The organism is Pantoea sp., from assembly GCF_032114055.1.
Lineage (GTDB): Bacteria > Pseudomonadota > Gammaproteobacteria > Enterobacterales > Enterobacteriaceae > Pantoea.
Window position 1 is genome coordinate 1 of record NZ_DAMCTB010000012.1, and the last position, 57,671, is coordinate 57,671.

The following is a 57,671-nucleotide window of genomic DNA, read 5'->3' on the forward strand; positions in this document are numbered from 1 at the left end:
CTGTCTGAAAAGACAGGTTTTTTTTCGTCTGTGGAAAAGAGGATGAGAACCTCCGACCGCCTCTTACCGCCACGCATAAACTCAAAGCGCAGGTAACCCGGTCAGAAGAGGAAAGCGTCCCACGGCAGGGACAAAAACGCCGGGAGCGTTTTTGAACAACGCAACGCGTTGGCCCTGCTACGGGCGCACCTCAGGGATGAGGTGCGTAATCGCGTGGGCTGAGCGCCCAGGGAGGGTTTAAGCGCCTTTCCGATCTGACCCTGTTTCCGGTGCACTCGCGATCTGACCGCCAGACAGGCTCTCTCGCTTTGCTTCCGGCGGAGATTTCTGGCAATGCAAAAGCCAGAACAGGATCACTCTGGTCAGATTTCCGGAGCCAACTGGCCTCGCGGGGTGAACGGCTTCAGTTTCTCCTGCGATATCAGGCGGCGGATGTCAACCCCACGAAGCCTCTGCCTTTTCCAGAAAATTCCAGTAAAACCCCTTCGCTGCCTGTTTCGCTGATTAACCGCTGTTATCGCCGCTTTCGCGCTGAGAGCCCTTGCCACATCAGAGCTGCCAGCATAATTCGGGACACGTTCTTCTTATGACCGAAAGCATCAACATGCTGATTTCTTATGCTTCTGTTCCAGCATATTCCGCTGCGTGAACGTCATAACGCACGGTGAATCGTTCAGTTATTCAACGTTTGCCGGTAAAAGTTTTAAGTTTTTTAGCGGTGAGAATCACTGGTCTGCGGGATGCAATTCAGCACAATGCACGGAAATCTGGCCTCATGCGCTGTGTATTGTAGGGCTTTCAGAGCAAAACGGTTTTTATTACCGTTGCATGCTGTTCCTCACACTCTGTGTAAATAAGTAACCGTTGTATTGACGTTCTTTGCAACTGTTGACAAATTGATGCGTCAATAAACGTGCAGTTACGGAATTTTCTGAATGCCTAATCAGCATGAGAAAAAACAAATGGCAGCGTGCGTTTAAACCACCCGTTCGGTGGTTAGCCTGAACCGCATAAAAAAACCAGAGGTCGGGCACTACACAACATCACATCACAATGGAGCAAAAGCATGATCAACTCCCTGGCTAAATCCGGGATGCTGAAGGTCGGTCTGAGCCTGATTGCTATGACTGTCGCCGCCGGTGTTCAGGCAAAAACCCTTGTTTACTGTTCTGAAGGTTCTCCGGAAGGCTTCAACCCGCAGCTGTTCACCTCCGGCACGACCTACGATGCCAGCTCACGTCAGATCTACAACCGACTGGTTGAGTTCACCATTGGCACCACTGAACTGCATGCGGCGCTGGCTGAGAAATGGGATGTCAGCGAAGACGGTAAAACTTACACCTTCCACCTGCGCAAAGGCGTGAAGTGGCAAACCACCAAAGATTTCAAACCAACGCGCGAATTTAACGCGGATGATGTGGTGTTCACCTTCGAGCGCCAGCTGGATAAAAATAACGCTTACCACGGCGTTTCCGGCGGCAGCTACGAATATTTCGAAGGCATGGACATGCCGAAGCTGATCAGCAAAGTCGAAAAAGTGGACGACCACACCGTGCGCTTCGTACTGACGCGTCCTGAAGCGCCGTTCCTGGCCGATCTCGGTATGGACTTCGCCTCGATTCTGTCGAAAGAGTACGCTGACAACATGCTGAAAGCGGGCACCCCGCAGAATGTCGATCTGAATCCGGTCGGTACAGGGCCGTTCCAGCTGCTGCAGTATCAGAAAGATTCCCGCATCCTGTACAAAGCGAACCCGGATTACTGGGGCACCAAGCCGAAAATCGATCGCCTGGTCTTCTCCATCACGCCAGATGCTTCCGTGCGTTACGCCAAGCTGCAGAAAGGCGAATGCCAGGTGATGCCGTACCCTAACCCGGCTGACATCGCCCGTATGAAGCAGGACAAGAACATCAACCTGTATGAGCAGGCGGGTCTGAACGTCGGATATCTGTCGTACAACGTTGAGAAAAAACCGCTGGATAACCTGAAAGTGCGTCAGGCTCTGACCATGGCGGTCAACAAAAAGGCGATCATCGACGCCGTTTATCAGGGGGCAGGTCAGCCTGCTAAAAACCTGATCCCGCCAACCATGTGGGGCTATAACGACGCGGTGAAAGATTACGCTTACGATCCTGAGAAAGCCAAAGCACTGCTGAAAGAAGCAGGCATGGCGGACGGTTTCTCCATCGACCTGTGGGCGATGCCGGTTCAGCGTCCTTACAACCCGAACGCACGTCGTATGGCTGAGATGATCCAGAGCGACTGGGCGAAGATTGGCGTGAAAGCCAAAATCGTCACCTATGAGTGGGGCGAATATCTCAAGCGTGCTAAAGCGGGCGAGCACCAGACCGTCATGATGGGCTGGACCGGCGACAACGGTGACCCGGATAACTTCCTGGCGACGCTGTTCAGCTGTTCCGCAGCCAAAGATGGCTCTAACTACTCGCGCTGGTGTGATAAATCTTTCGAGGATCAGATCCAGCCCGCCCGCGCCACCGCCGATCAGGCGAAGCGCATCGAGTACTACAAGCAGGCTCAGGTTGTGATGCATGACCAGGCACCGGCGCTGATGATCGCGCACTCAACGGTCTATGAACCGGTCAGCAAGAAAGTCACCGGGTACAAAGTCGATCCGCTGGGCGGACACTACTTTGCTCAGGTAGACATTAACGAATAATTGTCGCATTTCCGGGGCGGCTGCGCGTCGCCCCGGCTCTATCTCCCTGTTTTACTGGAAACGGTAGAGGCGCAGCCTGTCTGCGTCGCGGTCGGGCCTACCCGATCGTCAGATGTAAGCAATAACCCCCCTCGCGGCGACGGTCGCGCGGACAAGAGAGAAACCGGATTATGCTGCAGTTCATACTCCGACGTCTGGGCCTTGTCATCCCAACGTTTATCGGCATTACATTACTTACCTTCGCGTTTGTTCACATGATCCCCGGCGATCCGGTGCTGATTATGGCGGGTGAACGCGGTATTTCACCTGAACGCCATGCACAGTTAATGACGCTGTTAGGGCTGGATCAGCCGCTGTGGAAACAGTATCTGAACTACATCAACGGCGTGCTGCATGGCGATCTCGGCATTTCACTCAAGAGCCGCATTCCGGTCTGGGATGAGTTCGTTCCGCGCTTTAAAGCGACGCTGGAACTCGGCATCTGCGCCATGATCTTCGCCGTCGCCGTCGGTATCCCGGTCGGCGTACTGGCGGCTGTGAAACGCGGCTCGATTTTTGACCATACGGCGGTAGGTATTTCACTGACCGGCTATTCAATGCCGATTTTCTGGTGGGGCATCATGCTGATTATGCTGGTGTCGGTACAGCTCAACCTGACGCCGGTGTCCGGACGGATTGGCGACAGCGTCTTCCTGGATGACACATTACCGCTGACCGGCTTTATGCTGATCGACACCTTCTTCTGGGGTGAACCGGGTGATTTCCATGATGCGGTGATGCACATGATTCTGCCCGCTATCGTCCTTGGCACCATCCCGCTGGCAGTCATTGTGCGTATGACGCGCTCGGCCATGCTCGAAGTGCTGGGTGAAGATTATATTCGTACGGCCCGGGCCAAAGGCTTAACCCGGATGCGCGTTATCGTGGTGCATGCGCTGCGCAACGCCATGCTGCCGGTGGTAACGGTGATTGGTCTGCAGGTCGGCACACTGCTGGCCGGGGCGATTCTGACCGAAACCATCTTCTCCTGGCCGGGTCTGGGACGCTGGCTGATTGAAGCGTTGCAGCGCCGCGACTACCCGGTGGTGCAGGGCGGTGTGCTGCTGACCGCCGTCTTGATTATCCTGGTCAACCTGCTGGTTGATCTGCTGTATGGCGTGGTGAATCCGCGCATACGTCACAAGAAATAAGGGGGCATCATGTCTGTTGTTGAACCCGGCAGCGTTAACGTTGCACCCAAGCCGATGACCCCGTTTCAGGAATTCTGGCACTACTTTAAACGCAACAAAGGCGCGGTTATCGGCCTGGTCTATATCATCATTGTGCTGCTGTGCGCCATTTTCGCCGATGTACTGGCCCCGCATTCGCCAGCTGAACAGTTCCGCGATGCGCTGCTGCATCCGCCGGTCTGGCAGGATGGCGGAAGCTGGAGCTACATTCTGGGCACCGACGATGTGGGCCGCGACGTCCTGTCGCGCCTGATGTTTGGTGCACGTCTGTCGCTGCTGGTGGGTTGTCTGGTGGTGGTACTGTCGCTGATTTTCGGCGTGATATTCGGCCTGCTGGCGGGCTATCTCGGCGGCGTGGTCGATGCCACCATCATGCGTCTGGTCGATATCATGCTGGCGCTGCCCAGCCTGCTGCTGGCGCTGGTGCTGGTCGCCATTTTCGGGCCTTCCATCGTTAACGCCTCCATCGCGCTGACGTTTGTCGCGTTACCGCACTATATCCGTCTGACGCGCGCGGCAGTGCTGGTAGAAGTCAACCGCGACTATGTGACCGCCTCTGGCGTCGCCGGTGCCGGTATGCTGCGCCAGATGTTCGTGAATATTCTGCCTAACTGCCTGGCACCGCTGATCGTGCAGGCTTCATTAGGTTTCTCCAATGCCATTCTCGACATGGCGGCGTTGGGCTTTCTCGGTATGGGTGCGCAACCGCCAACGCCGGAGTGGGGCACCATGCTCTCCGACGTTCTGCAGTATGCGCAAAGTGCCTGGTGGGTGGTGACCTTCCCCGGACTGGTCATTCTGCTGACCGTGCTGGCATTTAACCTGATGGGCGATGGTTTGCGTGATGCACTCGACCCGAAACTCAAGCAGTAAAGAGGCACCGAGATGGCGTTATTAAATGTAGACAAACTGTCGGTGCATTTCGGCGACGAGAAAGCACCGTTCCGCGCGGTTGACCGCATCAGTTATCAGGTTGAGCAGGGCCAGGTCGTGGGCATCGTGGGCGAGTCCGGTTCCGGCAAATCGGTCAGTTCACTGGCAATCATGGGACTGATCGATTTCCCCGGCAAAGTGATGGCGGAGACGCTGGAGTTCAGCCAGCGTGACCTGAAACGCATCTCCGAAAAAGAGCGCCGCCAGCTGGTGGGCGCAGAAGTGGCGATGATTTTTCAGGACCCGATGACCAGCCTCAACCCCTGTTACACCGTGGGCTACCAGATTATGGAAGCGATCAAGGTGCATCAGGGCGGCAACAAACGCACCCGCCGTCAGCGGGCGATTGACCTGCTTAATCAGGTTGGCATTCCTGATCCTGCGTCACGACTCGATGTCTACCCGCATCAGTTGTCGGGCGGGATGAGTCAGCGTGTGATGATAGCGATGGCGATCGCCTGTCGGCCTAAGCTGTTAATTGCCGATGAGCCGACCACGGCGCTCGACGTGACTATTCAGGCGCAGATCATTGAGCTGCTGCTGGAGTTGCAGCGTCAGGAGAACATGGCACTGATCCTGATTACGCACGATCTGGCGCTGGTGGCCGAAGCGGCGCACCACATTATTGTCATGTATGCCGGTCAGGTGGTGGAAAGCGGTAAAGCCAGCGATATCTTCAAAGCGCCGCGCCATCCCTATACACAGGCGCTGCTGCGCGCGCTGCCGGAGTTTGCGGCAGACAAAGCGCGTCTGGCCTCTCTGCCGGGCGTGGTGCCGGGCAAGTATGACCGCCCGGCTGGCTGTCTGCTGAATCCACGCTGCCCCTATGCGACTGACCGCTGTCGTCAGGAAGAACCCGAACTGCGCACTATTCCAGGACGCCAGTCCAAGTGTCACTATCCGCTGGACGATGCCGGGAGACCCACTTATGAGTCATGAAACCAATAAAGATCAGTTCCTGCTGCAGGCTATCGATCTGAAGAAGCACTACCCGGTGAAAAAGGGGCTGTTTGGTCAGGAGCGCCTGGTCAAAGCGCTGGATGGCGTCTCTTTTAATCTGGAGCGGGGCAAAACCCTGGCGGTGGTTGGGGAGTCCGGCTGTGGCAAATCCACGCTGGGCCGCCTGCTGACCATGATTGAAACGCCGACCGAAGGCCAGCTCTACTGGCACGGTCAGGATCTGCTGAAGCACGATCCTCAGGCGCAGAAGCTGCGTCGTCAGAAAATCCAGATTGTGTTCCAGAACCCGTATGGCTCGCTCAATCCGCGTAAAAAAGTGAGTCAGATTCTGGAAGAGCCGCTGGTGATCAATACTCAGCTGACCAAAGCGGAACGTCGCGAGAAGACGCTGGAGATGATGGCGAAAGTGGGCCTGAAGACCGAGCATTATGACCGCTATCCGCACATGTTCTCAGGGGGACAGCGTCAGCGTATTGCCATCGCGCGCGGGCTGATGCTCGATCCGGATGTCCTGATCGCCGATGAGCCGGTTTCTGCGCTTGATGTGTCGGTGCGTGCCCAGGTGCTTAACCTGATGATGGATCTGCAGCAGGATATGGGGCTCTCTTACGTCTTTATCTCGCACGATCTGTCGGTGGTGGAACACATTGCTGATGAGGTGATGGTGATGTATCTCGGCCGCTGTGTGGAGAAGGGGAGTAAAGAGGCCATCTTCTCTAACCCGCGCCATCCCTATACTCAGGCTCTGCTGTCTGCGACACCGCGTCTCAATCCTGACGACCGCCGTGAACGTATCAAGCTGACCGGTGAGCTGCCCAGCCCGCTTAATCCGCCGCCAGGCTGTGCTTTCAATGCGCGCTGTCATCGTCGTTTTGGCACCTGTGTCCAGCTGCAGCCGAAGCTGAAAAACTACGGTGGACAGGAGATTGCCTGCTTCGCGGTGGATCAGGATGAAAATCAGCCGGTAGGTGTGGCTGAGAAGGTCAGCTGAAGATATACGGCCTGTGCGCCAGCTGCGCTGAGCGCACAGGCCGCCGCCGATTCTGACATTCTGATGCACGCCCCAGCCTGAGGCTCCTTTCTGGAGCCTTTTTTTATCTCAACTCAGCGTCACGCCTTATCCCGGGCGGGTCAGCGACAACGCAGCGGCGATACCGCGCATTTTTTCTTTAATACTGCTCACCTGATTTTTTATGGCTGAGGCTCAGTGTGCAGAAAGATAAGGACTTTCAATCCCTCAGCGTCGCGTTTCGCTTTAATGTCTGCGCGCCGCAGCTTTATTTCCATTAACCAGGGAATTTATCTCACGCTGTCTGGCTGTACCGGCGTTCATCAGAACGGTTAATTCTTAAAAATTATTAAAATTATGCTGACAGATTTAACTTAAGGAATAATTATTAATTATCAGCTTTAATGTGCCTGTAATGGCATTATTCGGCTAAATAAGAATCTTTATGATTAGTCAGTTTTATTGATTTTGGCTTTTTTGTAATCAGATTTTTCTGACCATAATTAAACGGATATGTTATATTCCGGAAAAATTTCCTCCTGTTGCAGGCCATGACGAATGAAGAATGATTACGATGATTTGCAGCGTTTTAAAGAGAAAACGCAAACGCTCGACATCGACTTTAAAGATATGTCTGGTCAGGCGCAGGAAGCGGCAGAACACAGCAAATGGGCGCTGATCCGCCAGCTGGCAAAAGAGGAAAATCAGACCCCTTTTAGTGGTGGTCAGCGTATTGACCTGCCACAACCTCAGCCACTAAGGGGTGATGAGTTCACGGCACCGCCACCTGAGGCCCCCCCTCGCCCTGCCACGCTCAGTGCGCAGCCGGCCCTGTCGGCGGGCACCTCAATTCTTGATAGTCTTTCAGGCAGCCCGATGCCTGCGCCCGGCAGAGCCGCAAATCACACGGCGTCGCTCTTTCCACCGCCGCCGCCGCGACAACCTCTGGCTCAGCCGCAGGCGGCTGAACGTGTCGCGCCGGTACACGCTGCCACGGTCGCGGAGCCTCAGCCTGCCCTCTCTCCGGCTGCATCCGCCTCTGAACCCGGACGCTTTGGTGCGCTGTTCCGCCCGCGCGAGACGCCGTTGCCGAAAGAAACCCTACTCAAACCGTTACTGGAGAAGATTGCGCTATGCCGTTAGTTTGTGTGTGCTCGCCAAAGGGAGGCGTGGGAAAAACGACGCTGGCGGCGAATCTGGCCTGGAGCCTGGCGCGGTCGGGTAACAAAGTGCTGGCCATCGATTTCGATGTGCAGAATGCACTGCGTCTTCACTTTGGCGTGCCGCTTAACGATGGTCGCGGCTTTGTGGCGCGCTCAGAAGAGCAGGCAGACTGGAGTCAGTCGATTCTCACCACGGGCGGCAATATCTTTGTCCTGCCTTACGGCGATGTCACGGAGCCTCAGCGTGAACGGTTCGAAGAGAACCTGATGAAAGATCCTCACTTCATTAAGCGCGGTCTGGACACGTTACTGAACTATCCTGGCCTGGTGATTGTGGCCGATTTCCCCCCCGGCCCCGGCCCCGCCCTTAAAGCGATGACGGCGCTGGCCGATATACATTTAGTGGTGATGTTAGCGGATACCGCCTCTGTGTCGTTATTACCGCAGATTGAAGAGAACCGGATGATTGGTAAACCGCTTAATAATAAGCATGGGCACCACTTTATTCTTAACCAGTGCGATAACCGCAGGAATATTAATCGCGACGTTACCGCCTTTATGCAACAGCGTCTGGGCGACAATTTACTGGGCGTGGTTCACCGTGATGAAAGTGTGGGTGAGGCCAATGCGTCTCAGCAGTCAGTTTATGATTTCAGCCCCGCGTCGGCAGCCGCATTTGATATTGAACTGATCGCTAAACGCGTCAGCAACATTCTGAACATTACCGTAGGTAATGGCGAAGTGCAGGCTTCCATCCGCACAAACCACTATTAACCAGCTTCGGCCAGGTGACTGACTTATACAGCTCTTCTCAGGGTGAATCATGAGTAAAATCGGGTTTTACCTGCTGCTGCTGGTGCTTGCACCCGTTGCTGCGGTGATCATCATTACGCCAATGGACAGCCAGAAACAGTATATTTTTGGCCTGATCAGTATTGGCATGATGTTTTTATTAGGGTTCAGCAAAAGCCGCAAAATAACGGTGGTGATGGTCATTCTCTCTGCCTTAATGTCCAGCCGTTATATCTGGTGGCGCACGACGGAGACGCTGCACTTTAATTCCGAGGTTGAAGCAATTCTGGGGATCGGCTTATATCTGGCGGAACTTTATGTCTGGCTGATCTTAATTCTTGGCTTCCTGCAGACCACCTGGCCATTAAAACGCACCATCGAACCTTTACCCGATGACACCACGCTGTGGCCGACGGTCGATATTTATGTGCCCTCCTATAACGAAAGTCTGGAGGTGGTGCGCGACACCGTGCTGGCGGCGCAGTGTATTGATTATCCGCGTGACAAACTGAAAGTGTATCTGCTGGATGATGGCAAGCGCAGCGAATTTGCCCGCTTCGCGGCGGATGTCGGGGTTGGCTACATCACCCGTGACGACAATAAACACGCCAAGGCTGGCAACCTCAACCATGCGATGACAATCACCAAAGGTGAGCTGATCTGCATCTTTGACTGCGACCACGTTGCGACCCGCACCTTCCTGCAGGCGACGGTCGGGCCATTCCTGAAAGATCCGAAGCTGGCGCTGCTGCAGACGCCGCACTACTTCTATTCACCCGATCCTTTTGAGCGCAATCTGCGGGCGGCGCGCAGCATTCCGAATGAGGGCGCACTCTTTTATGGCCCGGTGCAGCAGGGGAATGACAACTGGAACGCGACCTTCTTCTGCGGCTCCTGTGCGGTTATCCGCCGTTCGGCGCTGGAAGAGATTGGTGGCTTTGCGGTCGAAACCGTCACCGAAGATGCGCACACTGCGCTGAAAATGCAGCGTCTGGGCTGGGGCTCCGCCTTTTTATCCATCCCGCTGGCTGCCGGTCTGGCGACTGAACGCCTGGGCCTGCATGTCATTCAGCGCACCCGCTGGGCGCGCGGCATGACGCAGATTTTTCGTGTCGATAACCCGCTGTTTGGCCGTGGCCTGAAGTGGCAGCAGCGTCTCTGCTATCTCAACGCCATGCTGCACTTTCAGTTCGGCCTGCCACGCGTCGCCTTCCTGACGGCACCACTGGCTTATCTGCTGTTTAACCTGAATATTATTCACTCCTCGGCGTCGCTGATCTTTGCCTATGTGCTGCCGCACCTGGTGATGTCGCTCTACGTGAACTCCCGCATGAACGGCCGTTTCCGTTACACCTTCTGGGGCGAGATCTATGAGACGGTGATGTGCTTCCATCTGGTGATCCCGACCCTGCTGACTCTGCTGTCGCCGAAACATGGCAAGTTCAACGTGACCGATAAAGGCGGCGTGCTGGACCAGGGCTTCTTCGATTTCCACATCGTGCGTCCGCACGTGATTGTGGCGCTGCTGCTGGGCGTCGGGATCGTGGCGGGCATCGTCCGTGCCACGATGCATGACTATTTTGGCGTCGATCCTTACGTTATCGCGCTTAACGTCGGCTGGGCGATCTTCAGCCTGATCATTCTGATGGCCGCCATTGCCGTCGCCCGCGAAACCAGGCAGGTGCGTAAAACTATCCGCGTAGAGGTGCAGATCCCGGCGATTATTCATTACGCCAGCGGCATATCTTCACGCACCCTGACCAGCAACCTGTCGATGGGGGGCGCGCAACTCGATGCGCCGGACAACCGCCACGAGTCGGACGAGATTGAAGAGATCGATTTGCTGCTGAAATCCGGCGCGATCACCATCCCGGTCAGTAAGATTTCCGGCGATCGCGAGAGCATCCGCCTGCGCTTCGAGGCGATGCCGCTGGCACGCCGTCGCGAGCTGGTGCGGGTCGTGCTGGCGCGCGCCGATGCCTGGATCCAGCCGGAGTATAAGCAGGATAACCCGCTGCTTTCACTGGGCACGATTATCCGTACCGTATTTGAGCTGTTCTGGCTGACCTGGAAGGGCCGCCACGATAAACGTAAAAAAGTCGACCCGGTTGCGGCCGCGGCGAAAGAGGATGGCGCGGCATGAAGATCCTGATGCAAACGTTGCTGGCCAGTTCGCTGAGCGCCGCACTATGGCTGACGCCTGCGGTCGCGGAGACGCCGGTTGCTGGTGAGAGCAACAGCGCCGCACCGGTAAACAGCCCGGCCCCGACGCCCCCGGATAGCGCGTCCACAGCCCACACTGACAGTGCGGCCGTCAGCGTGCCGGTCAACAGCGCGGCACCGCTGCCGTCTGGCGCCGCTGCAACCACGCCGTCAGCCGATGCCGCTGTCAGCGCGCCTGTGGAAAATCAGGCGTCGCCAGTGATGACGCCGGTTAATACGGCGGTCGCACCGGCTGCGGATTCAGCGCAGGCGACAACGCCGGTCAGCAGTGACGAGCCGGCAGCGCCGTCACTCTCCTCAGCGGCCCCGGCGGCGCAGGCCGCTGAACCTGCACCGGCTTCAGCGCCACAGAGTGTGGCGGCGGAAACCGCGCCCGCATCGGTAAATCCAGCCTATGCCCCGGCTGATGAGGCGGCATCCGTGCCGCAGGCCAGCGGGGAGGGGTCGGCTTCTGCCGCTGCGCCAGAGAAGAGCAGCGGATCCGTCACCCAGGACAGCAGTGCGCTGTCCGACGTGCCGCCGCCGCAGGGACTGAGCGGTGCCGATCCGGCGCTGGAGGCGGCCGCCAGCGCACTGCCCTATGCGCCAGGTCAGACAACCGTGCCGGTGGCCGTGCCGCAGCCGGTTATCGCGGCGGCAATCAATCAACCCATCAGCAGCACCATCTCGGTGGCCCAGATGGGCCAGACGCGCGGCATCACGCTGACCGGCGGTCAGTTACAGTCGGGCATTACGTTTACCCTGCCGAGTGATGAGGTTATTACCAATGCGCGGCTGAATCTGACGCTGCGCGTGTCCGCCGCGCTGGCCGCCCGTAATACCTCGCTGCAGCTGATGCTGAATGGTCAGCCGCTGGGCACGCTGCCGCTGGGCGCCACGGACAGCGACGTCAGCGACTATGAGCTGGATATTCCGGCGGCGATGGTGGTGTCAGCCAATAACCTCAATTTCAAAATCAACGATGCGGACAAGCTGCTGTGCGAGAAAGAGAGTGCGCAGCAGTATCAGGTCACTATCCTGCCGAAAACTTCGCTGCACCTTGAGGGGCAGCAGCTCAATATCGGCACCAGCCTGCGTAATTTCCCGCGCCCCTTCCTGGATCCGCAGCGAATGACGGCCTCCGTGGTGACGATGGGCTTTGCCCGTCAGGTTTCATCGGACGCGGTCAGCGCGGCGGCCCTGGTCGCCTCCTGGCTCGGCATTCAGAGTGACTATCGCGGCATCCGCTTCCCGGTGGTGCGTGGTGAACTGCCGGAACACAACGGCATCCTGTTTGGTCATCCCGGCGATCGCATCGGCACCCTGACGCTTCCGGCCAGTAACGGCCCGATGCTGCAGCTGGTCGATAATCCCAACAATCCGGTTTACAAGTTACTGCTGGTCGTGGGCAACAACGACGATCAGTTACGTCAGGCGGCCAACCGGCTGACGACGCAGCCGCTGAGTACCGACGAGAGCTACCTGCAGGTTTCCCCGCAGCCTCTCGGCAACCGCAAACCGTATGATGCGCCGCGCTGGATCAACACCGACCGCCCGGTGCGCCTGAGCGAGCTGCTGCGCAAAGATCAGAACCTGACCAGCAGTGGCATCTGGCATGATGCGCTACGTGTTAACTTCCGCGCCGCGCCGGACCTGTTCCTGTGGGATGGCGATACGGTGCCAGTCAATCTGCACTACCGCTTCCCCTCTGAAAGCTGGATCGACGAGGACAACTCGTTCCTGAACGTCATGCTGAATGGCACCTTCCTGCGCAACCTGACGGTGAACAAGGTCGGACTGCTGGAGAGCGCCTGGCATCGTCTGGGCGGAGATGCGCGTCAGGAGCAGTATCAGCTCAACCTCGAACCCTATCTGATTTATGGCGACAACCAGCTGGCGCTCTACTTCAACATCAGACCGCGGGCCGATGCGCCCTGCGGCGTGCTGCTGAACAACAACATCAAAAGCCGGATTGAAGAGGATTCATGGATCGATCTGAGCCATACGCGTCACTTCAGCATGCTGCCAAACCTCTCCTACTTTGTAGGCGCGTCGTTCCCGTTCTCGCGGCTGGCTGATTTTGGTCAGACTACATTGCTGCTGCCGGAAACGCCCAGCGACGCGGAGCTGTCCACCCTGCTGGACCTGGCCGCACGGGCGGGCAACGCCACTGGCGTCCCGCTGACGCAGAATCAGGTGCTGTTTGGTCTGCCCACGGGCGGCACCCATCTGGCGCGTCTGATGCAGAGCGATCTGCTGGCAGTCAGCACCACCGGCAACAGCGCCTTTAATCAGGCGATGCTGGCGGCGTCACCCTACAGCGCTACCGGCTCCAGCCTGGGTGTGAAGGAGTCCGGCACGCTGGAAAAACTGCGTGGCTGGCTGACCGGCGACTGGAGTCGTCAGCAGCTGGATGCCGATCGTTACTTCTCCTCCAATGAGGCGTGGCGCGGCTTCCTCAGCTACCGCTCACCGTGGAATCGCGACCGGCTGGTGGTGATGACGGTAGCGACCAGCGATGAACAGTTGCTGCGTCTGCACAACGATTTGAGTTCTGCGCAGATCAACGCCGCGGTGCGTGGCGATACGGCGATTATCACCGACGAAAACGGCATTCGCAGTTTCCGTGTCGGCGCGCAGTTCCCCAGCGGCGAGATGCCCTGGTACATGATGGTGGTGTGGTATGCCAACCAGCACTCTGTGCTGCTGGCACTGGCGGCGCTGCTGGTTTCTGCCCTGGTGGGCAGTGCCGCGTGGGTGATGCTGAAGCGACATGCGGCGCGGCGTCTGAACCCCGGTCAGAACCGTGATTCCGGCAGGAAGTAAGGATAATAACAATGAAAAAAAATCTGTTGAGTGCCGGTATTCGCCATGCGCTGCTGCTGGGCAGCGCGCTGGCCCTGTCGCCGCCGCTGCTGGCGGCGGAAAGCACCAATCCGGCGTTGCAGGCGCTGTTTGATCAGGCGTCCTACTGGCATCAGAAAGCGCACGACGATCTGGCGAAAGCTTCGCTGCAAAAAGTACTGATGGTAGAGCCGGGCAACACTCAGGCGCTCTATCTGCTTGCGCTCTACTCACAGCAGGGCGGCGACAACGCGGCGGCGGCGCAGTATCGCGCCCGTCTGAGCCAGGTCTCTCCCGGTGATCCGCATCTCAGCGAACTGGAGAACGCGCGCCAGATGCAGACCATTCCACAGGCGCAGCTTTCGCTGGCGCGTCAGCAGGCGCGCAGCGGCAACATCCAGGCGGCGTTGCAGACCTGGCGCAACACCTTCAGCGGCAATGAGCCGCCCGCCAGCGTGGCGGCAGAATATTACCTGACCATGGCGGGTGACCGTACGCTGCTGCCGCAGGCGGTTGAGGCGCTGCGCCAGTTTGCGGCTCAGCATCCGCAGGATACCGGCGCGCAGCTGGCGCTGGGTAAGGCACTGACCTATCAGGAGTCGACCCGCCGCCAGGGCATTGAAGTGCTGAGTTCGCTGGCGAGCGGCAATCAGGATGCCGATCGCTCGCTGCGTCAGGCGCTGTTGTGGCTCGGTCCGCAGCCGTCTGATGCGTCGCTTTACCAGACCTGGCAGCAGCGTCATCCGCAGGATTCTGCCGTCATCGACTACTACCGTAAAAACGTCGGCGGTGCAGAAAAAGGCGCGGGCTTCAGCGCGCTGAACAGCGGTGATGTCGGCGGAGCCCAGGCCAGTTTTGAAAAAGTGCTGGGAGCCAACCCCGAGGATGCAGATGCGTTAGCGGGCATGGGCTATGTGGCTCAGCGCGCCGGGCGCTATCAGGAGGCGGCGGACTATCTGCAGCGGGCGGCACAGCTCGGCGGTGAGCAGGGTTCGTCGCGTCAGCAGCAGGCTGACGATGCCCGTTTCTATGCGCAGCTGGCGAGTGCTCAGCAGGCGCTGAAAAGCGGCGACAATGCTCAGGCGCTGACATTAAGTGAACCGCTGATTCAGGCGGAAGGCGAAAAGGGCGTAGCCGCCAGGCTGTTCCGCGCTGACGTGCTGCGCCGCACCAATCAGCCTGCGCAGGCGGAGCAGCTCTATCGCACCATTCTGCAAAGCGATGCGGATAACCGCAGCGCGAAAGAGGGGCTGTTCTACGTGCTGCGCCAGCAGAACCGCACAGCGGAAGCAAATACCCTGCTGGGTGCGCTGCCGGAGAGCGTCCGTCAGAGCGTCACGCCACGCGCCAGTGAAGCGGATGCGCTGCGTCAGCAGGCGAAGCGTCAGCTGGCGGCGGGTAACCGCGCGGCGGCTATCGCGACGCTGCAGCAGGGCGTTCAGCGCTATCCCACCGATGGCTGGCTGCGGCTTGATCTGGCGCGGCTCTATCGTCAGCAGGGTGACACGCTGCTGGCGGCCAACGTCATGCAGCCGGTGATGCGCAGCGGAGCCAGCACCGGCGAACTGTATGCAGGCGCGCTGAACGCCAGTGAAAGCGGCGGCTGGCAGCAGGCCAGCGCGCTGCTGGCGCGGATCCCTGCGCAGTCGCAGACGGCGGCGATGCGCGAGCTGGCGCAGCGGGTGAATTTCAACCTGCAGATGAGCACCGCCGATCAATACCTGGCGCAGGGCGCCACGGCGGCGGCGGCTAATACCCTGAAAGCGCTGACGACCACGCCACCGGTCAACCCGGTGGATGCCGGTAATCTGGCGCAGAAACTGGCGCAGGCGGGCGATCTCACCAGCGCTGTCTCGGTGGTACGCACCAACCTGCAGCGAGGCGTGCAGGGCAATGCGGGCGACTATGCTGCGCAGATGGCGGTACTGAATCAGGCCGGACTCGGCAGCGAAGCGCAGCGCTTTCTCAATAATCCGGCGCTGCAGGCGCGCAGTACGCCGATGCAGCTGGCGGGTATCCGCAACGGCTATCTGATCAACGAGGTCGATCGCCTGCGGCAGCAGCGGCAGTACGCAGCGGCCTACGATAAGCTGATCGGTGCGCTGCAGCAGGATCCGCAGAACCGCGACCTGATGTTTGCCATGGCCCGGCTTTATCAGGACGGCAAAATGAACCGTGATGCGGGCGTGGTGTATGACTACCTGATGACGCAGGATACGCCGACCCAGGATGCGCGCGTCGGGGCCATTAACGTCGCGCTGGCGCAGAACAATGTGCCCCGTGCCAATGAACTGACCCGTGGCCTGAACAGTACGACCCGGTCGCCGGATCGCCTGCTGCTGCTGGCGCGGGTGGCGGAAGCCAATGGCGAACATTCGCAGGCGATGGCGTATCTGCGTTCGGCGCGCGGCCAGCTGATTGGCCTGCAGGATGCGCAGCCCGGCAGCGTGCCGACGGTCGGCGGACTGGCGCTGGCGGATAACCCATTTATCAACCGTCATACCTCGCCGGTGGGGCGTTCACCTTCGGCTTACGGCACTGTTCTGCCGTGGCAGGCAGCACCGGCGGAGGCCGCGCCCGCGGGCGAACCGGCCGCAGGCAACGAAATCGTCGCGCAGCGCACGCAGATTCTGCACGATGTGGATACCATGATGGACGCGCTGCAGGAGAAAACCGCCACTTGGAGTCAGGGCATGGTGCAGGTGCGCGGACGCGATGGCGAGTCGGGCCTGAGCAAGCTTACGGAAGCTAAAGCCCCGCTGACCTTCTCGACGGTACCATTTGAAAAGTCCCGTCTGGACTTTACCGCTACGCCGGTCTCCCTGACGGCGGGCAGCGGCGCGGCGGATGCCTGGCGTCGTTTCGGCACCAATGCGCTGAGTCAGGGCAGAGTGGTAGCCGCAGGCGGTGCGACGGTGAATGACCTGCCGAACGCCACCACCGATTCGCAGACCGCCTCTGGCGTCGAACTGAACCTGGCGCTGAAGGGCGACAGCTACAAAGTGGATCTCGGCAGTACGCCGCTGGGCCAGGATCTCAGCACCCTGGTGGGCGGCGTGCAGTGGTCACCGAAACTCACCGACTTCCTGACCCTGATCCTGACCGGTGAGCGCCGCGCGATTACCGACAGCCTGCTCTCGTATGTGGGTGCAGAAGATAAAACCAGCGGCAAACGCTGGGGACGCGTGACGAAGAACGGAGCGAACGCGCTGCTGAGCTACGACAATGGCGATGCCGGGTTCTATGCCGGTGCAGGCGCTTACAGCTACCTGGGTGAGAATGTCGCCAGCAACAATAACCTGCAGGCGACGGCCGGGGCCTATGTCCGCCCGTTCCACACCGACGACCGCGAGCTGAAAGTGGGAATGAGCCTGTCGTGGATGGACTTCTCAAAAAATCTTAGTTATTTCAGCTACGGACAGGGGGGCTACTTCAGTCCGCAGAACTACGCGTCGGTTTCGTTCCCGATAGAGTTCTCACGCAAGTTTGACGATCTGAAAGTGAATATCGGCGGGTCCGCCGGTTATCAGTCCTACAGTCAGGATAAGAGCGCTTACTTCCCGGCCGATGGCCGCCTGCAGTCGGAGCTGGAATCCCTTGCCGCCAGCGGCAGCGTGAAAGAGGCGTACTATTCTGGCGGCAGCAAAAACGGTATTGGCTATAACCTGCACGCCGGGGCGGACTATAAACTCAATAAAGATGTGACGATTGGCGGCCAGCTGGGTTATGACACCTTTGGTGACTATAACGAAAGCAGCGCGCAGCTCTATGTCCGCTACCTGTTTGGAGAGAAGTAATGAGTGAACATTCAGGGGTATCGCATCCTTATCAGCCGGGCTGGTTTGACCTGGTCAGCGTGCTGATCGACGGAATGATCGCCAACGCCGGTCAGCAGGAGGCGGAAGCCTTTCTCTACCAGATGGGGGAATCGCTGGCGACACGCTATCCTTTGCCACAGGCGCGCACCGTGCAGGATCTGGAGCGCGAGTGTAATCTGCAGCTGGCACGGTTTAACTGGGGCTTTGTGCAGTTTCAGCCCGAAGAGACGGCGCTGCGGATTGCGTATCACGCTTTACCCGCAGGCGACAGTCTCCATTCACCGGCAGACTGGCAGGCCGCATTTGGGGCGGTAATGGCCGGCCTCCTTTCGGGCTGGTTGCAGGGGCAGGGCGGCAGTCACCAGGTGCCGGTGACGCCTGAACTCAATGACGGCACGACGCTGCACTATCGATATCAATAGGACGGAACATGAAACGTAAGCCATTCTGGCTGGGCTGGATTTGCACTGTCGTACTGCTGGCCTGCAGCGCCCAGGCCGCGGCCAGCGGCTGGGAGACATTTAAGAGTCGCTTTGTCACTGCGGAAGGGCGGATCACTGATACCGCCAATAATAACGTCAGTCACACCGAAGGGCAGGGCTATGGCATGTTGCTGGCGGTAGCCAACGACGACCGGGCCACCTTTGATCGGCTCTGGCAGTGGACACGCAGTCAGCTGCGTAATCCGCAGACTGAACTGTTCTACTGGCGCTATGTGCCCGGCAGTAACGATCCGGTTGCGGACAAAAATAACGCCGCAGATGGCGACGTGCTGCTGGCCTGGGCGCTGCAGCGAGCCGCACAGAAATGGCAGGAGCCAGCCTATCAGCAGGCGTCTGACCGCATCCAGCGCGCCATCATCAAACTGGATGTTATCCGCTTTGGCGGCCACACCGTGCTGATGCCGGGCGCGCAAGGCTTTAATAAGACCAGCTATGTGGTGCTTAACCCCTCCTATTTCCTGTTTCAGGCCTGGCGGGAGTTTGGCGAGCACAGTCATCTTCAGGTCTGGGACGCACTGATTAATGACGGCTTCGATCTGCTGGGTAAGCTGAGCTTTGGCAAAACGGGTCTGCCGCTGGACTGGGTCGCGCTGAATGCGGATGGCTCGGTGGCACCGGCGGTCGGCTACTCGAACCGCTTCAGTTATGACGCTATTCGCGTGCCACTGAATATCTGGTGGTACGATCCACACAGTCTGGCTCTGGTGCCGTTCCAGCGCGTCTGGCAGGGTTACAGCCGGATGCTGACCCCCGCCTGGTTCGACGTGCTGGCCAATACCCCGGCGCCTTATCATCTTGAGGGCGGATTGCTGGCGGTGCGGGATCTGACGCTGAATGAAACCGGCTATCTCAGCGATCGGCTGGCGGCAGATCAGAACTACTTTTCGGCCAGTCTGCAGCTGCTGACCTGGCAGGCGTTTCAGGAGAAACGCTGATCGCGGCGCGGGTCAGGGCTGTTCAGCCCTGACCCGCCGCTGACGGCTTACTCCGGATAGGGCACCCAGTCGCCGCCGTTAAGCCGTATCCACGGCTTACCCTGATACATCATCACCACCGCCCCGTCGTTTTCCGACACCACTGGCGTCTGTGGCAGCTTGTCGGCCAGCACCGACATATTCACATTCGGCGCATTAAAGACCTGTCCATCCACCACGCGCGACACCAGTTCTGAGATCGCCAGCAGGCTGGTCGGCGCATCAATATTGAGCGGCTGCCCCTGATGAGGCGCCTTCATGCCGACAAACTTAATCCCCACCGGCACATGCGTAATGCCTGGGCTGGGAATATCGCGCAGGCCGGACATCTGCATCTTATCGCCCTGCAGGGCTGCGCCATGTTCCGGAACGATCAGCACCATCACCCGGCGGCCCGACTTCTCCAGTTGGGTGAGGAAGGTATCGATCTGGTCAAACAGCAGCTGCGCCCGCGGCTTCCACGGGGCAGTTTTAGTGCTGCCGAGTTCGCGGGTGCCGTCATGCAGCGGGATCAGGTTGTAGAAGGTAGCACTGCGTGCATCGCTGCTTTTGTTGCGATCGTCGAGCCAGCGCTGCATCAGCTGAGCATCGTTAAACACCGGCGAGCTGTCGAAGGAGGAGAGCTCCGGCGCAATGCCCGCCTGCGACATCAGCGGAGCCTGAATGTCGCCTGCCTCACGCAGCTCTTTAAGATAGTTACCAAACACGCCAGTGTGGTCCATCATCAGCTGCTCTTTAAAGCCCAGTTTCGCCAGATTGTCGAACAGATAGCAGCGTGCATCGGCCGGTTTGTAGAGGTCACTGTGCGATGTCTGACCGCAGCTGGCACGCAGCAGGCGAATCCCCGCCGGGCCGCTGTAGCTGGTAGCCGAGTTATAGTTGGTCAGCATAATGTCGACGTGCTGCCACAGCGGATGATTGCGCAACTGGGCCGCATCCATATCAGACCAGGCGAGCGAACAGATGTTGATGACCAGAATGTCGAATGGCTGCGAATCCGCGGGCAGGCTGTCCGGGAAGTGGGTCACGCGCTTGCGTTCACTTTCATAAAAACGGCTGAGCCAGGCGGTCAGACTGGCGCTGGTGGGCGCGGCTGACTGATCGAGCCCATCCGGCACAGCCGCCGCCGGGTTCGCTGCGGGTGTCTGATTCAGGACGACCTGCGGCGTGGCAGCACGCGTCGGCAGCAGCGACATGGCCGGACCCGCAATAGTCAGCACATTGAGCCAGATCAGCATCAGCGACACCAGCACGGTGAGGCGAATCCAGGGGGAGATAAACAGATAGAGCACCAGCAGCACAAACAGCGCGCCCAGCATTTGCCAGTTGACAAAACGGTTGACCAGGTCGAGCAGATAATCCGCCGAGAAGCCCGCCAGCTGGTCGCCCTGACTGAGAAGGCTGTTGATGCCGGGCAGCCAGGTGTCATGCCAGAACAGCCCGAAACCGATCGGAATCGAAACCCAGTGGCGCAGACGATGCAGACGGGCCGACGGCAGCGGAAAAAGCAGCCAGGCAAGGAACACCAGGTTGCTCAGGGCGTGAAAATTGAGATAGCCGTACCACAGCAGGGCGAACTTGACTAAGAAGTAGAAATTCCAGCCGCCCAGCCCACGCCAGCGGGACCACAGACGGGAGGCATGACCCGCAGCGGGTTGATCATTTTTCATTACTGTTTACATCCGTTTTTGAGGATTGACGCTGCCAGTGTCCTTCAGATTTCAGCGCACGTGCCGGTAACAGCCGATTCAGCAGGCCATTCCAGCGACGCGGCAGCCACCGCTGCCATACCGGCTTCAGAATCAACGCGACCGCAATTACCAGCAGCGCAATCTGTACCCAGTCCATCAGGTTCATCAGGATTCGTTCTCCGGCAGTAAAGTGATGGGCTGTGGCGTCGCGCGCGGAGGCGTTTCTGCGGGCCGGGTGAGAGCAGTGCGCGCCGGCGCAGCCACCGCAGCCACGGTCTGCAGCGCCACCGGCCGCATTTTTTTGATATTGCCGATTTCAGCCTGAATCTGGTTGTCCTCAAACCAGATAATCCGGTTGGCAAACAGTTCGTCGTGCGGCAGGGAAAAGATAAATTTCAGCGCCTTATCCAGGTCGTTATAACGGCAGGAGGAGAGAAACAGGATGACCCGATCCGCCAGTACCGTGACCAGATCGCCAAAGCGACGCGGTTTGCAGAGCGTCAGGATCTGCTGCGGCGTAAGTTGCGGCACCGGGCGCAGAGCAACCAGCAGACCTTTGTCATTTTCCGGCAGCAGAGGATTACTGATAAGCTGGCTGACCGCCTGACAAAACGCTTCAGGAGGCAGATACCCCTTTTCGTGTAGCGGCTGCACTGCGGCGATCAGGGCATCCAGACTGGCGGGAACCAGGCGACTGAACCGCTGTCCCTGAATGCCTTCGAGCAGGGTAAGGAATTTCGACATCGCGGCCGTGGTGGGTACAATGCTGTTCACGCCGCACGCCTGCAGCAGACGCTCATCGCTGTAACGCAGGCTGACGCCCATCTCACGCACGACGATCTTCAGCCCGTTACCCCGGCTGCGGCGCAGGCTGTGTACCATTTTTGCCAGCTCGCGGATCTGTTCGCTGTGCGTCAGACTGAAAATCACGGTGGCAGCGTTGGCCTGCTGTGCGCTTTCCCAGACCTGCTGATTATTCTCAAACAGTCGCCATTGTCGTGAAAGCGGCGGTGCGCCTTCAAGCACGCTTTTATCAGCCAGATAATGCTGTTCGTCATTCAGGCTTAACGGTTCCTGCGTTTCTTTTAACGCAAAGAAGTGGTCATCTTCACAGCCCAGACGCAGCGTGCGGTCGGCCAGCAATCGTTCACCGGTATACCACCAGCTTATTTGATACTGCCAGCCACCCTGCTGAGAGGTTAAATAAGCCAGCCCGTCCATCTGGCGAAAATAACGCTGCAGATTATTACTCTGATTAAATTGCGTAATACCGGCAGTAACAATAAGAAGCGTCATTTTCTTTTTATGCAGCAGCCTGCGCATACGCGTTATCCAGTCGCTTAATTCTGCATCATTTAATTTATCCCACTGCGCGGCCGCGCTGCTAAAGATGACCAGGCCATTTTTATGGCCGAGCGTGCGGGCGAAATCGCGCGCCAGATGCAGCAGGCTTTTTTTATTTTCGGGCAATGAAAACAGCGGGATGCGGTCGGGGCCACTGGCAGGTTCGGGTGTCAGCAGCGCCGCAGGCGGCTGACCGGCGCTGATGAGCGTGACAGCCTGCTGATGTGAAATAACCTGACGAATAAAAGCATGGGCATCCTGCTGACGTGTGCAGCTTACCCAGTAACATCCAGGATTTTGTAATGTGCTTACTTCAGGCTGAACCTGTCGCAGCCCCAACGAAAAAGAATTTTTCATATTGAATTCGTTATTTTTCCAGCCCAGGCTAGTTTATTATAGACAGCATAGGTTGTAACCTGACGAATTAAAAATAACTGACTGCCGAATGTTTGCCTTTTCCGGGCATCGTACGCATTCTGGAAACCATTTTCCAGATCGCGGGTAAATGACACAGTTCTGGTGCCGACGTTTTATTAGTGGCGGGAAATAATGAAAAATCACGATGTTTATACGCCGGTCTCCGCTCAGCGTGAGCCTCAGGATGATATCAGTGCGCTGCGTGACGCCTTTTCTTTGCATGCGTTTCGTTATGTCGATATTGCACGTGAAGAGCGGCTGAAAGAGATTGTGACCTGCTGGCCGCTGTTATCGGAAACCCTGTCTGTGCTGCCGGAGTCCTCTCGCTGATGCCACAGATTGCGCTTCAGGGCATCCGGGGCGGCGTCGGCACGACATCGCTCTGCGCAGCACTCGGCTGGGCGCTGACCACGCTGGGTGAACGGGTCCTGCTGATTGATGGTTCGCCAGTCAGTCAGTTGGGTGCGCACTTTAATCTGCCCGTACAGGCGGCACAGGGCTGGATGCAGGCGCTGTGTGACGGCGGTGACTGGCAGCAGCATGCGCAGCGCTATCCGCAGGGGCCCGACCTGCTGCCTTATGGCCTGCTTTCCTCTCCTGTCCCGGCGCAGGATGCGGCTGTCGCCACGCCGCTACTTGACACGCTCCCGGCCCTGCGCAGGCGCTATGGCTGGATTCTTTTCGATCTGCCTGCCGAAAGCGTACCGTGGCATGAAAAACTTCTTCCGCTGCTGGATAGTCTGCTGTGCATCGCTACGCCGGACGCCAACTGCCATCTGCGCCTGAGTCAGCGACCGTTTCCGGCAGTGACCCGGTTTCTGATTAATCAGTTCAATGCCAACAGCCGCCTGCAGCAGGATCTGCATCAGTTCTGGATGGCGACGCTGCATCCGCTGATCCCCTTGCTGATCCACCGCGATGAGGCGCTGGCAGAAGCCCTGATGATGAAGCAGCCGGTCGGGGAATACCGGCCACACGCGCTGGTCAGTGAAGAGATCACTACCCTGGCGAACTGGCTGCAGCTGCATCTGAAAGAGGAGCGCGCATGAACCCGCTACGCTGGCTGCTGACCGCCCCGGCCTGGCTGGGAATAGAGCGACGCTATGCCGACGCACGTCGTCATGGCGCCTCCCGTTTCGCCAGCGCGTTTAATCTGTTCTGGTGCGGCCTGGTGGTCATGCTGTTCCGCGTCGAAACACCCGGCTGGCAGCGCATTCTCCGGCAGCGCCGCCGCCTCTATCCGCACATTTCGCCGGAGCGCCCCCGGCCGCTCGATTTTCTGCGCTATCTGACGCAGACCCTGTGGCTGGTGATTGTCCTGCCAGTGGAGGGCCCCCGCCGCCGCGCGAACGGCTTCGCTGCGCTGATTCGCTGGCGGCAGCAGGCCTATCGCTGGCTGGAGCGGCGCGCAAAACGGGCAGAGACGAACCAGCTGGGCGCACGGGCTGAACGGCGACTGAAGCGACTGCCGCCGCTGCTGCGCTATACCCTTTTTATCGGTACAGGGCTGTTCGCCTCGCTGCTGGCGCTGCTCTGCATCAGTCAGCCCTTCGATCTGACGACGCAGTTTATCTTTGTGCTGCTGCTCTGGGCGCTGGCAATGGGCATACGGCGGGTGCCGGGCCGTTTACCCACGATGATGCTGATTGTGCTGTCGCTGACCGTATCCTGTCGTTATCTCTGGTGGCGCTATACCTCGACGCTGAACTGGGACGACCCGGTGAGCCTGGTACTGGGACTGCTGCTAATCGCCGCCGAAACCTACGCCTGGGTGGTACTGGTGCTGGGCTATTTTCAGACGTTATGGCCGCTTAACCGGCAGCCGGTGTCGATGCCAGACGACCGCTCGACGTGGCCATCAGTGGATCTGCTGGTGCCCACCTATAACGAACCGCTGAGCGTGGTCAGGCCGACGCTCTACGCCGCACTGGGGGTGGACTGGCCGAAAGATCGGCTGAATATCTATCTGCTCGACGACGGTAAACGCCCGGAATTTCGCGAGTTTGCCGCCAGCATTGGCATTCACTATGTGGTCCGTCCGGACAATGCACATGCCAAAGCGGGCAACATCAATCACGCGCTGAAAACGCACTGCCGCAGCGACTTTGTGTCGATCTTTGACTGCGACCATGTGCCGACGCGCGCCTTTCTGCAGATGACAATGGGCTGGTTTATCAAAGATCCCCGGCTGGCCATGCTGCAGACACCGCATCACTTTTTCTCCCCCGATCCGTTTGAGCGCAATCTGGGGCGTTTTCGCCGCACGCCTAACGAGGGATCGCTGTTTTATGGACTGGTTCAGGATGGCAATGACACCTGGGATGCCACCTTTTTCTGTGGCTCCTGCGCCATTCTGCGACGCGACGCACTGGAGCAGATTGGCGGTATCGCGGTTGAAACCGTGACAGAGGATGCGCATACCTCACTGCGTCTGCATCGCCTCGGCTATACCTCCGCCTACATCCGCATTCCGCAGGCGGCCGGACTGGCGACAGAAAGTCTGTCAGCGCATATCGGTCAGCGCATCCGCTGGGCGCGAGGCATGGTGCAGATTTTCCGTCTCGATAATCCGCTGTTCGGCAAGGGGCTGAGGTGGGTACAGCGCCTCTGTTACGCCAACGCCATGCTCCACTTTCTCTCCGGGATCCCACGCCTGGTGTTCCTGCTGGCGCCGCTGGCGTTTCTGCTCTGTCATGCCTACATCATCTATGCGCCCGCGCTGGCGATCGCCGTCTATGTGCTGCCGCACATGCTGCACACCAGTCTGACCAATTCACGCATTCAGGGGCGCTGGCGACACTCGTTCTGGAGTGAAGTCTACGAAACCGTGCTGGCATGGTATATCGCCCTGCCGACGACCGTCGCGCTGGTCAATCCGCATAAAGGCAAGTTCAACGTGACCGCCAAAGGCGGACTGGTCGAGAAGCGGCACCTGGACTGGGTCATTACCCGGCCTTATATGATGCTGGTACTGCTCAATCTGGCGGGCGTGGTGATGGCATTCTGGCGAATGCAGCACGGCCCGGCCAATGAAGTGTTAACGGTATGGGTCAGCCTGGTCTGGGTGCTCTACAACATGGTGATTCTCGGTGGCGCGGTGGCGGTGTCGGTCGAGGCCCGTCAGATCCGCGAAGCGCATCGGGTTGAAATTGCGATGCCAGCGGCGATCTCGCGTGAAAACGGCCACATGCTGCCCTGTACGCTGCGTGACTATTCGGATGGCGGTGTCGGTCTGGAGCTGCGTGAGCCTGATGCGCTGCGGGAGGATGAGAAGGTCTGGCTGCTGCTGCGTCGCGGGCAGCAGGAGTTCAGTTTTCCCTGCCGGGTACAGCGCGTCTTTGGGCTGCGGGCAGGCGTGCGTCTCGACGCGCTGACCACCCGACAGCATATCGATTTTATTCAGTGTACCTTCGCCCGTGCCGATACCTGGGCGCTGTGGCAGGACGGTTTTCCTGAAGATAAACCGGTGCAGAGCCTGGCCGATATCACGATCCTCGGCTTCAAAGGGTATCTGCGTCTGGCGGAATATGGTCCGCCGCAGTTACGTCGGTTGTTTAACCTGCTTACCGCTGGGGTAAGCTGGCTGGCTTCGCTGTTGCCGCAGGGCATCGGTCGCGCGCCCGCTTAAAAAAATCTGCATTGAGTTGATGATATGACGACAACGAAAGTAAACAGGTGGGTCGCTGCGCTGCTGCTGGGCTCCGCAACACTAAACTGCGCGCTGGCGCAGGAGACGGCACCGGTGACTGCCGCCGCAGAACCCGCCTTGCAGGCGGTGACGCCGGAGGCGGGTGCGCCGCTGCGTAGCAGTCAGCTGAATTTTGTGACGCTGGCACCGCCGCCGGGCAGCATGACGCTGAACGGAACGCGCAGCAGCGGGCAGATTGAGTTCGGCGTACGCAGTGATGAGGTGGTGACGCGTGCGCTGCTTAATCTCAGTTTCCGTCCCTCGCCCGCACTGCTGCCCACGCTGTCACAGCTGAAAATCTACCTCAATGATGAGCTGGTGAGCCTGATTACCCTGACGCCGGAGCAGATGGGTAAACAAAACCAGATGCAGCTGGCGATAGACCCCCGGTTTATCAGCGACTTTAACCGCCTGCGCTTTGAGCTGGTGGGACACTACGCGAACATCTGCGAAAATCCGGCCAACAGCACCATCTGGCTTGATATCGGTAAAGAGAGCGGGATGGATCTGACGCTGCAGAAACTGCCGCTGAAAAACGACCTCTCACACTTCCCGGAGCCCTTCTTTGACGCACGCGATAAGCGGCCGCTGACGCTGCCGATCGTGTTTGCTGCCGGGCCGGACATTAAGCAGCAGCGTGCCGCCGCCATCCTCGCCTCGTGGTTTGGCAGCAAAGCCGCCTGGCGCGGACAGCGTTTTCCGGTGCTCTACGATCAGCTGCCCCGGGAGCAGCATGCGGTCGTCTTCGCCACCAACGATGCCCGTCCGGCGTTCCTGAAAGATCTGCCTGCGGTGATGAAGCCGACCGTCGCGATGGTCAGCCAGCCTGACAATCCTTATGAAAAGATGCTGCTGATCCTGGGTCGCAATGACGACGACCTGCTGACGGCGGTGCAGGGAATTGCCCAGGGTGAGTTGCTGCTACGCGGCGACTCCGCGACCATTGATCACGTCACGCAGCTGGCGCCGCGTCAGCCTTACGATGCGCCAAACTGGGTACGCACCGATCGCCGTACCACCTTTGCGGAGCTGTCGCAGTATGAGAACCAGCTACAGTCTGACGGTCTGCAGCCCAATCCCGTCAGCCTGACGCTGAATCTGCCACCCGATCTCTTTCTGGTGCGCGCGCGGGGTATCGATATGGATCTGAGCTATCGCTATACCTCGCCTCTTCAGGAGGATGGCTCGCGGCTGACCGTTAACCTGAATAATCAGTTTATTCAGGACTATCCCCTGACGCCCAAAAATACCGCCGGGCAGCAGTTGCTGCATATTCCGCTGATCCAGGGCATACAGGATAAGAATCATGAACTGCGCATCCCGGCGTTGCGTCTGGGTGTCGTCAACCAGCTGCGTTTCGATTTTGATTATGCCAATACCTTTATCGGCGGCACGGCTGACGGCCGCTGCGAAACCGTGACGCCGGTCGGCCATCATGTGGTGCTGGATGATCGTTCCAGCATCGACTTCTCTGGCTACCGTCACTATATCGAAATGCCCTCCCTGCAGACCTGGGCAAACGCAGGCTTCCCCTTCAGCCGCCTGGCCGACCTCTCTCAGACGCTGGTGCTGGTTCAGCCCAATCCGGATGCACAGCAGGTCAGCACGCTGCTGAACGCGCTGGGTAATATCGGTGCACAGACCGGCTATCCGGCACTGCGCGTGCAGCTCACCGATGACTGGAGCAGCGCGAAAAAGCAGGATGCGGATCTGCTGATGATCGGCGGCATCCCTGCCGATCTTCAGGATGACCAGCGGATCAGCGCGCTGGTGGAAGCCACTGCCAGCTGGCTGAAAAAACCGGCGCGCCAGACCACGCAGCAGACGCAGCAGCTCAGCCCGGCTGAACGGACGGCGGAAAGTCGCACCGCAATCGGCTCCCGTGGGCCGCTGGCGACCGTGATTGGTTTCCAGTCACCCTTTAACGATCAGCGCAGTGTCGTGGCGCTGCTGGCCGACGGCAGTCCGCGAAGCTGGCAGCTGCTGGATGAGGCCCTGCAAGACAGCGGCAAGCGCGACGCGATCTCCGGCTCCACCGCCATTATCCGTGAGTCGGGCGTTAACAGCCTTCGCGTCGGAGAAACCTACTTCGTGGGTCATCTTCCGTGGTGGGAACGGCTCTGGGCCACGATTGCGCCCCATCCGTTCTGGCTGGCGCTCTGCGCTGCGCTGGTTGTCGTGCTGTTCGCGCTGCTGGTCTGGCGTCTGATGCGTCTTGTGGCACACCGCCGTCTGCTTGACGATGAAGATGAATAAGGCGCCTCTGCTGCGGACAGGTGTCCTGATCGGCGTGCTGAGTGCGCTGTCGGCACAGGCTGCGCCGGTTGCCGGGCCGCAGGTTTCACCGGTCGACTGGCTGCTGACCCAAGTGCGCATCGGCGAATCGACCAATAAATATGAGCTGGTGCAGCAGTCGCTTTACCGGCTGGAGAAGATAGACCCGGATAATCCCCAGGTGCTGGCAGCGCGCCTGCGGCTGGCGCTCCATCAGGGCAATATTGCGGCAGCGCAGACGCTGCTGGATCAGCTCAACCGGCAGGCTCCCGGCTCGGCGGCGGCGCGTGAGTCGGCGGCGGGTCTGCGCATGATGTCTCCGGAGGGACGGCAGCAGCTGCAACAGGCGCGACTGCTGGCCACCTCGGGCCGTCTGGCGGAGGCGAAAAACGCCTATGACGCGCTGTTCAGTGAGGTCTTTCCCAATCCGGACATCGCGCTGGAGTACTGGCGGCTGCTGGCGCGTCTGCCCGGTCAGCAGGATCGGGTCTGGCAGCAGCTGCAGACGCTGGAGCAGCGTTATCCCGGCAACGTCGGGGTCGGCCTGCAGATTGCCCGCATGGCGTTTGATCGGCAGCAGCTGGATCAGGCCATTGCGCAGCTGAAGCGGCTGGCGGAGAGCAGTGGCGGCCGTGATGCCGCGGCTGACCTCTGGCTGCAGCACATCAACAGTCAGACAATCAGTGACGGCAGCGTGGCGCAGCTGAAAGCGTATCTGGCTGTGTTCACCGATGGCGAGCCACATCAGCAGGGCATGGAGGTGCTGAACAGGCAGCAGCAGACCCTGGCCGATCCCGCCTATCGTGAACGGATGCGGGCGCTGGCGCTGGTGGAAGCGGGCAATGTGAACCCGGCGATGAGTGCCCTGAACCGGGCGCTGAAGGCCAATCCTGATGATGCCGAACTGATGGGCGCGATGGGGCAGACCCAGGCCCGCGCAGGCCATCGCGACGTCGCCATTCTCTGGCTGGCGCGTGCTATCAAAGCGGGTCAGCAGAGCACGCTGGTCGGCAAATGGCAGTCGCTGCTACAGACCAGCCGCTACTGGCTGGCGATAGAGCAGGGTGATAAGGCGCTGGCGCAGCATGATATTGATGGTGCTGAACGGCACTACCGGCTGGCACAAACGTTTGACAGCCGCGACAGTTATGCGCTGATTGGACTGGGCGATGTGGCGATGGCGCGTAAAAACAGCGCCGCTGCTGAGCAGCTCTGGCAGCGTGCACGCCAGCTTGACGGATCCAATATCACCGCGGTGCGGCGGCTGGCGGCGCTCTACCAGACGGTTTCGCCCGCCCGCGAAATGGCGTTTATTAATTCATTACCGGTCGCGCAGCAGCAAGCCCTGGCCGACACGCTGCGCGCACTGCGCAGTGACAGCCTGCGTGCGGAAGCCGACGCTCTGGCACAGCAGGCTCGCTGGCCGCAGGCCGCAGACAAATATCGTCAGGCGCTGACGCTGACACCGGATGATGTCTGGCTCAGCTACCGGCTGGCTGGCGCACTGCGCAGTCATGGAGAGATGCAGCAGGCAAACGCGGTCATGCGCGCCGTGGCGCAACAGCATCCGCAGGATCCCACCGCGCTTTATGCTACCGCACTCTGGTTCTCGGGCAGCGACGACGAACGTACGGCACTGGCTACGCTGCAGCGTCTGCCTGAGGCGCAGTGGAGCCGTGATATGCGTCAGCTCGCTGAGCGCCTGAAGCAGAATCAGATCTTTGCCAGGGCCGACAGGCTGCGTGAAACAGGCAATGAGCAGGCAGCCATCGCGCTGCTTGAACAGCAGCCGGTTTCCGGCCGCCGGGATCTGACGCTGGCCGACTGGGCGCTGGCGCGCGGTAACGCACAACAGGCGCTGGCAGGCTATCAGCAGGTGCTGTCGCGCCAGCCGGACGACAGTGATGCGGCGCTGGGGCGCATTGAAGCGCTGGTTGCCCTGCAACGCAACGGTGAGGCACGGCAGGCGCTGGCGCAACTTCCGCAGCCGCAGCCAGGACTGAATGCGGCGCGCCGCATTGCGCTGGCGTGGCAGGCTGTGGGGGAAACCTCGCGGGCCGCCGGACTGTTCGCTGAACTGAAACAGCGCGCCGCGTCGCTGCCGCCGTCACAGACTAAGGCGCTGCTGTTTCGGGATGCGGCCCGGCTGGAACGTGCTCAGCAGCAGCCCGAACAGGCGCTGGCCGATTATCGTCAGGCGCTGACGGCCAGCGGTATTGAAAGCAGTGGCAGCCTCAGTCGCGCCACGCGTAACGATCCCCAGGATGAGTGGCTGAAGCGCAGCCTCCGTAGTGACACCGCCGATCTCTACCGTCAGCAGCAAACCACACTGACGCTGCAGCAGGACTACTCACGCAACAGTGGCACTGGCGGCATCTCTGATTTTACGGCACACACCACGATGCTGCAGGCCGAACGTCCGTTTGCCGACGGACGCGGCTTTTTCCGCGTGGATCAGGTCAACCTCTCTGCCGGTACGTTTGCAACCCGCAACGGTACTCTTGCTGAACGCTTTGGCAGCTGTGATGACGCCAGTTCGGGCGGATGTCGTGGTCAGACTCACCAGCGCGACAGCGGCACCGCGCTGGCCGCTGGCTGGCACAACGGTGTCTGGTCAGCTGACCTGGGGACCACGCCGCTGGGTTTCGAGGTGACAAACTGGACCGGCGGTCTGAGCTGGAAAACGGATATCCGCGATCTCGGTGTGACGCTGACCGCCTCACGCCGGCCCATCGCCAGTTCGCTGCTGGCCTACGCCGGCACGCGTGACCTGGCCGCCAGCGGCGGTAAAAGCTGGGGCGGTGTGGTGGCTACCGGCGGCAGCATCGGGCTGAGTTACGATCAGGGCGGTGCGCACGGCGTCTGGGGCGACATCAGCGCCCATCAGATCAGCGGTAAAAACGTTGCTGACAACAGTCGCGAACGCCTGATGGGGGGGTATTACTACAAGCTGATTAACAGCGACAACCGCCGCGCCACCGTGGGGCTGAACACGATGCTCTGGCATTATCAAAAGGATCTCAGCGACTACACGTTTGGTCAGGGCGGCTACTACAGCCCGCAGCAGTATCTCTCGTTTTCGATGCCGGTGACCTGGCGGCAGCGAACAGAGAACTGGTCCTTTGATCTCGGCGGGTCGCTCTCCTGGTCGCATTCCGCTACCCATGCGCAGCAACGTTATCCGGTCAACCCGGGCTTCGCGCTTGCCAGCAATCCCTCTTCCGCCAGCAGCAGCGGCGGCGGCGTGGGCTACACGCTTCAGGCGGTGGTAGAGCGACGGCTGACGTCAGACTGGTTTATCGGCGCAGGTATTGATATCCAGCAGGCGAAAGATTATACGCCGAGCCATGGCCTGCTCTATGTACGCTACGCGGCCGGAGGCTGGGAAGGGGATCCGGATATGCCGCCACAGCCCCTGACACCTTACGCAGATTTTAAATAATCCCGGGCGGGAAAAAGCCGGAGTTTTCAGACGGTAAAAAAGTCAGTTTATGGGATATACTGACCCGCATTCACCTGTCTGCTATCTGGGCTTTTTCATCCTCGGGAGAGAATTTTTGCGCGTAAGCCGGTCACTTACGATAAAGCAGATGGCGACAGTTTCGCTGGTTGCAGTTATCGCCATCAGTATCTTTATCGTCATCCAACTGTTTCATTTTGTGCAGCAGCGCAGGATTGACTACGCCCAGCAGATGGAAAACATCGCCCATACCGTCCGTCAGCCGCTGTCGGAAGCAGTGCTTCGCGCAGACATTTCACAGGCCGAACGCATTCTTCACTCCCTGAAACCGGCCGGAATTTTATCGCGCGCCGATGTGGTGCTGCCGAATGCGTTTCAGGCGCTGCACGCCGACTTCGAAACGGAAAAACCGGTGCCGCGTCTGGTGGCCCGGCTGTTTGAGCTGCCCGTGCAGATCACCCTGCCGCTCTATTCGGTAGAGAATACCGGCATGCCAAAGCCGCTGGCTTATCTGGTGCTGCAGGCGAACTCGACGCGCGTCTACCAGTTTATCCTCAGCACACTGTCGACCATGATTATCACCTATCTGCTGCTGGCGCTGATTCTGTCAGTGTCGATCAGCTGGTGTATCAACCGGCTGGTGGTGCATCCGCTGCGCAGCCTCGCGCGTGAGCTGCAGGAGCTGCCACCACAGTCGATTCTGACGCATAAACTCGCCCTGCCGCAGAGCCATCGCGATGATGAAATCGGCATGCTGATCCGAAGTTACAACCGCAATCAGCAGGTGCTGGAGTCGATACACGATGAGATGAGCCGGCTGACCACCCACTTTGCTGTCACCGACCTGCCAAACCGCACGCTGTTTCTGGCGCTGGTCGAGCAGTTTATGTGCAGTCCTGAACGCGCGCTGGGCCTGATGGTGATCCGCATCGAAACGCTGCAGGAAGCCAACGGCGTACTAAGCGACGAACAGCGCGATACGCTGATGCTGACGCTGGTGGAGAAGATCCGACATACGCTGGACGACCACACCCTGCTGGCGCAGACGGGCGTCAGCGATTTTGTTCTGTTAATGAAGCGCGCCAGTAATCCTTTCCGCGCACTGCGTCTGGCCCGCAATCTGATGATTCGCCTGAACCAGCCGGTCAATCTGCATCAGCTGCAGCTGCGTCCTAACGTCAGCATCGGCCTGGCGCTGCGCGACGACCAGCCGCTGAGCGCGAACGAGCTGCTTGACCGTGCCACCTCGGCAATGATGTCTGCCCGTCATCAGGGTAAAAATCAGATCCTGTTTTTTGACGCTGCACTGACTGAGCGTGCGCAGAAGCGGCTGACGCAGGAGCATGACATTCTGCAGGGACTGCACGATGAGCAGTTTGCGCTCTATCTGCAGCCTCAGGTTGATATGCGCACCGGCATCTTAACCGGCGCGGAAGCCCTGCTGCGGATGCGCCAGCCGGACGGCAGCTATGGTCTGAGTGAAGAGTTTATCGCCAGCGCCGAAGAGATTGGGGTGATCAGCGCCATTGGCCGCTGGGTGTTTGAAGAGGCGTGCCGCATTCTGGCGGGCTGGCAGCGGCAGGGCATCATGCTGCCGCTGAGTGTCAACATTTCTGCAGTCCAGCTGCGGGATACCAGTGTCGTTTCTCATCTGCAATCACTGCTGACGCGTCACCGTATTGCCCCCGGCACGCTGGTGCTGGAAGTGACAGAAACGGCGCAGCTGGAAGATGCGCAGCAGTCGATGTCGATGCTGCGTATGCTGCAGCAGACCGGCGTGGCGGTCGCTCTGGACGATTTCGGTATGGGCTACTCCAACCTCAACTACCTGCATCAGCTGAAAGCGTTGCCTGTTAATAAGCTGAAGATGGACCGCAGCTTTGTGGCGGCGTTGCCGGATGATGACACCATGGTCTGTATTGTCGCGGCTATCGCTGAGATTATGCACCTTGAGGTGATCGCCGAAGGCGTAGAAACCGCTGAACAGCGCGACTGGCTGCTGGCACGGGGTATCGCTATCGGTCAGGGCTATTTCTACGCGGAAGCCCTGCCGGTAAGCCGTTTTAATGCATGCTGGATTGAAAAATCCTCACCGGCAGAATAGTTACCTGATCCATTGATTTTGCGAGAATTTTAGTTACAAAACCCCTTGCTGAAGCGTTTCAGTTCAGAAATACGGCCCCAGGGTTTACCGGGGCTTTGCCACCCTGTATTAATCACGTAAACAGAGTGTTATTTTCGGGTTGCTGTCAGGCGCCGCCGCCGTTGCCCGTCAGTCACAATAACAAAACCGACAACATCACCTCATGGCGTTAGTGGACATCTGTTTATGAAAACTTCACTTTTTAAAAGCCTTTATTTCCAGGTGCTGATGGCTATTGGCATCGGCGTATTGTTAGGCCATTTTTACCCGGAGTTAGGGACCCAGATGAAGCCGCTGGGAGATGGCTTTGTTAAACTGATCAAGATGATTATCGCCCCGGTTATTTTCTGTACCGTGGTGACCGGCATCGCGGGCATGGAAAGCATGAAAGCGGTCGGCCGGACCGGCGCCGTTGCGCTGCTCTATTTTGAAATCGTCAGTACCCTCGCGCTGATTATCGGCCTGATTGTCGTGAACGTGGTGCAGCCAGGGGCCGGGATGAACGTCGATCCGGCCACCCTGGATGCCAAAGCTGTGGCGGTTTATGCGCAGCAGGCTGAACAGCAGGGCATCGTTGCCTTCCTGCTGGATGTGATCCCCAACAGCGTGATTGGTGCCTTTGCCAGCGGTAATATTCTGCAGGTATTGCTGTTTGCCATTCTGTTTGGTTTTGCCCTGCATCGTCTGGGTAACACCGGCACGCTGATCTTCAACGTAATCGAAAGCTTCTCTAAGGTGATCTTCGGCATCATCAACATGATCATGCGTCTGGCACCGATAGGGGCATTTGGCGCGATGGCATTCACCATCGGTAAGTATGGCGTGGGGTCGCTGGTGCAGCTCGGCCAGCTGATTATCTGCTTCTATATCACCTGTGTGCTGTTTGTCGTGATTGTGCTGGGGCTGATTGCCCGCCTGTTTGCCGGCTTCAGCATCTTTAAATTCATCGCCTATATCAAAGAAGAGCTGCTGATTGTCCTCGGTACCTCCTCTTCGGAGTCTGCGCTGCCGCGTATGCTGGATAAGATGGAAAGGCTGGGTTGTAAGAAGTCGGTTGTGGGGCTGGTTATTCCTACCGGTTACTCTTTTAACCTCGATGGCACCTCAATCTACCTGACCATGGCCGCCGTGTTTATTGCGCAGGCAACTAATGCGCACATGGACATCTTCCATCAGATTACGCTGCTGGTGGTACTGCTGCTCTCCTCGAAAGGGGCGGCCGGGGTGACCGGAAGCGGCTTTATCGTACTGGCTGCGACGCTCTCTGCAGTAGGCCATCTGCCGGTAGCGGGTCTGGCGCTGATTCTGGGAATCGATCGCTTTATGTCTGAAGCGCGTGCCCTGACGAACCTGATCGGCAACGGTGTGGCAACCGTGGTAGTCGCGAAATGGGTCGACCAGCTGGACCACAAACAGCTCGACGACACCCTGGCAGGCCGGAATAAGGTGAATAAAGCGACTGAATCTTCAGTTTAATCATTGAATTTCACTTAAATCTCCACAAATGCCCGCTGTCGCTTGCCCTGACAGCGGGCATTTGCATAATGAACCCTACTTGTTTTTTTACCGTTTTTCACTTCGCTGCGCGACATCCTGAACTTCCTGTGGTCAAACACAATGTTGTTGGATAACAGCGCGATTCGGCGCCCGCCGATTCGTCAATAACAGCGGCTCTACGCGCCAGTGATAACAATATTTGAATTATTTGAGTAGGGGTTCACATGCAGGGCACCAGAATTCGGCTTTTGGTTGGTGGATTAGTGCTGGCTGCGACCAGCTATGGTCTCCAGGCAGAAACGCTGCAACCGGATCCGGCCTGGCAGGAAGGCAAGCTGGATAATGGATTTAACTGGCAGTTACTGGCCACACCACAACGGCCCAGCGATCGCATTGAACTGCGGCTGGTAGTGAACACCGGATCGCTGGTGGAAAGTGCACAACAGACCGGTTTCAGCCACCTGCTGCCCCGTCTGGCGATGGTGCATAACACCGCGCTGGATACGCAGGAGCAGCGCGCGCTGTGGCAACAGGCAATGGATCCTCAGCATCCGCTACCGCCCGCGATCGCCTCTTATGATTACACTCAATATAATCTGAGCCTGCCCAACAACCGTCCTGAGCTGCTGAAAGAGGCTCTCAGCTGGCTGGCGGCCACGGCGGGCAACATGGCCATCACCGACGCGGTCGTTAACACCGCGCTCAGCGCCTCCGATCCGGTTGTGACCTGGCCGAAAGATCCTCAGGATGTCTGGTGGCGTTATCGCCTGAAAGGCTCTGCGTTGCTGGCTCACGATCCAGCAGCACAGCCACGTGCGCCGGTGGATTTAACGCAGCTCAATGATTTTTATCATCAGTGGTATACCCCGGATGCGATGACGCTTTATGTTGTCGGCAATGTCGACAGCCGCAGCCTCTCTGAGCAGATCAATAAAACCTTCTCGGCGTTAACCGGCAAGCGGGAAACGCCTGCGCCTCTGCCTACTCTGTCACCGCTGCCGCATGAGCCGGTGAATCTGGTCAGCGGCAACATGACGCAGGATCGCCTTTCGCTGGTATGGGATACGCCGTGGCAGCCGATTCGTGACTCTCAGAATCTGCAGCGTTACTGGCAGGGCGATCTGGCCCGCGAAGCGCTGTTCTGGCATGTCCAGCGTGCGCTGAGTGACAGCAAAGCCCAGGGCATCCAGGTCGGCTTCGACTGTCGTGTGCTTTATCAGCGTGCACAGTGCTCCATCAATATGGATGGCCGCAATGACAGCCTGGCGCAGAATATGAGTCTGGTGGCGCGTGAGCTGGCAAACGTACGTGATAAGGGCTTACCGCAGGAGGAGTTCGATGCGCTAATGGCGCAGAAGCTACTGGAGCTGAACAAGCTGTTTACCACTTACGCCCGCACTGACACCGATGTGCTGATGAGCCAGCGCCTGCGCTCCCAGCAGAACGCCGTGGTGGATATCGCGCCTGAACAGTACCAGAAGCTGCGTCAGACGTTCCTGGCCGGTCTGACCCGCGAGCAGTTAAATCAGGAACTGCGTCAGCAGCTGACGCAGGAACTGATGATGGTGCTGATTCAGCCGGAAGGCGAGGCGGAAACGAACGTGAAGAGCCTGCAGAACAGCTGGGATAAAGTGATGGCCCCGTCGTCAGCAGCACCGGCGACCGGCAGTGAAGCCGGTGCGCCGGAGAGCAACATCAACAAAGACGTTCCGCCCGCCGCCTGATGTCAGGTCTTTGCCCTGAGCCACTCGGTCACTAACATCGGCCAGCTGGCGAGGGGCAGGTCGGCCACGCCACGGATACCAAATCCGTGGCCACCTTTCTGATAAAAATGCACCTCTGCCGGAACCTTGTGTTCACGCAGTGCGCCAAAAAACGCCATGCTGTGGTTCACCGACACAGCTTCGTCATCAGCGGCGTGGATGAGCAGCGTCGGCGGCACTAGTGGATGCACACGGGTTTCCAGTGAGTAGGCCTCAATCGTTTTCTGATCGGGCCACGCACCCAGCAGACGGGTTCGCGCACCTTCATGCGCGATGCCGTCACGCATGCTGATCACCGGATAGACCAGAATCATCGCATCCGGACGCGGCGAGAAATTTTCTGCGCCATCCTGCACCGGATAGAGTTTCTCCGCAAAGCGCGTGCCCAGACTGGCTGCCACATGCCCGCCCGCCGAAAAGCCCATCATAACGATATATTTGCCGTTAAGACCGCGCTGCGCCCGTTCACGCAGGACGCGTACGGCGCGCTGAGCATCCGCCAGCGGCGCGTCGGGGCCTTCATGATGGCCATCATAGGGCAGCCGATAGGTCATGACGGCAAGGGTGTAACCCATTGAGGTGAAGAAGGTCGCCAGCGCACTGCCTTCGCGATCGATCATCACCCGCTGATAACCCCCGCCCGGCGCGACCAGCAGGGTAATACCGTTAGATTCGACCGGGTGCCAGAGAGCGATCTCCGGGCAGCGCACGCCCGTCGCCGCGCGATCGTAAGGTTCATACTCTTTTGCCATGTCGACAATCTGCGGCTGTGCGCGTGAATCGCTGGCGCCAGGTGCATCACCGTGTGGCCAGATATTAATAATTTCTGTGTGCATAACGAGATCCTGATGCGGAGAGTCTTTTAATTTTTGTTCGCGGCCGGAGAGAACAGCGTCCTGCTGTCTTTTGATTAAAAGATGGTCTTTTTTCAGGCGGTCGTCCATCCGAAAAGGGTGAAACGTTCCAGATTCGGACTATGCCTGGTGGCGAATTTATTGGGTTAACTGATTAATATTGATAGATAAATTATAAGAGGCATTTAAGGTGAGATGAGGCTCTGACGCTGATTTAAACCACAATTTTTTTGCCTAATCTAAATGGCTGGCAGAGGTCACTTTGTTAGCCAAAATTAACCGGATATCACACTGCCGGCGCTTAAGACGGGATAATGATTCGGGCGGCAGCGTCAACCCGATCGGATGCCGCGGCTAACATACCCGCTTCATTGACAGCCGCAGCAGCATGAATGAGCATCTGCTTCTGCTTCTGCTTCTGCTTCTGCTTCTGCTTCTGCTTCTGCTTCTGCTCAGGCGGCCGCGCAGGCCGACGTTCAGAATGAGAGCAGGCCCTGCCCGCTCTGAAAATGCATCCGGGTGTGTGCTATCGCAATCAGTGCGCTTCGCATATCTCACTGATTCTGACTGCGGCTCTGGTACCCTCTCTGTTCCGTGTAAAGAGAGACGCTGTTTTGCCTGGTCAGTGCCCGTTCGCTGCGTAACGTGCTATCAGCCAGGCATCGCCTCTGCCGGAATAATGGCACCGCGATGCTGAATCACGGTGCTGGCAAGCTGGTGTCCGCGCTGCGCGGCGGCGGCGGCGTCGGCACCGGTCAGGCGACGCGCGAGATAACCGGCGCTGAACGAGTCACCGGCTGCCGTGGTGTCGATCACCTTCTCCTTCGCCAGACGGACAGCAGGAACCTCGATCAGCGGCGCATCATCAAGCGCCACCAGGCAGGCATCTGCGCCCCGTTTAATCACGATTTCGCGGGCACCCGCCTGGCGGGTGCGGGCAATCACCTCATCCAGCGGCTGTTCGCCCCACAGCAGATGTTCATCATCCAGCGTCAGGAAGGCGATATCGGTGTGACTGAGCATTGCGCGATAGGCAGCCTGCGCGCAGGCCCGGTCGGCCCAGAGTCGCGGACGGTAGTTGTTATCAAAAATGACCTGGCCGCCGTTCGCCCGGCAGCGGGCCAGCAGCGCCATCAGCCTGTCACGACTCGCTGACGGCAGAATCGCCAGGCTGATGCCGCTGAGATAGAGGTAATCGTAGTGGGTGAGCTGTTCGGCGATGGCCGCCGACTGCGGGCTGTCGAGCCAGTAACGCGCCGCGGCATCGCTGCGCCAGTACCAGAATGTGCGTTCACCCCTGGCGTCAGTTTCAATGACATAGAGGCCCGGCATTTTATTGTCGAGGCGCTGAATCAGGCCGGTGTTGATCTGCTCCTGCTGCCAGGCGGCGATCATCTGGTCGCTGAACGAATCGGTTCCCAGCGCAGTGACATAATCGACCCGCAGCTGTTGTTCATCAACCTGGCGGGCGAGGTAGACAGCGGTGTTAAGCGTATCGCCGCCAAAACCCCGTTTAATGTTCTCGCCCTTTTCAGACAACTCAATCATGCATTCGCCGATAATGGCGATTTTCTTTTGCGTCATGGCTCTGGACCCCCAGTGAAATATCACGCTAGTCTCGCGTCTGGTATGGCAGACGTCAACGCTTTTAAAACGGTGTTTTAATTTAGCTTAAGTTGCTAAACAGGGCCGGTGTGGCAGATAAAAGCAGCTAATTCCAGCCTGTTTTGCCGATTATCTTAGCGAAGCGGCTGATAAACTCCCGGTTTCATGTAGCCGGGCTGGTCATCGCATTATCTCAGGCAATCCCGATAATCGCGGCAGCGTCTCCCGTTTTGGGGACCCGTTACTCACCAGGAAAAAAAACATGGTAATGGAGAGTATTCTTCAAAGGCTGCCGTCTTCAACTGATCCCAATCACTGTCCGGAAAGCCCCCTTTTCTGGCAACAGTGTCAGCGGCACTATCGCTTCCAGCCAATCTACCGGGTAACCGGTCGGCTGCTTGCTATCGAACTGCTGACTGCCGTTTCTCATCCTGGCGCACCGGATCAGCCGCTTTCGCCCGAAGCCTGGTTTGCCGGGCTCGATATTACACAGCGCCTGAACGTGGTACATGAGCAGCTGACGCTCCTTATGCAGTGGTCATCCTTTTTTGAACGCCATGAAGTGATGGCGTCGGTCAATATCGACGGCGCTTCTCTGCTTGCCATTCAGCACCAGCCCGCAATGCGACATCTTATCGCCCGTCTGCCCTGGCTGCGCTTTGAGCTGACCGAGCATCAGGCGCTGCCACAGCCGGAGAAAGTGGCAAAGATAGCCGAACTGGGTCCCCTGTGGCTGGATGATTTTGGCTCCGGAATGGCGAACTTTTCGGCGCTGACCGAACTGCAATATGACTACATTAAGTTATCGCGCGACCTCTTTATGCTACTGGGCAGCAGCGATGAAGGGCGCAGCCTGTTTCCGACGCTGCTGGCGCTAATCAATCGCTATTGCAACGGCGTGATCGTAGAAGGGGTGGAAACCGACGCGCAGTGGCAGCAGGTCAAAGCCTCATCAGCGATTGCAGCGCAGGGCTACTACTTTTCGCGTCCGGTTCCATTTCCTGAACTGAATCATCTTACTCTCCAGCTTCTCTGATGCCGTTACCCGTGGTCTGGACTATCTTTAAGCCAGACCGTGAATGAGCAAGGAGAAAGCGTGATGTCACGTACCGGGAAAATAGTCAGCTGGGTCGCGGGAATTCTGGTGCTGTTGATTGTGGTGATCATCGTCATCATCGCAACGTTTGACTGGAATCGCCTGAAACCCACCATCAATCAGAAAGTCTCAACTGAGTTAAACCGGCCCTTTGCGATTCGCGGGGATCTGGGTGTTGACTGGGTGCGTCATCGTGAAGAATCAGGCTGGCGGCGCTGGGTGCCGTGGCCGCAGCTGCATGCGGAAGATATCATGCTGGGCAACCCGCCCGGCATTCCTGACGTGACCATGGTGCATCTGCAGCGGGCCGATGCGACGCTGGCCCCGCTGTCGCTGCTGCACAAAGAGCTGTTTATCCCCTGGATTAAACTGCAGCGGCCTGATGCCCGGCTGATCCAGACGGCAGATAAGAAGAATAACTGGACGTTCGACCTCGCCAGCAATGACAGCGATGAGAAGGCGAGTACGCCATCTGCCTGGTCATTCCGCCTGGATAATATTCTGTTTGATCAGGGGCAAATCCGCTATCGCGATGCGGTTAACCGCGCGGACGTCACGGTTCAGATCAATCCGCTGGGAAAACCTGTGCCCTACGCGCAGATCGCCGGCGGCGATGACCAGCAGAAGGGTGCGGGCGACTTCGTCTTTGGCTGGAAAGCCAATGGCAGCTACAACAACGAGAAGCTGAGTGGCGAAGGGAAGATCGGCGGCATGCTGTCGCTGCGCAGTCAGACTACCCCGTTCCCGATTCAGGCCGATGTCCGTAATGGCACCACACGCGTTCAGGTGACAGGTGGCCTGCAGGACCCGATGAACCTCGGCGGGCTCAACGTGCGGCTGCGTTTCTCAGGCGATACGCTGGCGAACCTGTATGGCCTGACCGGCGTCCTGCTGCCGGACACGCCGCCGTATGAAACCGACGGTCATCTGATCGCAAAATTCAGCGGTAAAAAGGGCGCGGTCTACCGCTATGAGAAATTCAACGGCCACATTGGTGACAGCGATATTCATGGATCGCTGGTCTACAGTCAGGGCAAACCCCGCCCGATCCTCAGTGGCGAGCTGACCTCTGAGCAGCTGCGGATGGCCGATCTGGGCCCGCTGATTGGTGTGGATTCCGGCAAAGGCAGTGAGAAAACGGCACAGGCAAAGGCCCGGCGCGGGGAGAAATCGACTCAGCCTGCCGACCGCGTGCTGCCGCACGATAAGTTTGAGACCAAAAGCTGGGACGTCATGGATGCTGACGTGAAGTTCAGCGGCAAACGTATCGAACACAGCAATTCGCTGCCGCTAAGCGATCTCTATACTCATCTGCAGATGAAAAACGGTGACCTGCTGCTGGATCCGCTGCGCTTTGGTGTCGCAGGCGGCAACCTGAACAGCACCATCCGTCTTGAGGGGAGTCGCTCACCGATGCGCGGGCGCGTGGATCTGCATGCGCGTAAGCTGCGCCTGCGTCAGATGTTCCCGGATGTGCAGGCGATGCAGAACAGCCTCGGTCAGCTCAACGGCGACGCCAGCTTTACCGGAACAGGTAACTCGGTGGCCGATCTGCTGGCGACCAGCAACGGCCAGCTTAAGCTGCTGATGAACGATGGCCTGATCAGCCGCAGCCTGATGGAGATCGCGGGTCTCAACGTCGGTAACTATCTGGTAGGCAAACTGTTTGGCGATGATCAGGTGCGTATCAACTGCGCGGCTACAGATATCCGGCTGCAGAACGGTCTGGCGACGCCCAACCTGTTTGTGTTCGATACCGAGAACGCGATCATTAATGTGTCAGGCAACGCGAACTTTGCCAGTGAGCGGCTGGATCTCACGGTCAACCCCGAGAGCAAAAGCATCCGTATTGTGACGCTGCGTTCGCCGCTCTATGTGCGCGGAACGTTTAAAAATCCTGACGCAGGCGTTAAAACGGGGCCGTTGCTGGCGCGCGGTGCCGCAGCCGTGGCGCTGGGCGCGGTAGCCGGTCCGGCCGCGGCGCTGCTGGCACTGATTTCCCCCAGCGACAACGACGATAACCAGTGCAGCACCATACTGCAGCAGATGAAGCAGAAGAAGTGATCAGTTGCGATAGAGCACTTTGATAATGTGATAACCAAAGCTGGTTTTTACCGGCCCGTAAGGCGTCAGCAGCGGGCAGGTAAAGACCGCTTTATCAAAGGCCGGCACCATCTGGCCCTGACGGAATTCCCCCAGATCGCCCCCTTTCCGCCCGGAAGGACAGGTTGAGTGTTTCTTTGCCAGCTGCTGAAAATTGCCGCCTTTCGCCAGTTTAGCCAGAATCTCTTTTGCCAGCGCTTCCTCTTTGACCAGGATGTGTAAAGCCGCCGCGGTTTTCGCCATGTTGGTATCTCGGTTGTGTATAATTGCCGCCCAGTATAAACCCCTTTCTTTTGATTCAATCAGGCGATTTCTTCTATGCGTTTAAACCCCAGTCAGCAACGTGCCGTCGAATTTGTTACCGGTCCCTGTCTGGTGCTGGCGGGCGCGGGTTCAGGTAAAACCCGCGTGATTACCAATAAAATTGCCCATCTGATTCGTGAATGCGGCTATCAGGCGCGCCATATCGCAGCGGTGACCTTTACCAACAAGGCCTCGCGCGAAATGAAAGAGCGTGTGGCGCAGACCCTGGGCCGCAAAGAGGCGCGCGGTCTGCTGATCTCGACGTTCCATACGCTGGGCCTTGAGATCATTAAGCGCGAGACAGCGGCGCTGGGCATGAAGTCCAACTTCTCGCTGTTCGACGATCAGGATCAGCTCGCGCTGCTGAAAGAGCTGACGAAAGAGTGGCTGGAAGAAGATAAGACGCTGTTGCAACAGCTCATCTCCACCATCTCTAACTGGAAGAATGATCTGGTCGATCCACAGACCGCCACCGCGCAGGCGCGATCGCAGCAGGATCATATCTTTGCCCACTGCTACGCCCTTTACAGCCAGCATCTCAGATCGTGCAACGTGCTGGACTTTGATGACCTGATTCTGCTGCCGACGCTGCTGCTGCAGCGTAATCAGGAGGTGCGTGAACGCTGGCAGCAGCGTATCCGCTACCTGCTGGTGGATGAGTATCAGGATACCAACACCAGCCAGTATGAGTTGGTTAAGCTGCTGGTTGGCGCACGGGCGCGCTTCACGGTGGTAGGCGATGATGACCAGTCGATCTACTCCTGGCGCGGCGCACGTCCGCAGAATCTGGTGCTGCTGAATCAGGATTTCCCGGCGCTGGAGGTGGTGAAGCTGGAGCAGAACTACCGCTCATCGCAGCGCATCCTGAAAGCGGCGAATATCCTGATTGCCAACAATCCGCACGTCTTTGAAAAGCGACTCTTTTCGGAGCTGGGGCAGGGCAGCGAACTCAAAGTGCTGACCGCCAACAGCGAAGAGCATGAAGCCGAACGGGTGACCGGCGAACTGATCGCGCATCACTTTATCAACCGTACGCAGTACAAGGATTACGCGATTCTTTACCGTGGTAACCATCAGTCACGAACCTTTGAAAAGTTTCTGATGCAGAACCGCATTCCCTATCGCATCTCGGGCGGTACCTCGTTCTTCTCACGGCCAGAGATCAAAGATCTGCTCGCCTATCTGCGCGTGCTGACCAATCCTGAGGATGACAGCGCGTTTCTGCGGATCGTTAATACACCGCGCCGCGAGATTGGCCCGGCTACGCTGCAGAAGCTCGGTGAGTGGGCTAATCTGCGCAGTAAAAGCCTGTTTAACGCCAGCTTTGACGTCGGGCTGGGGCAGACCCTTACCGGGCGCGGTCTGGAACACCTGCAGCGGTTTACCCACTGGCTGAACGAGATTATCCAGCTGGCCGAACGCGAACCGGTCAACGCCGTCCGCGATCTGATCCGCGGCATTGACTACGAGAGCTGGCTGTTCGAAACCTCCGGCAGTCCGAAAGCTGCCGAGATGCGGATGAAGAACGTCAATACGCTGTTTCAGTGGATGACCGAAATGCTGGAGGGCAGCGATATCGACGAGCCAATGACGCTGGCGCAGGTCGTCACCCGCTTTACCCTGCGCGATATGATGGAACGCGGCGAAAGCGACGAAGAGCTGGATCAGGTTCAGCTGATGACGCTGCACGCGTCAAAAGGGCTGGAGTTCCCTTATGTGTTCCTCGTCGGGATGGAAGAGGGGCTGCTGCCGCACCAGAGCAGCATCGATGAGAACAACATTGAAGAGGAGCGCCGTCTGGCTTACGTGGGCATCACCCGGGCGCAGAAAGAGCTGACCTTTACCCTGTGTCGCGAACGCCGGCAATATGGTGAGCTGGTCCGGCCGGAACCGAGTCGTTTTCTGCTGGAGCTGCCGCAGGACGATTTGCAGTGGGAGACCGAGCGCAAGGTCGTCAGCGCCGAGGAGCGGATGAAAACGGGTCAGAGCCGCGTTGCCGGGCTGAGAGCGATGCTGGATAAGGCGAAGAAAGGTTAAGGCGGGAAAACGGTGAGGCAAAGAGTATTCGCCTCACCGGAGCGGACTTACGACAGCGTTAACAGCCAGTGGACGTAAGACTGATAATGGCTTTCCTGCTCAAGCAGTTCACTGCGCAGCGGATGCGCCTCCAGCCAGCCCGCGGGCAGAGTCAGATGCAGGGCATCATCGTCCGCCTGAAGCCGGACTGCAGGCAGGGTGTCATCACGCCGGCGGGTGGAGAAGATGATCGCCAGCCGTAGCAGACGACACATCCGTTCTGCCAGGCGCGGCGGCAGGGCGTTCTGCTGGGTCAGCAGCGCCAGATCGATGCTGCCGCCCTGGTTCTGCAGTAAACAGGCCAGCAGCTTCTTCTGCGCCGGGGTGAAGCCTGGCAGGTCGAGGTGACGCACCAGATAGGCCGCATGCTGCGGCGCATGGCGGAAATCAACGCTCAGGCCGATTTCATGGATCGCGCAGGCGCTGAGCAGCAGCTCGCGACAGCGTTGATCCAGCTTCCACAGCGTGGCAACCTGGCGGAAGAAGCTCTCTGCCAGCTGACGCACGCGGTCGGCCTGCTCAACGTCGATGCTGAACCGGCGCTGGACGTTGTGCAGCGTGCGGGTTCGGATATCGCGATCGATCGGCAGATGCAGCATGCCGTAGACCAGCCCTTCGCGCAGGGCACCGCCCGCCAGCGTCATGCTGTCGATACTCAGCTCCTGAAAAATGGCTATCAGAATCGACAGGCCGCTGGGGAACACCAGTGCCCGCTCCAGCGTCAGCCCTTCAATTTCCAGCTCTTCCAGTTTGCCGCACTGAATGGCGCGCTGCTTGAGCTGCTGAAGTTTATTCAGCGTGATGCGCTCATCCATGCCCTGCGCCACCATAATCTCCTGCAGCGCCTGCACCGTGCCAGAGGCACCGACGCACGCCTGCCAGCCCTGCTCACGCAGCTGCGCGGCAACCGGCTGGATCATCGCTCGTGCAGCGCGCTCTGCCTGGTCAAAGTTCTCTTTTGCCAGATGGCGATCGCTGAAGAAACGTTCCAGCCAGGTGACGCAGCCCATCGACAGACTGAACAGTACTGAGGCATGAGAGCCGTCGCCGGTCGCCAGCTCCGTGCTGCCTCCGCCGATGTCGACCACTAAACGCTGGTCGGAACCGCCGGTAGTGTGTGCCACACCCTGATAAATCAGGCGCGCTTCTTCCTCACCGCTGATGACGTTGATGGGGCAACCGAGGATCTGCTGAGCCGTGTCGAGGAACGTCTGCGCATTGGCTGCCAGACGCAGCGTGGCGGTTGCCACCACACGAATCTGATCGAGGGGAATATCCTGCAGTTGTTCAGAGAAGAGTCTGAGGCATTGCCAGCCGCGCGACATCGCCTCGGCTGACAACAGGTTTTGTTTATCCAGTCCGGCCGCAAGGCGAACCTTGCGCTTAATTTTCGCAACGGTCTGAATACTGCCAGAGACCTCGCGCACCACCAACATATGAAAGCTGTTAGACCCTAAATCAATCGCTGCATAGAGTGACGACGCGCTGAGCATGATGGCCTAACCTGAACGTTTACGGTTGTTGTTGCGTGGCGCACCGCGACGACTGGCGTTGTTGCCTCCGCGACGCGGGCCATTACCGGAACGGCTGCGCTGCAGACGTTTAGGCGGCGGTAAATCGGTTAACAGCGCTTCGCTGCTGTACTTGCTGACCGGAATACTGTGACCGATATACTCTTCAATCGACGGCAGGTTCAGCGCGTACTCTTCACAGGCCAGGCTGATCGAGTGTCCGCTGGCACCGGCACGGCCGGTACGGCCAATACGGTGAACGTAATCTTCACAGTCGTCAGGCAGGTCATAGTTGAAGACGTGTGTGACCGCCGGAATGTGCAGCCCACGCGCAGCCACGTCGGTGGCGACCAGAATATCGACATCACCTTTGGTGAAGTCATCCAGAATGCGCAGGCGCTTCTTCTGTGCCACGTCGCCGGTCAACAGCCCAACACGGTGTCCATCAGCGGCCAGATGGCCCCAGATATCTTCACAGCGGTGTTTGGTGTTAGCAAAGACAATGGCGCGGTCAGGCCACTCTTCTTCGAGCAGGGTCTGCAACAGGCGCATTTTCTCTTCGTTAGACGGATAGAAAAGCTCTTCCTGGATGCGGTGACCGGTTTTTTGCTCTGGTTCCACTTCCACATATTCCGCACTGTTCATGTGCTCGAATGCCAGTTCACGAACGCGATAGGAGAGCGTGGCCGAGAACAGCATGCTCAGACGCTGCGTTGCCGGCGGCATGCGACGGAACAGCCAGCGGATATCTTTGATAAAACCGAGATCGAACATGCGATCGGCTTCATCCAGCACCATGACCTGAATGGCGCTCAGATTAACGTGGTTCTGCTTGGCGTAATCGATCAGGCGACCGGTGGTCGCGACCAGAATATCAACGCCCTGTTCCAGCACTTTCAGCTGTTTGTCATAACCGTCTCCGCCATAGGCGAGACCCAGTTTCAGGCCGGTTGAGGCGGTGAGGGGTTCGGCATCTGCATGAATCTGTACAGCAAGTTCACGCGTCGGTGCCAGAATTAATGCCCGTGGCTGGTTTACCTGCCGGCCTTCGGCCGCAGGATGAGAAAGAAGATGATGAAACGTTGACGTCAGAAACGCCATCGTTTTGCCGGTACCGGTTTGCGCCTGGCCTGCAACATCACGCCCTGAAAGCGTAAAAGGCAGAGCTAACGCCTGAATCGGCGTGCAGTATTGAAAGCCTTTACTATCAAGGGCTTCCACCACTTTCGGGTGCAGGGCGAAGTCGGAAAACTTCTGTTCAGTTAAGTGTGTTTTGCTCATAGTGTGGTAGAATATCAGCTTACTATCGCTTTACGAAAGCGTATCCGATGAAATAAAGTCAACCTACATTGGTATATATTACGCCAATTCGCCAGGCATAATCTTGTGGAGTAAAACATGAGCAGCGATAAAATCGTTCATCTGACCGATGACAGTTTCGACACCGACGTGCTGAAAGCCGACGGCGTTACACTGGTAGATTTCTGGGCTGAATGGTGTGGTCCTTGCAAAATGATCGCGCCAATCCTTGATGAAGTTGCAGAAGAGTATGATGGCAAGCTGACCATCGCTAAGCTGAATATTGACGATAACCCAGGCACGGCACCGAAATATGGCATTCGTGGTATCCCGACGCTGCTGCTGTTCAAAAATGGTGAAGTCGCTGCGACCAAAGTGGGCGCGCTGTCTAAAGGCCAGCTGAAAGAGTTCCTGAACGCTAATCTGGCGTAATTCAGGGCTGAACGTCTGGCAGTGGTGAATTTATCTCCTGCTGCTGGACGTTCGCTTTCAGGCGTGCTAAGTTACCTATACTGCATTACGCACTTACCTTGTAGTTAGCATCTAAAAGTTTTCCCTTGCTGAACCCCGTCGCACTGTACCTTTTAAAGAGAAAACGGGTCAGCAATCTTACGGTTAGCTCCAACTCTGGCATCACATTCGGACATCTTTCTGCATACCGATCGCCATTTCATACGATGATCGCCGGGAAGAGCCGAAAAGAGCCATTAACGGCATGGATTAATTGCCATACCACTCACGACAAACATTCCGAGTAATACCCCGAGTTTAAGAACCCATCACTATGAATCTTACCGAATTAAAGAATACGCCGGTTGCTGAGCTGATTACTCTCGGCGAAAATATGGGGCTGGAAAATCAGGCTCGCATGCGCAAGCAGGACATTATCTTTTCAATCCTGAAGCAGCACGCGAAAAGCGGCGAAGACATCTTTGGTGATGGCGTGCTGGAGATCCTTCAGGATGGATTTGGATTCCTCCGTTCAGGAGACAGCTCCTACCTCGCCGGTCCTGATGATATCTACGTTTCCCCCAGCCAAATACGCCGCTTCAACCTCCGCACTGGTGACACCATCTCTGGCAAAATCCGTCCACCAAAAGAAGGTGAGCGTTATTTTGCACTGTTGAAAGTTAACGAAGTTAACTATGACAAACCAGAGAATGCGCGTAATAAGATTCTGTTCGAAAATCTCACACCGCTGCACGCGAATAAGCGTCTGCGTATGGAGCGCGGTAATGGCTCAACGGAAGATTTAACTGCCCGCGTACTGGATCTGGCTTCGCCGATCGGTCGTGGTCAGCGCGGTCTGATCGTGGCACCGCCAAAAGCGGGTAAAACCATGCTGCTGCAGAACATCGCGCAAAGCCTGGCGTACAACTATCCGGATTGCGTACTGATGGTGCTGCTGATCGACGAGCGTCCGGAAGAAGTGACCGAGATGCAGCGTCTGGTTAAAGGCGAAGTGATTGCCTCAACCTTCGATGAGCCAGCTTCACGCCACGTTCAGGTCGCTGAAATGGTGATCGAAAAGGCCAAGCGTCTGGTTGAGCACAAGAAAGACGTTATCATTCTGCTCGATTCCATCACTCGCCTGGCGCGCGCCTACAACACCGTTGTACCGGCTTCGGGTAAAGTGCTGACGGGTGGTGTGGATGCTAACGCCCTGCATCGTCCAAAACGCTTCTTTGGTGCGGCACGTAATGTGGAAGAGGGCGGCAGCCTGACCATCATCGCAACGGCGCTGGTTGATACCGGTTCGAAGATGGATGAAGTGATTTACGAAGAGTTTAAAGGTACAGGTAATATGGAACTGCACCTTGCGCGTAAAATTGCGGAAAAACGTGTCTTCCCGGCGATCGATTACAACCGTTCCGGTACCCGTAAAGAAGAGCTGCTCACTTCTCAGGAAGAGCTGCAGAAAATGTGGATCCTGCGCAAGATTATTCACCCGATGGGCGAAATCGACGCAATGGAGTTCCTCATTAATAAGCTGGCGATGACCAAAACGAACGATGAGTTCTTCGATATGATGAAGCGTTCCTAATCCGAAACGGCCAGGCCGAATCCCTGATTCAGCTTTTTTAGTCCGGATGCGCAGAAAATCGACCTTACGCCACGTCTCAACGTGGCGTTTTTCATTTATGAGCTATAGGATTGAACACTGGCAGGAGCATTTATAATGACTGTGGTAGCGATGGCGAAGGTTTAATCGTTCGCTTTTCTCTTTATGCAGAATTCGGAATCTGACACAGCGACAGGCGAGTTTTTTCGCGTATTGTTGTGCAGGATGTTAGCTGAGAGCGTTTAACGTGAATTTACTCACTATGAGTACTGAGCTTGGATTAATTTTTCTCTTTTCTTTGGCTTTCCTCTTTTTTGCGCGAAAAGCAGCTAAAAAAATTGGTTTAGTGGATAAGCCTAACTCACGTAAACGTCACCATGGCGCGATTCCGTTGGTTGGCGGCATTTCCGTGTTCGCAGGTATCTGCTTTACCTTCGCTATCACCAACTATTACCTCCCTCACGCACTGCTTTATCTGGGCTGCGCGGGTGTGCTGGTGCTGGTCGGGGCACTGGATGACCGTTTTGACATCAGCGTTAAAATTCGTGCGGTCGTGCAGGCCATCGTCGCCTTTGTAATGATGTTTGGTGCCAAACTTTACCTGCTCAGCCTGGGGTTCATCGTGGGTCCGATTGAGCTGGTCGTGGGACCTTTCGGTTATGTGCTGACGCTGTTTGCTGTCTGGGCCGCCATTAACGCCTTCAACATGGTAGATGGCATTGACGGCCTGCTAGGTGGACTCTCCTCAGTGACTTTTGCCGCAATGGGGACCATTCTCTATTTCGACGGCCAGACCAGCCTCGCGATGTGGTGCTTTGCGATGATCGCCGCCACGCTGCCCTATATCCTGCTTAACCTCGGCTTCCTGGGGCGTCGTTTTAAAGTCTTTATGGGCGATGCCGGCAGCACCATGATTGGTTTTACCATTATCTGGATTCTGCTGGAAACGACCCAGGGTCTGAGCCATCCCATTACCCCGGTAACCGCGCTGTGGCTGATCGCCATTCCTCTGATGGATATGGTGGCGATTATGTATCGTCGCCTGCGTAAAGGCATGAGTCCATTTTCTGCTGACCGTCAGCACATTCATCATCTGATTATGCGAGCCGGTTTCAGTTCGCGTCAGGCTTTTGTACTGATTACTGTTGCAGCGGCGATCCTGGCCGGTATCGGTGTGCTGGGTGAATATCTGGCTTTCATCCCGGAGTGGGTGATGCTGCTGCTGTTCCTGGGCGCTTTTATGGTTTACGGCTACTGCCTGAAACATGCGTGGCGTGTGGCGCGACGTGTCCGGCGCATTAAACGTCGTCTGAACCACTATCGCGAAGCCAAAAATAAATGAACCCGATGCTGATAAAGGATAACGCTGGCATGCCTTCTGACGTTGTGGACAACGAACTGGATATACGCAGCTTTGGCTGCCGTTTATGGCGCGGTAAGCACTGGATTATCGGTCTGGCGCTGCTGTTTGCGCTGGTCGCCTGGATTGCTACGCTGCTGATGAAACAGGTCTGGAGCACCACGGCGATCACCGATCGACCCACGGTCAACATGCTCGGATCCTACTATGCGCAACAGCAATTCCTGACCAACCTGGATACGCGCAATAACGCCTTAACCCTGGCGGCACCGTCACCGACCGTGATGGATGAGGTCTATCAGGAGTTCACGATGCAGCTCGCGTCCTGGGATACGCGTCGCGAATTCTGGCAGCAGACCGACTATTACAAAAGTCGTAAAACAGGTAACGCGCACAACGATGCCGCCCTGCTCGACGATATGATCGGCAATATTCTGTTCACGCCCGCCGACGCAGCGCATAGCCTGCCCGATAACATCAGACTTAAAGCGGAAACGGCGGGCGACGCCAACAATCTGCTGCGTCAGTATATCGCTTACGCCAGTGAGCGCGCGGCGCGGCATCTTAACGATGAACTGAAAGGCGCCTGGCAGGCCCGCACGAACCAGTTGCAGGCGCAGGTAAAACGTCAGGAAGATGTGGCGAATGCGGTTTTCCAGCGCCAGCAGCACCGGCTTGAGCAGGCGCTGAAGCTCGCCAGTCAGCAGGGGATCAGTCAGAAACAGACACGCGAGATGAGTGAAAACCTGACAGACAGCGATCTCTTCCTGCTGGGCCAGCCGGTTTTGCAGGGACAGCTGGAAACCCTGCGCGCCACCGGTCCGGCGTTTGATATCAGCTATGATCAAAACAGGGCAATGCTGACGACGCTTGCGGCCGGGCCAGAACTGAACAGCCAGTTCCAGACCTACCGTTATCTGCGTACGCCGGAAGAGCCGGTATCCCGTGACAGTCCGCGACGCCTGTTCATGATGATTCTGTGGGGTGCGGTTGGTGCATTAACCGGCGCTGGTGTGGCGCTGGCACGTCGTCCGCGTCCGATGTCAGACATGCATGATTGAGAGAAACAGTGTGAAAGTTCTGACCGTATTTGGTACTCGCCCGGAAGCCATCAAAATGGCCCCGCTGGTTCAGGCGCTGGCGCAGGATCCTGCGTTTGAGTCGCGACTCTGCGTCACCGCCCAGCATCGCGAAATGCTCGACCAGGTGCTGCGTCTGTTCAGGCTGCAGCCGGACTATGATCTCAATATCATGCGTCCCGAACAGGGGCTGACCGAAATCACCTGCCGTATTCTTGAGGGGATGAAAACCGTCCTGCTCGACTTTAAGCCGGACATCGTGCTGGTGCATGGTGACACCACCACCACGCTGGCGGCGAGTCTGGCAGCATTTTATCAACAGATCCCCGTCGGCCATGTGGAGGCGGGTCTGCGCACCGGCGATCTCGCCTCACCGTGGCCGGAAGAGGGAAACCGCAAACTCACCGGCCATCTTGCCCGTCTGCACTTCACGCCTACCGCCCGATCGCGCCAGAATCTGCTGCAGGAGAATCTGCCGGATGCGCGTATTATCGTGACCGGTAACACGGTCATCGATGCGCTGCTGTGGGTCCGCGACCAGGTACTGGACGATACCAGTCTGAATGCGGAGCTGGCGGCGCGCTATCCGTTCCTCGATCCCGCTAAGAAACTGGTGCTGGTCACGGGCCATCGGCGTGAGAGTTTTGGCGACGGTTTTGAGCGTATCTGCAGCGCGCTGGCACAGATCGCCCGCCAGCATCCGGAAGCGCAGATCGTCTACCCGGTGCATCTCAATCCCAACGTCAGTGAGCCGGTGAACCGCATCCTCAGCGGCATTGAGAATATCATCCTGATCGAACCTCAGGAGTATCTGCCGTTTGTCTGGCTGATGAATCGTGCCTGGCTGATCCTTACGGACTCCGGCGGTATTCAGGAGGAGGCGCCTTCGCTGGGTAAACCGGTCCTGGTGATGCGTGATACCACCGAACGCCCCGAAGCGGTGGATGCTGGCACAGTCAGGCTGGTGGGCACCGATATTGCCAGAATTGTTGCGAGTGTCGGGGAATTACTGAGCGACGACGAGGCCTGGCAGGCGATGAGCCACGCCCATAATCCCTATGGCGATGGCAAAGCCTGTGGTCGCATTTTACAAGCCTTAAAAGATAACCGAGCCGAATTATGAGTTTTGAAACCATCTCCGTGATTGGACTGGGATACATTGGGCTGCCGACGGCAGCCGTTTTTGCCTCAAAGGGAAAAAAAGTGGTGGGGGTGGATATCAACACCCGCGCGGTAGAAACCATCAATCGTGGTGCGATCCACATCGTGGAGCCCGACCTGGACCAGGTCGTCCATGCTGCCGTCACGCGCGGCGATCTGCGAGCCACGACGCAGCCGGAAGCCGCTGACGCCTTTCTGATAGCCGTTCCAACGCCGTTCAAGGATGGGCATCAACCTGACCTGCGCTTTGTGAAAGCTGCGGCAGAGTCAATTGCGCCGGTACTGAAAAAAGGCGATCTGGTCATTCTGGAGTCGACTTCGCCGGTGGGCAGCACCGAACAGATGGCCGACTGGCTGGCTGCGGCCCGGCCCGACCTGCGCTTTCCTCAGCAGAGTGAAGCGCCTGACGTGTTTATTGCCTACTGCCCGGAGCGGGTGCTGCCGGGTCAGGTCATGGTTGAGCTGATTAACAACGACCGGGTTATCGGCGGCATGACGCCCGCCTGTTCCGCCCGTGCCAGCGAACTCTACCGGCTGTTTTTAAAAGGCGAATGTGTGGAGACGAATGCCCGCACCGCCGAAATGTGTAAACTGACCGAAAACAGCTTCCGTGACGTGAATATCGCCTTTGCCAATGAGCTGTCGCTGATTTGCGCCGATCAGGGCATTAACGTCTGGGAACTGATTGCGCTGGCAAATCGCCATCCGCGCGTCAATATCCTGCAGCCGGGGCCGGGTGTCGGCGGCCACTGCATCGCGGTCGATCCCTGGTTCATCGTGGCGCAGAATCCTGACCTGGCCCGCCTGATCCGCACTGCGCGCGAGGTCAATGACGCCAAGCCGCAGTGGGTGCTGGACCAGGTGAAAACGGCGCTGGCAGACTGCCTGACGCAGACCGGCAAGCGCGCCAGTGATATCACCATCGCCTGTTTTGGCCTGGCCTTTAAACCCAATATCGATGACCTGCGCGAAAGCCCGGCCATTGGCGTGGCGCAGAACATCGCCGAGTGGCACAGTGGCACAACCTGGGTGGTTGAACCCCATATTGCGCAGCTGACGGATGCACTCGCTGACCATGCGGAACTGGTGTCGGCTGAGCAGGCACTGGCGCAGGCCGATATTCTGGTGATGCTGGTCGACCATCGCGCCTTCCGTGCTATCGACGCGGCCAGCGTGCAGCAGAACTGGATTGTCGACACCAAAGGTGTCTGGCGATGATGTGCTTTCTGATCACCGGCGATGCCGGTTTTATCAGTTGGGTACAGGTGCGTTTCTCCGTTTACAGGGCGGCTACAGAGGGCTACCTGGCGTAATCACTGGCTGACGACCAGCTGTGCGCTGCGGGCGAAGCGCTTATAAAAACCGGCTACGGCCACTATCAGCTGGATTTATGACATGTCTCTCCACGTCAGTATTCATCCCCTTAGCTGGGAGAGCACGTTCTTTGGTGTTGAGACCGTGCGGCTGGAAGCAGAAGGTGACACCCCTCTGGGCCAGGCGCTGCGTCATCCCTGTGCGCTGATGCAGATGAAAGTGGCGGCCAGCGAGACTGCGCTGATTGATACGCTGCAGCAGCATCAGTTTCAGCTGGCAGAAGGGGAAGCGGACCTGACGCTGGCGGTGGCGCAGACGGAACGGCAGGCGGGGATTCGCATTGCCCGCGAGTCGCAGATCCCGCTGTTGCGCGATGCGGCGTCTGTGCTGTTCAGCCAGAGTCGTTTCCGTGCGCCCTGGTACGCGCCGGACGCCAGCAGCCGCTTTTACGCGCAGTGGATTGAAAATGCAGTGCGCGGTTCGTTTGACGATCAGTGCCTGGTGGCGACGGATGCCGCAGGACAGCTTCAGGGCTTTGTTTCACTCCGCGCGGTCGACGGCGATGCCCGTGTTGGCCTGCTGGGCGTACTGCCTGATGCGCAGGGCCAGGGGCTGGGTCAGCGGCTGCTGCTGGCGGCGGCTGACTGGGCACGGGTACGGCAACTGAACCAGCTGCGGATTGCCACCCAACTCAGCAATCTCACGGCGATGCGCCTCTATTTACGCAGCGGTGCCCGGCTCGACAGCACCGCCTACTGGTTTTACAGGAAAGGTCATGATTCCATTTAATGCGCCTCCGGTTGTGGGCACCGAAATCGAGTATATGCAGTCGGCAATGAACAGCGGCAAGCTCTGCGGCGACGGCGGATTTACCCGTCGCTGCCAGCAGTGGATGGAGCAGCGTTTCGGCAGCAAAAAAGTGCTGCTGACGCCTTCCTGCACCGCGTCACTGGAGATGGCGGCACTGTTGATCGATCTGCAGCCTGGCGATGAAGTCATCATGCCGAGCTATACCTTTGTCTCTACCGCCAATGCCTTTGTGCTGCGCGGTGCGCGGATTGTATTTGTCGACGTGCGCCCGGACACCATGAACATTGATGAGACGCTGATCGAAGCGGCCATCACGGAAAAAACCCGCGCTATCGTGCCGGTGCATTATGCAGGCGTGGCCTGTGAGATGGACACCATCATGGCGCTAGCGGCAAAGCATAAGTTGTTTGTGATTGAAGATGCGGCGCAGGGCGTAATGTCACGCTACAAAGGCCGTGCGCTGGGTACCATCGGCCATATCGGCTGCTTCAGCTTTCATGAAACGAAAAACTACACCGCAGGCGGTGAGGGTGGGGCGACGCTGATCAACGACGCCAGCCTGGTTGAGCGCGCCGAAATCGTGCGCGAAAAAGGCACCAACCGCAGTCAGTTCTTCCGCGGACAGGTGGATAAATATACCTGGCGCGACATGGGATCGAGCTATCTGATGGCCGACCTGCAGGCAGCTTACCTCTGGGCGCAGCTGGAAGCTGCAGAGCGTATTAATCAGCAGCGGTTACGCATCTGGCAGCGTTATTACGACGCCCTCCAGCCGCTGGCGGCCCAGGGCCGCATCAGCCTGCCGGTGATCCCAGCCAGTTGCGAACACAATGCGCACATGTTCTATATCAAACTGCGCGATCAGGACGATCGCGAGGCGCTGATTAGCTGGATGAAAGAGGCCGAAATTCTGACGGTGTTCCACTATATCCCGCTGCACAACTCGCCTGCCGGTGAGCGATTCTCGCGCTTTGCCGGTGACGATCGCTTCACCACCCGCGAAAGTGAACGCCTGCTGCGCCTGCCGCTGTTTTACAACCTGTCAGATAACAACCAGAGCACCGTCATCAGCTCGCTGCTGAGCTTCTTCTCCTGATGTCACTTGCCAGAGCCTCAGTGTGGACCGCGTCGTCCACACTGGTAAAAATCGTGGCTGGTCTGCTGGTCGTTAAACTGCTGGCGGTCAGCTTCGGACCCGAGGGCGTCGGCCAGGCGGGGAACTTCCGTCAGCTGATTACCGTGCTGGGCGTACTGGCGGGCGCGGGGATTTTCAACGGCGTTACCGCCTATGTCGCGCAGTATCAGCAGCAGCCCGACCGGCTGCGGGCGATGACGGGAACGGCATCGACCCTTGTAATGGGCTTTTCCGGCGTGCTGGCGCTGCTGTTTCTGCTGGCGGCGGCTCCCATCAGTACCGCGCTGTTTGGTCACGACCGCTATCAGGGGGTCATCCGCGTGGTGGCCTTTCTACAGCTCGGCATCGCCTGGGCTAATTTCACTCTGGCGCTGCTGAAGGGGTATCGCGATGCGCGCGGCAATGCGCTGGCGCTGATCTTCGGCAGTCTGATTGGTGTGGCGGGCTATCTGGTCTGCTGGTGGGCCGGTGGCTATCAGGGCGCGCTGATCGGGCTGGCGCTGGTTCCGGCCTTACTGCTGC

40 protein-coding genes (1 of these 40 running past the window's edge) are annotated in these 57,671 nt (G+C 58.2%); 32 read left to right on the forward strand and 8 right to left on the reverse strand.

The window, feature by feature from the left end; genetic code table 11:
- Positions 1–1,066 precede the first annotated feature (1,066 nt).
- The 12 genes from dppA to RT657_RS16960 all read left to right on the forward strand — a co-directional run bounded on the left by dppA (position 1,067) and on the right by RT657_RS16960 (position 19,065).
- Positions 1,067–2,677 (forward strand): dipeptide ABC transporter periplasmic-binding protein DppA, encoded by a 1,611-nt coding sequence (dppA, locus tag RT657_RS16905; protein WP_128085906.1) that lies wholly within the window; start codon positions 1,067–1,069, stop codon positions 2,675–2,677.
- A gap of 170 nt (positions 2,678–2,847) precedes the next feature.
- Positions 2,848–3,867, forward strand: coding sequence for a dipeptide ABC transporter permease DppB (dppB, locus tag RT657_RS16910; RefSeq protein WP_313655855.1), 1,020 nt, complete (start codon positions 2,848–2,850; stop codon positions 3,865–3,867).
- A gap of 9 nt (positions 3,868–3,876) precedes the next feature.
- Positions 3,877–4,779 (forward strand): dipeptide ABC transporter permease DppC, encoded by a 903-nt coding sequence (gene dppC / locus RT657_RS16915; protein WP_128085905.1) that lies wholly within the window; start codon positions 3,877–3,879, stop codon positions 4,777–4,779.
- Between the two features lie 12 nt (positions 4,780–4,791).
- A complete protein-coding gene (gene dppD / locus RT657_RS16920) occupies positions 4,792–5,778 on the forward strand; it encodes a dipeptide ABC transporter ATP-binding protein (RefSeq protein ID WP_313655856.1) in 987 nt (328 codons plus the stop codon).
- Positions 5,768–6,790, forward strand: coding sequence for a dipeptide ABC transporter ATP-binding subunit DppF (gene dppF, locus RT657_RS16925; protein ID WP_111142069.1), 1,023 nt, complete (start codon positions 5,768–5,770; stop codon positions 6,788–6,790). The genes dppD and dppF overlap by 11 nt, the downstream gene beginning before the upstream one ends.
- Positions 6,791–7,366: 576 nt before the next feature.
- Entirely contained in the window at positions 7,367–7,951 is a 585-nt protein-coding gene (gene bcsO, locus RT657_RS16930; protein WP_313655857.1) for a cellulose biosynthesis protein BcsO, read from the forward strand.
- The gene (gene bcsQ, locus RT657_RS16935; RefSeq protein WP_313655858.1) at positions 7,942–8,745 is read left to right on the forward strand and encodes a cellulose biosynthesis protein BcsQ; all 804 of its coding nucleotides are present in this window, start codon (positions 7,942–7,944) and stop codon (positions 8,743–8,745) included. Before bcsO ends, bcsQ (RT657_RS16935) begins: the two co-directional genes overlap by 10 nt.
- Positions 8,746–8,794: 49 nt before the next feature.
- Positions 8,795–10,906, forward strand: a complete 2,112-nt coding sequence (bcsA, locus tag RT657_RS16940) for a UDP-forming cellulose synthase catalytic subunit (RefSeq protein WP_313655859.1) — start codon at positions 8,795–8,797, stop codon at positions 10,904–10,906.
- Positions 10,903–13,791 (forward strand): cellulose biosynthesis cyclic di-GMP-binding regulatory protein BcsB, encoded by a 2,889-nt coding sequence (bcsB, locus tag RT657_RS16945; RefSeq protein ID WP_313655860.1) that lies wholly within the window; start codon positions 10,903–10,905, stop codon positions 13,789–13,791. Before bcsA (RT657_RS16940) ends, bcsB (RT657_RS16945) begins: the two co-directional genes overlap by 4 nt.
- An 11-nt stretch (positions 13,792–13,802) precedes the next feature.
- On the forward strand, positions 13,803–17,606 hold the full coding sequence (locus RT657_RS16950) for a cellulose synthase subunit BcsC-related outer membrane protein (RefSeq protein WP_313655862.1): 3,804 nt from the start codon (positions 13,803–13,805) through the stop codon (positions 17,604–17,606).
- A complete protein-coding gene (gene bcsD, locus RT657_RS16955) occupies positions 17,606–18,049 on the forward strand; it encodes a cellulose biosynthesis protein BcsD (protein WP_313655863.1) in 444 nt (147 codons plus the stop codon). The genes RT657_RS16950 and bcsD overlap by 1 nt, the downstream gene beginning before the upstream one ends.
- Before the next feature lie 8 nt (positions 18,050–18,057).
- Positions 18,058–19,065 (forward strand): glycosyl hydrolase family 8, encoded by a 1,008-nt coding sequence (locus RT657_RS16960; protein ID WP_313655864.1) that lies wholly within the window; start codon positions 18,058–18,060, stop codon positions 19,063–19,065.
- 47 nt (positions 19,066–19,112) lie between these two features.
- Here the strand turns inward: RT657_RS16960 and bcsG are convergent, their stop codons facing one another.
- Genes bcsG through bcsE form a run of 3 tightly spaced genes read right to left on the reverse strand, consistent with a single transcriptional unit; the run spans position 19,113 to position 22,496 of the window.
- Positions 19,113–20,774: a cellulose biosynthesis protein BcsG gene (gene bcsG, locus RT657_RS16965; protein ID WP_313655866.1), complete on the reverse strand. Its 1,662-nt coding sequence runs from the start codon at positions 20,772–20,774 to the stop codon at positions 19,113–19,115.
- Positions 20,764–20,961 carry a cellulose biosynthesis protein BcsF gene (locus tag RT657_RS16970; RefSeq protein WP_313655868.1) on the reverse strand — a complete coding sequence of 66 codons (198 nt, stop codon included), beginning with the start codon at positions 20,959–20,961 and terminating at the stop codon, positions 20,764–20,766. The genes bcsG and RT657_RS16970 overlap by 11 nt, the downstream gene beginning before the upstream one ends.
- Complete coding sequence (bcsE, locus tag RT657_RS16975) at positions 20,961–22,496, reverse strand: cellulose biosynthesis protein BcsE (RefSeq protein WP_313655869.1); 1,536 nt, start codon at positions 22,494–22,496, stop codon at positions 20,961–20,963. The genes RT657_RS16970 and bcsE overlap by 1 nt, the downstream gene beginning before the upstream one ends.
- Positions 22,497–22,688: 192 nt before the next feature.
- Here bcsE and bcsR point away from each other — a divergent pair, with 192 nt between their 5' ends.
- The 8 genes from bcsR to RT657_RS17015 all read left to right on the forward strand — a co-directional run bounded on the left by bcsR (position 22,689) and on the right by RT657_RS17015 (position 37,342).
- The gene (gene bcsR, locus RT657_RS16980; protein ID WP_313655870.1) at positions 22,689–22,886 is read left to right on the forward strand and encodes a cellulose biosynthesis protein BcsR; all 198 of its coding nucleotides are present in this window, start codon (positions 22,689–22,691) and stop codon (positions 22,884–22,886) included.
- Positions 22,886–23,605 (forward strand): cellulose biosynthesis protein BcsQ, encoded by a 720-nt coding sequence (gene bcsQ, locus RT657_RS16985; RefSeq protein ID WP_313655871.1) that lies wholly within the window; start codon positions 22,886–22,888, stop codon positions 23,603–23,605. Before bcsR ends, bcsQ (RT657_RS16985) begins: the two co-directional genes overlap by 1 nt.
- On the forward strand, positions 23,602–26,184 hold the full coding sequence (bcsA, locus tag RT657_RS16990) for a UDP-forming cellulose synthase catalytic subunit (RefSeq protein ID WP_313655872.1): 2,583 nt from the start codon (positions 23,602–23,604) through the stop codon (positions 26,182–26,184). Before bcsQ (RT657_RS16985) ends, bcsA (RT657_RS16990) begins: the two co-directional genes overlap by 4 nt.
- A gap of 24 nt (positions 26,185–26,208) precedes the next feature.
- On the forward strand, positions 26,209–28,500 hold the full coding sequence (gene bcsB / locus RT657_RS16995; RefSeq protein WP_313655873.1) for a cellulose biosynthesis cyclic di-GMP-binding regulatory protein BcsB: 2,292 nt from the start codon (positions 26,209–26,211) through the stop codon (positions 28,498–28,500).
- Positions 28,493–31,960, forward strand: coding sequence for a cellulose synthase complex outer membrane protein BcsC (gene bcsC / locus RT657_RS17000; protein ID WP_313655875.1), 3,468 nt, complete (start codon positions 28,493–28,495; stop codon positions 31,958–31,960). Before bcsB (RT657_RS16995) ends, bcsC begins: the two co-directional genes overlap by 8 nt.
- A 115-nt stretch (positions 31,961–32,075) precedes the next feature.
- Positions 32,076–34,082 carry a biofilm formation regulator HmsP gene (hmsP, locus tag RT657_RS17005; RefSeq protein ID WP_313655877.1) on the forward strand — a complete coding sequence of 669 codons (2,007 nt, stop codon included), beginning with the start codon at positions 32,076–32,078 and terminating at the stop codon, positions 34,080–34,082.
- A 225-nt stretch (positions 34,083–34,307) separates the two neighbouring features.
- Positions 34,308–35,597 carry a dicarboxylate/amino acid:cation symporter gene (locus RT657_RS17010; RefSeq protein ID WP_313655878.1) on the forward strand — a complete coding sequence of 430 codons (1,290 nt, stop codon included), beginning with the start codon at positions 34,308–34,310 and terminating at the stop codon, positions 35,595–35,597.
- 245 nt (positions 35,598–35,842) lie between these two features.
- On the forward strand, positions 35,843–37,342 hold the full coding sequence (locus RT657_RS17015) for a pitrilysin family protein (RefSeq protein WP_313655880.1): 1,500 nt from the start codon (positions 35,843–35,845) through the stop codon (positions 37,340–37,342).
- 2 nt (positions 37,343–37,344) lie between these two features.
- Here the strand turns inward: RT657_RS17015 and RT657_RS17020 are convergent, their stop codons facing one another.
- Positions 37,345–38,217, reverse strand: coding sequence for an alpha/beta hydrolase (locus tag RT657_RS17020; RefSeq protein WP_111139446.1), 873 nt, complete (start codon positions 38,215–38,217; stop codon positions 37,345–37,347).
- A gap of 669 nt (positions 38,218–38,886) precedes the next feature.
- Positions 38,887–39,819, reverse strand: coding sequence for a sugar kinase (locus RT657_RS17025; RefSeq protein ID WP_313655881.1), 933 nt, complete (start codon positions 39,817–39,819; stop codon positions 38,887–38,889).
- Between the two features lie 283 nt (positions 39,820–40,102).
- Between RT657_RS17025 and pdeH the strand changes: the two genes are divergently transcribed.
- Positions 40,103–40,876: a cyclic-guanylate-specific phosphodiesterase gene (gene pdeH / locus RT657_RS17030; protein ID WP_313655882.1), complete on the forward strand. Its 774-nt coding sequence runs from the start codon at positions 40,103–40,105 to the stop codon at positions 40,874–40,876.
- Between the two features lie 63 nt (positions 40,877–40,939).
- A complete protein-coding gene (locus RT657_RS17035; protein ID WP_313655955.1) occupies positions 40,940–43,000 on the forward strand; it encodes an AsmA family protein in 2,061 nt (686 codons plus the stop codon).
- On the opposite strand, the gene ppiC is transcribed toward RT657_RS17035, so the two are convergent.
- Positions 43,001–43,282 carry a peptidylprolyl isomerase PpiC gene (ppiC, locus tag RT657_RS17040; protein ID WP_111139451.1) on the reverse strand — a complete coding sequence of 94 codons (282 nt, stop codon included), beginning with the start codon at positions 43,280–43,282 and terminating at the stop codon, positions 43,001–43,003.
- A 75-nt stretch (positions 43,283–43,357) separates the two neighbouring features.
- On the opposite strand from ppiC, the gene rep reads away from it, so the two are divergent.
- Positions 43,358–45,379 (forward strand): DNA helicase Rep, encoded by a 2,022-nt coding sequence (gene rep, locus RT657_RS17045; protein WP_313655883.1) that lies wholly within the window; start codon positions 43,358–43,360, stop codon positions 45,377–45,379.
- A 47-nt stretch (positions 45,380–45,426) separates the two neighbouring features.
- On the opposite strand, the gene gppA is transcribed toward rep, so the two are convergent.
- Together gppA and rhlB are read right to left on the reverse strand one after the other, a co-directional pair.
- A complete protein-coding gene (gene gppA / locus RT657_RS17050) occupies positions 45,427–46,911 on the reverse strand; it encodes a guanosine-5'-triphosphate,3'-diphosphate diphosphatase (protein ID WP_313655885.1) in 1,485 nt (494 codons plus the stop codon).
- 6 nt (positions 46,912–46,917) lie between these two features.
- Positions 46,918–48,210: an ATP-dependent RNA helicase RhlB gene (gene rhlB / locus RT657_RS17055; RefSeq protein WP_313655887.1), complete on the reverse strand. Its 1,293-nt coding sequence runs from the start codon at positions 48,208–48,210 to the stop codon at positions 46,918–46,920.
- Positions 48,211–48,327: 117 nt separating this feature from the next.
- Between rhlB and trxA the strand changes: the two genes are divergently transcribed.
- The 9 genes from trxA to wzxE form a co-directional block, all read left to right on the forward strand.
- Positions 48,328–48,660 (forward strand): thioredoxin TrxA, encoded by a 333-nt coding sequence (gene trxA / locus RT657_RS17060; RefSeq protein ID WP_003851963.1) that lies wholly within the window; start codon positions 48,328–48,330, stop codon positions 48,658–48,660.
- Positions 48,661–49,012: 352 nt separating this feature from the next.
- Complete coding sequence (gene rho / locus RT657_RS17065) at positions 49,013–50,272, forward strand: transcription termination factor Rho (protein WP_003851960.1); 1,260 nt, start codon at positions 49,013–49,015, stop codon at positions 50,270–50,272.
- A gap of 280 nt (positions 50,273–50,552) precedes the next feature.
- Positions 50,553–51,632: a UDP-N-acetylglucosamine--undecaprenyl-phosphate N-acetylglucosaminephosphotransferase gene (gene wecA, locus RT657_RS17070; protein WP_313655889.1), complete on the forward strand. Its 1,080-nt coding sequence runs from the start codon at positions 50,553–50,555 to the stop codon at positions 51,630–51,632.
- A 29-nt stretch (positions 51,633–51,661) separates the two neighbouring features.
- On the forward strand, positions 51,662–52,711 hold the full coding sequence (wzzE, locus tag RT657_RS17075; RefSeq protein ID WP_313655891.1) for an ECA polysaccharide chain length modulation protein: 1,050 nt from the start codon (positions 51,662–51,664) through the stop codon (positions 52,709–52,711).
- 10 nt (positions 52,712–52,721) lie between these two features.
- Positions 52,722–53,852, forward strand: a complete 1,131-nt coding sequence (gene wecB / locus RT657_RS17080) for a non-hydrolyzing UDP-N-acetylglucosamine 2-epimerase (protein WP_313655893.1) — start codon at positions 52,722–52,724, stop codon at positions 53,850–53,852.
- A complete protein-coding gene (gene wecC, locus RT657_RS17085; RefSeq protein WP_313655894.1) occupies positions 53,849–55,108 on the forward strand; it encodes a UDP-N-acetyl-D-mannosamine dehydrogenase in 1,260 nt (419 codons plus the stop codon). The genes wecB and wecC overlap by 4 nt, the downstream gene beginning before the upstream one ends.
- A 177-nt stretch (positions 55,109–55,285) precedes the next feature.
- Positions 55,286–55,993, forward strand: a complete 708-nt coding sequence (gene rffC, locus RT657_RS17090; protein WP_313655896.1) for a dTDP-4-amino-4,6-dideoxy-D-galactose acyltransferase — start codon at positions 55,286–55,288, stop codon at positions 55,991–55,993.
- Positions 55,980–57,110 (forward strand): dTDP-4-amino-4,6-dideoxygalactose transaminase, encoded by a 1,131-nt coding sequence (gene rffA, locus RT657_RS17095; protein WP_313655897.1) that lies wholly within the window; start codon positions 55,980–55,982, stop codon positions 57,108–57,110. The genes rffC and rffA overlap by 14 nt, the downstream gene beginning before the upstream one ends.
- Positions 57,110–57,671, forward strand: the start of a protein-coding gene (gene wzxE / locus RT657_RS17100) for a lipid III flippase WzxE (protein ID WP_313655898.1). 689 nt of this gene lie beyond the right edge of the window; 562 of the gene's 1,251 nt are visible here — the first part of the coding sequence; its start codon is at positions 57,110–57,112; the stop codon falls past the right edge of the window. Before rffA ends, wzxE begins: the two co-directional genes overlap by 1 nt.

Bases quoted from the DNA above. Each gene is read 5' to 3' on its own strand.
- dppA (WP_128085906.1), top strand. From the start codon at position 1,067: ATGATCAACTCCCTGGCTAAATCCGGGATGCTGAAGGTCGGTCTGAGC.
- dppB (WP_313655855.1), top strand. From the start codon at position 2,848: ATGCTGCAGTTCATACTCCGACGTCTGGGCCTTGTCATCCCAACGTTT.
- dppC (WP_128085905.1), top strand. From the start codon at position 3,877: ATGTCTGTTGTTGAACCCGGCAGCGTTAACGTTGCACCCAAGCCGATG.
- dppD (WP_313655856.1), top strand. From the start codon at position 4,792: ATGGCGTTATTAAATGTAGACAAACTGTCGGTGCATTTCGGCGACGAG.
- dppF (WP_111142069.1), top strand. From the start codon at position 5,768: ATGAGTCATGAAACCAATAAAGATCAGTTCCTGCTGCAGGCTATCGAT.
- bcsO (WP_313655857.1), top strand. From the start codon at position 7,367: ATGAAGAATGATTACGATGATTTGCAGCGTTTTAAAGAGAAAACGCAA.
- bcsQ (WP_313655858.1), top strand. From the start codon at position 7,942: ATGCCGTTAGTTTGTGTGTGCTCGCCAAAGGGAGGCGTGGGAAAAACG.
- bcsA (WP_313655859.1), top strand. From the start codon at position 8,795: ATGAGTAAAATCGGGTTTTACCTGCTGCTGCTGGTGCTTGCACCCGTT.
- bcsB (WP_313655860.1), top strand. From the start codon at position 10,903: ATGAAGATCCTGATGCAAACGTTGCTGGCCAGTTCGCTGAGCGCCGCA.
- RT657_RS16950 (WP_313655862.1), top strand. From the start codon at position 13,803: ATGAAAAAAAATCTGTTGAGTGCCGGTATTCGCCATGCGCTGCTGCTG.
- bcsD (WP_313655863.1), top strand. From the start codon at position 17,606: ATGAGTGAACATTCAGGGGTATCGCATCCTTATCAGCCGGGCTGGTTT.
- RT657_RS16960 (WP_313655864.1), top strand. From the start codon at position 18,058: ATGAAACGTAAGCCATTCTGGCTGGGCTGGATTTGCACTGTCGTACTG.
- bcsG (WP_313655866.1), bottom strand. From the start codon at position 20,774: ATGAAAAATGATCAACCCGCTGCGGGTCATGCCTCCCGTCTGTGGTCC.
- RT657_RS16970 (WP_313655868.1), bottom strand. From the start codon at position 20,961: ATGAACCTGATGGACTGGGTACAGATTGCGCTGCTGGTAATTGCGGTC.
- bcsE (WP_313655869.1), bottom strand. From the start codon at position 22,496: ATGAAAAATTCTTTTTCGTTGGGGCTGCGACAGGTTCAGCCTGAAGTA.
- bcsR (WP_313655870.1), top strand. From the start codon at position 22,689: ATGAAAAATCACGATGTTTATACGCCGGTCTCCGCTCAGCGTGAGCCT.
- bcsQ (WP_313655871.1), top strand. From the start codon at position 22,886: ATGCCACAGATTGCGCTTCAGGGCATCCGGGGCGGCGTCGGCACGACA.
- bcsA (WP_313655872.1), top strand. From the start codon at position 23,602: ATGAACCCGCTACGCTGGCTGCTGACCGCCCCGGCCTGGCTGGGAATA.
- bcsB (WP_313655873.1), top strand. From the start codon at position 26,209: ATGACGACAACGAAAGTAAACAGGTGGGTCGCTGCGCTGCTGCTGGGC.
- bcsC (WP_313655875.1), top strand. From the start codon at position 28,493: ATGAATAAGGCGCCTCTGCTGCGGACAGGTGTCCTGATCGGCGTGCTG.
- RT657_RS17010 (WP_313655878.1), top strand. From the start codon at position 34,308: ATGAAAACTTCACTTTTTAAAAGCCTTTATTTCCAGGTGCTGATGGCT.
- RT657_RS17015 (WP_313655880.1), top strand. From the start codon at position 35,843: ATGCAGGGCACCAGAATTCGGCTTTTGGTTGGTGGATTAGTGCTGGCT.
- RT657_RS17020 (WP_111139446.1), bottom strand. From the start codon at position 38,217: ATGCACACAGAAATTATTAATATCTGGCCACACGGTGATGCACCTGGC.
- RT657_RS17025 (WP_313655881.1), bottom strand. From the start codon at position 39,819: ATGACGCAAAAGAAAATCGCCATTATCGGCGAATGCATGATTGAGTTG.
- pdeH (WP_313655882.1), top strand. From the start codon at position 40,103: ATGGTAATGGAGAGTATTCTTCAAAGGCTGCCGTCTTCAACTGATCCC.
- RT657_RS17035 (WP_313655955.1), top strand. From the start codon at position 40,940: ATGTCACGTACCGGGAAAATAGTCAGCTGGGTCGCGGGAATTCTGGTG.
- ppiC (WP_111139451.1), bottom strand. From the start codon at position 43,282: ATGGCGAAAACCGCGGCGGCTTTACACATCCTGGTCAAAGAGGAAGCG.
- rep (WP_313655883.1), top strand. From the start codon at position 43,358: ATGCGTTTAAACCCCAGTCAGCAACGTGCCGTCGAATTTGTTACCGGT.
- gppA (WP_313655885.1), bottom strand. From the start codon at position 46,911: ATGCTCAGCGCGTCGTCACTCTATGCAGCGATTGATTTAGGGTCTAAC.
- rhlB (WP_313655887.1), bottom strand. From the start codon at position 48,210: ATGAGCAAAACACACTTAACTGAACAGAAGTTTTCCGACTTCGCCCTG.
- trxA (WP_003851963.1), top strand. From the start codon at position 48,328: ATGAGCAGCGATAAAATCGTTCATCTGACCGATGACAGTTTCGACACC.
- rho (WP_003851960.1), top strand. From the start codon at position 49,013: ATGAATCTTACCGAATTAAAGAATACGCCGGTTGCTGAGCTGATTACT.
- wecA (WP_313655889.1), top strand. From the start codon at position 50,553: ATGAGTACTGAGCTTGGATTAATTTTTCTCTTTTCTTTGGCTTTCCTC.
- wzzE (WP_313655891.1), top strand. From the start codon at position 51,662: ATGCCTTCTGACGTTGTGGACAACGAACTGGATATACGCAGCTTTGGC.
- wecC (WP_313655894.1), top strand. From the start codon at position 53,849: ATGAGTTTTGAAACCATCTCCGTGATTGGACTGGGATACATTGGGCTG.
- rffC (WP_313655896.1), top strand. From the start codon at position 55,286: ATGTCTCTCCACGTCAGTATTCATCCCCTTAGCTGGGAGAGCACGTTC.
- rffA (WP_313655897.1), top strand. From the start codon at position 55,980: ATGATTCCATTTAATGCGCCTCCGGTTGTGGGCACCGAAATCGAGTAT.